The organism is Methylobacterium sp. J-092 (assembly GCF_022829325.1).
Taxonomy (GTDB): Bacteria; Pseudomonadota; Alphaproteobacteria; order Rhizobiales; family Beijerinckiaceae; genus Methylobacterium.
Genome location: NZ_JAKSXU010000130.1, coordinates 1 through 47,458 on the forward strand (window position 1 = coordinate 1; position 47,458 = coordinate 47,458).

Annotated in this window: 42 protein-coding genes; 18 read left to right on the plus strand and 24 right to left on the minus strand. The window is 73.2% G+C overall.

Going from position 1 to position 47,458, the window contains the following annotated elements; genetic code table 11:
- Positions 1–34: 34 nt before the first annotated feature.
- A complete protein-coding gene (locus MKK60_RS16320; protein WP_147729053.1) occupies positions 35–898 on the minus strand; it encodes a Kdo hydroxylase family protein in 864 nt (287 codons plus the stop codon).
- A 218-nt stretch (positions 899–1,116) separates the two neighbouring features.
- Here MKK60_RS16320 and MKK60_RS16325 point away from each other — a divergent pair, with 218 nt between their 5' ends.
- Complete coding sequence (locus MKK60_RS16325; protein WP_243933690.1) at positions 1,117–1,572, plus strand: RNA polymerase subunit sigma-70; 456 nt, start codon at positions 1,117–1,119, stop codon at positions 1,570–1,572.
- Positions 1,573–1,632: 60 nt separating this feature from the next.
- Here the strand turns inward: MKK60_RS16325 and MKK60_RS16330 are convergent, their stop codons facing one another.
- The 12 genes from MKK60_RS16330 to MKK60_RS16385 form a co-directional block, all read right to left on the minus strand.
- Complete coding sequence (locus MKK60_RS16330) at positions 1,633–2,154, minus strand: SixA phosphatase family protein (protein WP_243987326.1); 522 nt, start codon at positions 2,152–2,154, stop codon at positions 1,633–1,635.
- A complete protein-coding gene (locus MKK60_RS16335) occupies positions 2,154–3,134 on the minus strand; it encodes an aldo/keto reductase (RefSeq protein ID WP_243987327.1) in 981 nt (326 codons plus the stop codon). Before MKK60_RS16335 ends, MKK60_RS16330 begins: the two co-directional genes overlap by 1 nt.
- 219 nt (positions 3,135–3,353) lie before the next feature.
- A complete protein-coding gene (locus tag MKK60_RS16340; RefSeq protein WP_243987329.1) occupies positions 3,354–4,205 on the minus strand; it encodes an AAA family ATPase in 852 nt (283 codons plus the stop codon).
- 207 nt (positions 4,206–4,412) lie between these two features.
- A complete protein-coding gene (locus MKK60_RS16345) occupies positions 4,413–4,922 on the minus strand; it encodes a ferritin-like domain-containing protein (protein WP_147860068.1) in 510 nt (169 codons plus the stop codon).
- Positions 4,923–5,179: 257 nt separating this feature from the next.
- Complete coding sequence (gene chpT, locus MKK60_RS16350) at positions 5,180–5,914, minus strand: histidine phosphotransferase ChpT (RefSeq protein WP_243987338.1); 735 nt, start codon at positions 5,912–5,914, stop codon at positions 5,180–5,182.
- A gap of 248 nt (positions 5,915–6,162) precedes the next feature.
- A complete protein-coding gene (locus tag MKK60_RS28610; protein ID WP_313901134.1) occupies positions 6,163–6,405 on the minus strand; it encodes a hypothetical protein in 243 nt (80 codons plus the stop codon).
- A 320-nt stretch (positions 6,406–6,725) separates the two neighbouring features.
- Entirely contained in the window at positions 6,726–6,998 is a 273-nt protein-coding gene (locus MKK60_RS16360; protein ID WP_243933694.1) for a hypothetical protein, read from the minus strand.
- A gap of 179 nt (positions 6,999–7,177) precedes the next feature.
- On the minus strand, positions 7,178–9,409 hold the full coding sequence (gene pbpC, locus MKK60_RS16365; RefSeq protein ID WP_243987340.1) for a penicillin-binding protein 1C: 2,232 nt from the start codon (positions 9,407–9,409) through the stop codon (positions 7,178–7,180).
- A 2-nt stretch (positions 9,410–9,411) separates the two neighbouring features.
- Positions 9,412–14,736, minus strand: a complete 5,325-nt coding sequence (locus MKK60_RS16370) for an alpha-2-macroglobulin family protein (protein WP_243987342.1) — start codon at positions 14,734–14,736, stop codon at positions 9,412–9,414.
- Between the two features lie 103 nt (positions 14,737–14,839).
- Positions 14,840–16,399, minus strand: a complete 1,560-nt coding sequence (locus MKK60_RS16375; protein WP_243987344.1) for an alpha/beta hydrolase domain-containing protein — start codon at positions 16,397–16,399, stop codon at positions 14,840–14,842.
- Between the two features lie 125 nt (positions 16,400–16,524).
- The gene (locus MKK60_RS16380) at positions 16,525–18,471 is read right to left on the minus strand and encodes a YgiQ family radical SAM protein (protein ID WP_409567415.1); all 1,947 of its coding nucleotides are present in this window, start codon (positions 18,469–18,471) and stop codon (positions 16,525–16,527) included.
- Between the two features lie 165 nt (positions 18,472–18,636).
- The gene (locus tag MKK60_RS16385; protein WP_147728252.1) at positions 18,637–19,131 is read right to left on the minus strand and encodes a YcgN family cysteine cluster protein; all 495 of its coding nucleotides are present in this window, start codon (positions 19,129–19,131) and stop codon (positions 18,637–18,639) included.
- 250 nt (positions 19,132–19,381) lie between these two features.
- On the opposite strand from MKK60_RS16385, the gene MKK60_RS16390 reads away from it, so the two are divergent.
- Genes MKK60_RS16390 through MKK60_RS16400 form a run of 3 tightly spaced genes read left to right on the plus strand, consistent with a single transcriptional unit; the run spans position 19,382 to position 23,066 of the window.
- Entirely contained in the window at positions 19,382–21,649 is a 2,268-nt protein-coding gene (locus MKK60_RS16390) for a transglycosylase domain-containing protein (RefSeq protein WP_243938228.1), read from the plus strand.
- Between the two features lie 5 nt (positions 21,650–21,654).
- Positions 21,655–22,389 carry a DUF1214 domain-containing protein gene (locus MKK60_RS16395; protein WP_147859939.1) on the plus strand — a complete coding sequence of 245 codons (735 nt, stop codon included), beginning with the start codon at positions 21,655–21,657 and terminating at the stop codon, positions 22,387–22,389.
- Positions 22,377–23,066, plus strand: coding sequence for a hypothetical protein (locus MKK60_RS16400; RefSeq protein ID WP_243987348.1), 690 nt, complete (start codon positions 22,377–22,379; stop codon positions 23,064–23,066). Before MKK60_RS16395 ends, MKK60_RS16400 begins: the two co-directional genes overlap by 13 nt.
- A 21-nt stretch (positions 23,067–23,087) precedes the next feature.
- Here the strand turns inward: MKK60_RS16400 and MKK60_RS16405 are convergent, their stop codons facing one another.
- The gene (locus tag MKK60_RS16405; protein ID WP_243987350.1) at positions 23,088–24,872 is read right to left on the minus strand and encodes a chloride channel protein; all 1,785 of its coding nucleotides are present in this window, start codon (positions 24,870–24,872) and stop codon (positions 23,088–23,090) included.
- An 84-nt stretch (positions 24,873–24,956) separates the two neighbouring features.
- On the opposite strand from MKK60_RS16405, the gene MKK60_RS16410 reads away from it, so the two are divergent.
- The 3 genes from MKK60_RS16410 to MKK60_RS16420 all read left to right on the plus strand — a co-directional run bounded on the left by MKK60_RS16410 (position 24,957) and on the right by MKK60_RS16420 (position 26,473).
- Entirely contained in the window at positions 24,957–25,406 is a 450-nt protein-coding gene (locus MKK60_RS16410) for a MarR family winged helix-turn-helix transcriptional regulator (protein ID WP_147729017.1), read from the plus strand.
- A 292-nt stretch (positions 25,407–25,698) separates the two neighbouring features.
- Positions 25,699–26,094: an alpha/beta hydrolase family protein gene (locus MKK60_RS16415; RefSeq protein ID WP_243987351.1), complete on the plus strand. Its 396-nt coding sequence runs from the start codon at positions 25,699–25,701 to the stop codon at positions 26,092–26,094.
- Between the two features lie 121 nt (positions 26,095–26,215).
- Positions 26,216–26,473: a hypothetical protein gene (locus MKK60_RS16420; RefSeq protein ID WP_243987354.1), complete on the plus strand. Its 258-nt coding sequence runs from the start codon at positions 26,216–26,218 to the stop codon at positions 26,471–26,473.
- A 29-nt stretch (positions 26,474–26,502) separates the two neighbouring features.
- Here MKK60_RS16420 and metB read toward each other — a convergent pair whose 3' ends face one another.
- The 3 genes from metB to MKK60_RS16435 form a co-directional block, all read right to left on the minus strand.
- The gene (gene metB / locus MKK60_RS16425) at positions 26,503–27,666 is read right to left on the minus strand and encodes a cystathionine gamma-synthase (RefSeq protein WP_243987361.1); all 1,164 of its coding nucleotides are present in this window, start codon (positions 27,664–27,666) and stop codon (positions 26,503–26,505) included.
- Between the two features lie 114 nt (positions 27,667–27,780).
- Entirely contained in the window at positions 27,781–28,605 is an 825-nt protein-coding gene (locus MKK60_RS16430; RefSeq protein ID WP_405044454.1) for a hypothetical protein, read from the minus strand.
- 133 nt (positions 28,606–28,738) lie between these two features.
- On the minus strand, positions 28,739–28,930 hold the full coding sequence (locus MKK60_RS16435; RefSeq protein ID WP_243933708.1) for a hypothetical protein: 192 nt from the start codon (positions 28,928–28,930) through the stop codon (positions 28,739–28,741).
- A gap of 541 nt (positions 28,931–29,471) precedes the next feature.
- Here MKK60_RS16435 and MKK60_RS16440 point away from each other — a divergent pair.
- Together MKK60_RS16440 and gshB are read left to right on the plus strand one after the other, a co-directional pair.
- Positions 29,472–29,735 carry a hypothetical protein gene (locus MKK60_RS16440; protein WP_147729324.1) on the plus strand — a complete coding sequence of 88 codons (264 nt, stop codon included), beginning with the start codon at positions 29,472–29,474 and terminating at the stop codon, positions 29,733–29,735.
- A 123-nt stretch (positions 29,736–29,858) separates the two neighbouring features.
- Positions 29,859–30,809 carry a glutathione synthase gene (gene gshB, locus MKK60_RS16445; RefSeq protein WP_243938243.1) on the plus strand — a complete coding sequence of 317 codons (951 nt, stop codon included), beginning with the start codon at positions 29,859–29,861 and terminating at the stop codon, positions 30,807–30,809.
- 125 nt (positions 30,810–30,934) lie between these two features.
- Here the strand turns inward: gshB and MKK60_RS16450 are convergent, their stop codons facing one another.
- The 5 genes from MKK60_RS16450 to MKK60_RS16470 all read right to left on the minus strand — a co-directional run bounded on the left by MKK60_RS16450 (position 30,935) and on the right by MKK60_RS16470 (position 34,847).
- Positions 30,935–31,339 (minus strand): BrnA antitoxin family protein, encoded by a 405-nt coding sequence (locus tag MKK60_RS16450; RefSeq protein WP_243987363.1) that lies wholly within the window; start codon positions 31,337–31,339, stop codon positions 30,935–30,937.
- Positions 31,326–31,601 (minus strand): BrnT family toxin, encoded by a 276-nt coding sequence (locus MKK60_RS16455; RefSeq protein WP_147842842.1) that lies wholly within the window; start codon positions 31,599–31,601, stop codon positions 31,326–31,328. Before MKK60_RS16455 ends, MKK60_RS16450 begins: the two co-directional genes overlap by 14 nt.
- A 96-nt stretch (positions 31,602–31,697) precedes the next feature.
- Positions 31,698–33,230: a cation:proton antiporter gene (locus MKK60_RS16460; RefSeq protein WP_243987365.1), complete on the minus strand. Its 1,533-nt coding sequence runs from the start codon at positions 33,228–33,230 to the stop codon at positions 31,698–31,700.
- A gap of 118 nt (positions 33,231–33,348) precedes the next feature.
- The gene (locus MKK60_RS16465) at positions 33,349–33,591 is read right to left on the minus strand and encodes a hypothetical protein (RefSeq protein WP_147728911.1); all 243 of its coding nucleotides are present in this window, start codon (positions 33,589–33,591) and stop codon (positions 33,349–33,351) included.
- On the minus strand, positions 33,588–34,847 hold the full coding sequence (locus MKK60_RS16470; protein WP_243987367.1) for a helix-turn-helix domain-containing protein: 1,260 nt from the start codon (positions 34,845–34,847) through the stop codon (positions 33,588–33,590). Before MKK60_RS16470 ends, MKK60_RS16465 begins: the two co-directional genes overlap by 4 nt.
- Before the next feature lie 277 nt (positions 34,848–35,124).
- On the opposite strand from MKK60_RS16470, the gene MKK60_RS16475 reads away from it, so the two are divergent.
- Positions 35,125–35,835 carry a Crp/Fnr family transcriptional regulator gene (locus MKK60_RS16475; RefSeq protein WP_243933713.1) on the plus strand — a complete coding sequence of 237 codons (711 nt, stop codon included), beginning with the start codon at positions 35,125–35,127 and terminating at the stop codon, positions 35,833–35,835.
- Positions 35,835–36,095, plus strand: a complete 261-nt coding sequence (locus MKK60_RS16480; RefSeq protein WP_147728908.1) for a DUF6894 family protein — start codon at positions 35,835–35,837, stop codon at positions 36,093–36,095. The genes MKK60_RS16475 and MKK60_RS16480 overlap by 1 nt, the downstream gene beginning before the upstream one ends.
- Before the next feature lie 41 nt (positions 36,096–36,136).
- Here MKK60_RS16480 and MKK60_RS16485 read toward each other — a convergent pair whose 3' ends face one another.
- Positions 36,137–37,570, minus strand: a complete 1,434-nt coding sequence (locus MKK60_RS16485) for a carbohydrate porin (RefSeq protein ID WP_243938260.1) — start codon at positions 37,568–37,570, stop codon at positions 36,137–36,139.
- Positions 37,571–38,035: 465 nt separating this feature from the next.
- Here MKK60_RS16485 and MKK60_RS16490 point away from each other — a divergent pair, with 465 nt between their 5' ends.
- The gene (locus MKK60_RS16490) at positions 38,036–39,634 is read left to right on the plus strand and encodes a gamma-glutamyltransferase family protein (protein WP_243987369.1); all 1,599 of its coding nucleotides are present in this window, start codon (positions 38,036–38,038) and stop codon (positions 39,632–39,634) included.
- A gap of 154 nt (positions 39,635–39,788) precedes the next feature.
- On the opposite strand, the gene MKK60_RS16495 is transcribed toward MKK60_RS16490, so the two are convergent.
- Positions 39,789–40,277 (minus strand): DUF302 domain-containing protein, encoded by a 489-nt coding sequence (locus MKK60_RS16495; protein WP_243933716.1) that lies wholly within the window; start codon positions 40,275–40,277, stop codon positions 39,789–39,791.
- Positions 40,278–40,522: 245 nt separating this feature from the next.
- Here MKK60_RS16495 and MKK60_RS16500 point away from each other — a divergent pair, with 245 nt between their 5' ends.
- From MKK60_RS16500 to cueR, 6 genes are all read left to right on the plus strand, one after another.
- A complete protein-coding gene (locus tag MKK60_RS16500; protein ID WP_243987383.1) occupies positions 40,523–40,942 on the plus strand; it encodes a hypothetical protein in 420 nt (139 codons plus the stop codon).
- Between the two features lie 202 nt (positions 40,943–41,144).
- Positions 41,145–41,888: a dienelactone hydrolase family protein gene (locus tag MKK60_RS16505; RefSeq protein WP_243945515.1), complete on the plus strand. Its 744-nt coding sequence runs from the start codon at positions 41,145–41,147 to the stop codon at positions 41,886–41,888.
- Between the two features lie 558 nt (positions 41,889–42,446).
- Positions 42,447–43,424, plus strand: coding sequence for a transporter (locus tag MKK60_RS16510; protein ID WP_147842835.1), 978 nt, complete (start codon positions 42,447–42,449; stop codon positions 43,422–43,424).
- A gap of 618 nt (positions 43,425–44,042) precedes the next feature.
- Entirely contained in the window at positions 44,043–44,210 is a 168-nt protein-coding gene (locus tag MKK60_RS16515; RefSeq protein ID WP_243987371.1) for a hypothetical protein, read from the plus strand.
- A gap of 98 nt (positions 44,211–44,308) precedes the next feature.
- Positions 44,309–46,801 carry a heavy metal translocating P-type ATPase gene (locus MKK60_RS16520; protein ID WP_279604127.1) on the plus strand — a complete coding sequence of 831 codons (2,493 nt, stop codon included), beginning with the start codon at positions 44,309–44,311 and terminating at the stop codon, positions 46,799–46,801.
- Positions 46,801–47,268, plus strand: a complete 468-nt coding sequence (cueR, locus tag MKK60_RS16525; protein WP_243987381.1) for a Cu(I)-responsive transcriptional regulator — start codon at positions 46,801–46,803, stop codon at positions 47,266–47,268. The genes MKK60_RS16520 and cueR overlap by 1 nt, the downstream gene beginning before the upstream one ends.
- Positions 47,269–47,458 lie beyond the last annotated feature (190 nt).

The following is a 47,458-nucleotide window of genomic DNA, read 5'->3' on the forward strand; positions in this document are numbered from 1 at the left end:
GATCATCGGTGTCGTGTCCTTTGCGGCGGGAGGCCTACTGGAGCGGGCGGCCGAGCTTGCGCGCCAGGATCCGCTGCGGGCTCTTGTCCGGGTCGGCCTGGGCGGAGACCGGCAGGTAGGCGGTCTGCTCCAGCATGTAGCGGCCGCCCATGGCGCCGTGCATCACGAGGTCGGAGAAGGTGACCCAGGTCTGGCCCGGCAGGAACTCCACGTCGGCCTGGGGCGCGCCGGCCTGGTAGTCGGCGTCCTGCTTGAGCGCGTCGTGCAGGTGCAGCATCAGGTGGTCGTATTCCGAGCGCCGCGCCTTGGTGATGCGCAGGGCGGCGAGCAGCCGCGCCGAGAGGGCCGAGTAGCCGGGGAGCTTCGGCAGGAACTTGTCGGCCATCGAGCCGAAATCCTCGCCCACCCGCCACAGGCGCGGCTGGCCGCTCGGGTTGATGTTGCGGAACACCCGCAGGATGCGCTTCTCGCCGATCGGGTTGGACGGGAAGGCGTCGACGTGCAGCCGGGTGTCGTCGCGGCGCCAGCTCATCTTGCGCCGGTCGACGTCGAAGGGCCGGTACGACGTGCCGGCGAGGCTGATCCCGCTCGCGTATTCCGGCAGGTGGCGCGCGATCAGGTCCTTGGAGAACGCCCGGTAGCGCACCAGCAGCTGGCGCAGCGCCTCCTGCTCCTCCGGCGTGCCGGCGGCGCCCCGGAGGGTCGCGGCCTCGCCCCGGATGTTGACGTTCTTGGCCTTGCCGTCGGCGAAGGGGCGCTCGGTGAAGCGCCGCTCGAAGTCGCTGAACGGGAAGTCGAGATCGGGGAACATCAGCACCGCGCCGCCTTCCAGGGCCGCGGCGAGCGAGCCGTTCGAGGCGGGCCCCGAGGCGGGAACGGTGAGGATCGGGCTGATCATGCGGGTCGCGTGTCCTGTCGCGGGGCCGGCGTCGCGGGTCCGCGGGTTTAGCCGAGGCTCGGGGCGAGGGCCAGCGCGGCGGTTTTACCGGTGGATGACGGCGCCGGCATCCTGTCATCCCGGGATGCCGCAGTCGCGACGCCTTGCGCAACCGATGCGAAGGCGGCACGTTCTCCCCCTGTTCCGGGCGGTCTCGCCCGCACAAGGATCATTCGCCGATGGCGACGTTGAAGGAATTCGAGGAGTCGCTGCGCGAGCACGGCATGAACATGGCGCTCGCCCTGCTGGAGCGCCTGCGCGAGCGCGACCGCGCGATCCGCACCGTGAAGCCCGCCCGGCGCCTGACCGGCCAGAAGATGACGCCGGAGCTGGCCCACGCCATCCTCGACCTGCACGCCTCCACCGGCATGACGCAGCAGGAGATCGCCTTCAAGGTCGGCGTGAACCAGGGCCGGGTCAACGAGGTGATCAAGCGCGGCAAGTGGCTCGACGGCGATCCGCACGCCCCCGAGGCCGTGGCCCGCGACAAGGCCCTGGCCCGCCTGCGCGGCGAGCCGACGGCGCGCAAGGCCCCCGCGGCGAAGCGCGCCGCAGGAAAGAGCACCCCGGCCAAGGCGAAGACCGTCCCGGCGCCCCGGCGCAACCAGGGGCAATTGGCCTTCGGCGATCTCTGAGGCGCCGGGCGCAGGCATCGGCTTCGTCCGAGAGCCTGCAACCGGCTTCGGGACGATGACTTAATCCGTCAGGTCCGGGCTGAGGTCCTTCGGCCGCACGAACCGCTCCAGGCGGCCGTCGCCGTCGATCGCGCCCCAGCTTTCCGCATCGAATTCGATCACCGCCAGCGCCGCCGTGGGGAAGCCCTGCGCGAGGCGGCTTCGCGCCGCGCGCGGGCCGGCGCCGACCAGCCGGTCGGCCAGCGCCTCCATGCCGGGATTGTGGCCGACCAGGATCAGCGTCTCGGCGGAATCGGGGGCGGCGCGGACTGCCTCGAGCAGCGATGCCGGCGGCGCCTCGTAGATCGTCTCGACGATCTGCGCGGGAACCGCGCCGAGCGAGGCGGCCACCGCCTCCCAGGTTTCCCGCGTGCGCTTTGCGGGCGAGACCAGGGCGAGGTCGGGCTGCAGGCCCTCGCTCGCGAGGTAGGCGCCCATCCGCGGCGCCGCCTCGCGCCCGCGGGCGTCGAGGGGCCGGTCGATGTCGGGGACGCCCGCCGGCCGGTCCGACTTGGCGTGGCGCAGGAGCAGCAGGCGGCGCATCAGGCGAACCCGACGATCGGATGCGGGGTGTAGAGCGACTCCAGCGCCGCGATCTCGTCGTCCGTGAGCACGAGGTCGAGGGCCGCGACCGCATCGGTCAGGTGGCCGGGCTTCGCGGCGCCGATGATCGGCGCAGCGACCTCGGGCTTGGCCGCGATCCAGGCCAGGGCCACCTGCGCGCGCGGCACGCCGCGGGCCTCGGCGATCTCGGCGACCTTGGCGATGATCGCCCGGTCGGCGTCGGCCGCCGCGTCGTAGAGGCCCTTGCCGACGGCGTCGCTGTCCTGGCGCGCGCTGGTGGCGTCGGCGTCGCGGGTCAGCCGCCCGCGGGCGAGCGGGCTCCACGGCAGCACGGCGATCCCCTGGTCGCGGCAGAGCGGCAGCATCTCGCGCTCCTCCTCGCGATGCAGCAGGTTGACGTGGTTCTGCATGGTCGCGAACCGGGTCCAGCCGTGGAGATCGGCGGTGTAGAGCGCCTTCGAGAACTGCCACGCATACATCGACGAGGCGCCGAGATACCGCGCCTTGCCGGCCTTCACCACGTCGTGCAGCGCCTCCAGCGTCACCTCGATCGGGGTCTCGTAGTCCCAGCGGTGGATCTGGAACAGGTCGACGTGGTCCATGCCGAGCCGCTTCAGGCTGGCGTCGATCGCCGCGAAGATCGCCTTTCGCGACAGCCCGCCGGCATTGGGCCGGTCCGTCAGCGGGTAGTAGCACTTGGTCGCGACGACGAGGCTGTCGCGGTCGCCGTAATCGCGCAGCGCCCGGCCGACGATCTCCTCGCTGGTGCCGTCGGAATAGTAGTTGGCCGTGTCGAAGAAGTTGATGCCGAGGTCGAGCGCCTGGTGGATCAGCGGGCGGCTCTCGTCCTCCGGCAGCGTCCAGGGATGGGGGCCGCGCTCGGGGATGCCGTAGGTCATGCAGCCGAGGCAGAGGGCGGACACGTCGAGGCCGGTGCGGCCGAGTTTCTTCATCTTCATGCGGCGGCTCTTGGTTCTCTCGATCTGACGGCCGCGTTTTGGCCAAGGTGGCAGGCGGCGTTCCGCTGCTCCCAATTCATCGCCTCATCCTGAGGTGCCCGCGCGAGCGGGCCTCGAAGGAGCCCTCCCGAGGTCGCGCGGTCCCTGGAACCCTCCTTCGAGGCCTCCGCTTCGCTGCGGCACCTCAGGATGAGGGGGTGGAGGGGAAGAGCGGAAGGCTCAGCCCCCCCGCCCCTCGCGCCGCATCATGAAGGCCAGCTTCTCGAACAGGCTCACGTCCAGCTCGTTCTTGAGCAGCGCGCCGTGCAGCGGCGGGATCAGCTTGCGGGCGTTGGTCTCGCGCAGGGTCTCGGGGTCGACGTCCTCCGAGACCAGGAGCTTGAGCCAGTCGAGCAGCTCGGAGGTCGAGGGCTTCTTCTTCAGGCCCGGCACCTCGCGGGTCTCGAGGAACACCCGCAGCGCCTCCTCGACCAGGCGGTGCTTGATGCCGGGATAGTGCACCTCGACGATTCGCCCCAGCGTCTGCGCGTCCGGGAACTTGATGTAGTGGAAGAAGCACCGGCGCAGGAACGCGTCCGGCAGCTCCTTCTCGTTGTTCGAGGTGATGATCACCACCGGGCGGCGGGCCGCCTTCACCGTCTCGCCGGTCTCGTAGACGAAGAACTCCATGCGATCGAGCTCGGTCAGCAGGTCGTTCGGGAACTCGATGTCGGCCTTGTCGATCTCGTCGATCAGCAGCACCGGGCGCGCGTCGGCCGTGAAGGCCTCCCACAGCTTGCCGCGGCGGATGTAATGGGAAATCTCCGAGACGCGGGGATCGCCGAGCTGCGAGTCGCGCAGCCGCGAGACGGCGTCGTACTCGTACAGGCCCTGCTGCGCCTTGGTGGTCGACTTGACGTTCCAGGTGAGCAGGTCGGCGCCGAGCCCCTTGGCGATCTCCTCGGCCAGCACCGTCTTGCCGGTGCCGGGCTCGCCCTTCACCAGCAGCGGCCGCTCCAGCACGATGGCGGCGTTGACGGCCGCCGTGAGGTCGGGCGTCGCGACGTAGGACTCGGTTCCGGTGAAGCGCATCGGGCTGTCTCGTCCTGGCGGGCCGGCACGGCCGACCCGCCCGACATAGGGCGCAAAGCCGGTCGCGGGCAACGCCCCAGGGACGCGGCCCGCTCATCCCGAGTCCCGTGGGTCGGGACCCATGAGGTCCGGCGGGCCGCCGCCCCGCCGTCGCGGGGAGCCGGACCGCGACGCGTCGAATGCGTCGCGGTCCGGTCTTCGCCCGGCCTAGCGGTCGGCCTTGGCGCCGGCGGTGGTCAGCTCGATGTAGCGCAGGGTCGTCGGGCGCACGAGCTCGCGCACCTTGGCGGCCATGCCCTCCTCCTCCTTCAGCGATTGCTGGAAGGCCGCGGCATGGCCCTGCTGGCCCGCCGCCTCGCCGATCGCCAGCAGCGAGGTGTAGGCGGCGATCTCGAAGTTCTCGAAGGCGTGGTTGGCGTAGGCGTTCTTCAGGATCTCGTCCTGGGCCGGGGCGTGCCCGAGCGCCATCATGTTGCCGACGAAGCCGAGAAAGCCCTCCTTGAGCGCCGAGGGGCTCTCGGAGAGGCCGTGCAGCGCCTCCTCCAGGCGGGTGCGCTGGCCGTGGGTCTCGTCGATGTGGCGGCGGAGCGCCGCCTCCATCTCGGGATAGTTCTGCAGCCGTTCGACCTGACGCTCCATGATCTGGAGCGCCTGCATCTCCAGGGCATGCGTGTTCTTCAGCGCCGTGACGTAGATGTCGCGCGTGTCGAGGGCCATGTTCGGATCTCCTGATCGGCGGCCGGAGCCCGGCCGCGCCTATGGGAGAGACCCGGCGCCCGCCGGCCAAGTTTCCCGGGAGTCGCGCACGCGCTCAATGTGACGCAGCGCGGCGGATCTCCCGCGTGCGTCTCGCGCGTGGACGGCGCACCCAAGCCTCCCCCGCACCCAAGCCGGGCTCGCCCGCCTCGGGCACACGGGGTGCGGATCTCGGGCGGGCCCGAGATCCGTCGGGGGGAGGGAAAAGCCGGTGCTCCTCAGGCGAGCAGGGTGTCGGACGGCTCGCTGTCGGAGGGGCGGTCGTCCTCGGAGCTTTCCGGGGCGGTCTCGATCACCGGCTCGACCGCGGCGGCGACCGGCTCCGAGCGGATCGTCACGGTGTCGCCCTCGATGGAGAAGCGGACGTTCATGGCGGCGGCGCGGGCGACGAGGCCGGCATAGTAGGGCAGGATGCCGTGGGCATCGACGACACCGTTCTCGGGCGTGCCGGCGATCAGCGCCTCGACATGGGGCGGGATGCGGGCATGCGAGCCCTTGGCGACCAGCACCAGGGTCGGCGCCTCGCCGTCGCCGGTCACCGTCACGTCGAGCAGGCCGCCGCGCGGGATCGCGCCGGTGGCGATCATCACGAGGTTGAGGAGCAGCTTGACCTTGTTCTTCGGGTAGAGCGCCACCGGCGCGCTCCAGCTGAGCTGGGTCTTCTCGTCGGAGAACATGCCGCGCGAGACCTTCTCCGCGTCGGCGAGATCGATCGAGGCGCCGGCCGAGCCCGCTGCGCCGAAGGCGATCCGGGCGAATTGCAGGCGGGCGGAGGCGTGGCGCGCGCTCTTGCGGATCAGGTCGAGGGCGAACTCGCGCATCGACTCGTCCTGGTCGTCCTCCAGCACCTCGAGCCCGTTCACGATCGCGCCCACGGGGCTGATCACGTCGTGGCAGACGCGGGAGCACAGCAGCGCGGAGAGGTCGAGGGCGTCGAGGATCACGGCATTCATGGCACGCTCCGGGCGTTTTCTTCGGACTTGGTCTTCGGACTTGGTCGTCCGGCTTGGCGACGCGGAACTCGGCCGCGGGCTTGGCGACGCGGAACTCGGCCGCGGGGCGGCCCTGCCCGAACGGATAGACGCCACATCCGCCTTTGCAAAGGGTTACGGGGGAGGCGCGACGCGGCAAGCCGATCGCCGGCCGGCCCTCGGACCGGAGCGGCAGGCGCCCGGCTCGGTCCGCCGCCCCGCGCGCCCCCTCAGGTCCGGCAGAACAGCACCCGCCCGTCCGCCCGCATCTGAAGCAGGGCGTCGAACTCGCGCACGTTGCGGGTCAGCACGGCGACCCCGTGCTTCATCGCCTGCACGAACAGCACGCAGTCGTGGAGGGCCTTCATCCGCTCGTCGCGGCCGTAGCCCTGAACCCGCGCGAGGATGCCCGCATACACGGCGGCCTGGGCGAGGATGTCGGCATCCGGCACGAACAGGCGATGCGCCGGCATGGCATCGATCGCCGCTTCGATCGCCGGACGGCGCCCTCGGTCCGGGCGTCGCCCGGATCCAGCGCGCCGACCGTATGCATCAGCTCCTGGACGGCGACGGTGCTGTGGTTCACCAGCCGGATCGCGAGCAGATCCGCGACGATCGCGGGCGCCCTGCCCTGCATCTGGTCGATGTAGACGCAGGTATCGAGGAGAAGGCCGTTCCCGGCCGATGCCTCCGTCCCGAGAAACGGAAGACGGTCGTCGGGTCGGCGTCCCAGGGTCCTGGCCGGAGCCTGCCTCCGAAACCGCTCGGCGGACCGGAAGTCGAACGCCATGCGCTAGAATCCGAGGTCCAGCCCGGGATCGACCGTGCCTCTCAACGCTCGAAACACGTCGGCGAAATCGTCTTCGATCGCCAGGTTGGCCAGGGCGAACTCCACCAGCTCGGTGTCCGACCGGATGCCGGTGCGGGCTTTCGCGCGCTCGATCAGTTCCGGCGACACGCGCCCGGAAATCCGCCCGCCTTTCTTCGCGATCAGGCCGCTCTCCTGCGCCCGCGCCAGCACGGCCTGAACCTTCGCCTTGGACGAGGCCGCCGCCACGATCGCCATAGGATCGGGCGACACGCGGTGCAATCGGGCGCCCGATCCGCTCGGTCCTCCGCGTGGAGGCTCGTCGCGAAGGCGGTCTGCGCCCGTCCCGTGCGCCCGGCTCGGCGAGCACGCCCGCAGACCCGGCAAACCTCTGGAGGCGTGCGACGCGCACGATCGGCACCGGGATGCCGGCGCGCCTATTCCAGCCGCACCACGACGCTGTCGCTCGCGCCGGTCGCGTCGAGGACCGAGATGCGGGCGAAGCCGGCGCCGTCCGGGACCCATTCGGACTGGCGGCGGGGGGAATCGGCCACCGGGCGGCCGCCGACCATCCAGGTCAGCGGCGGCACGCCGCCCAGCGCCTTCAGGGCGAGGCGCGCCTGCTGCGCCGCCTCGCCCGGGTGATCCTGAAGCCCGAGATCGATCCGGGCGCCGTCGGGCGGGTAGGCGATCTTCAGGGGCGCGGTGTCGGCGGCGGCCAGGGTCTTGGGGGCGTCGCGGCGGATGTGGCGGAGCGGCGGCGGCAGGCCGGCCGACGTGGTGACCAGCGCGTCGCGCGGCTGCGCCACCGGCTCCGGCTCGCCGCCGAAGCGCGCGAACGCGTCGAACAGGATCGGCGCGGCGACCGCGCGCCCGACGAGGCCCGGCACCGCGGCGCCGTCCGGCCGCCCGACCCAGACCGCGATCGTCACCCGCCGGTCGAACCCGGCCGCCCACGCGTCGCGATAGCCGAACGAGGTGCCGGTCTTGTAGGCGATGCGGCCGGGCAGCGCGTTCTCGGGGGGCGGTGCGCCGCGCAGGATGTCGGCGACGTACCAGGCCGCCACCGGCTCGGCGACGCGGCGCGCGGAGTCGGGCGGCGCCGGCCGGTCGGCACGGCGGATCAGGTCGGGCATCGCGCCGCCGCGGGCGAGGCCGGCATAGAGCCGGGCGAGGTCGGTCAGCGTGATCCCGAGGCCGCCCAGCGCCACGGGTAGGCCCGGCGCGGCGTCGCGCGGCAGCAGGATCGCGGCGCCGGCGGCCCTGAGGCGGGCGATGAAGCGGGCCGGGCCGACCGCCTCCATCAGCGCGACGGCGGGCACGTTGAGCGAGAGCTGCAGGGCGCGGCGGGCGGTGACGGTGCCTTGATACGTGAGGTCGAAGTTCTCGGGCGCGTAGGCGGCCGCGTACCGGGCCGGGCGGTCGTCGAGCAGCGTCTCGGGATGGGCGAGCCCGCTCTCGAAGGCCTGCGCGTAGATGAAGGGCTTGAGCGCCGAGCCCGGCGAGCGCACCGCCAGCGTCATGTCGATGGCGCCGCGGCGCGCGGCGTCGCGGTAGCCGGCGCTGCCGACCTGGGCGAGCACCGCGCCGGTGCGGTTGTCGATCGCCAGGATCGCCGCCGACAGGCCGGGCCCCGCGGCCTGCGCGCGCTCCGTCGCCAGCTGCTCGAGGCTCGCCTGGAGCCGGCCGTCGAGGGTCAGGCGCAGCACGCTCGCCGACGGGTCGGCGGCGACGGCCGCCTCCGCCGCGTGCGCCGCCGCCATCGGGAACGGGCGTCGCAGGTCCGGCACCGGCTCGGCCTTGGCGGCGGCGGCCTCGCTGCGCGTGATCGCGCCGCGGGCGGCGACGATGTCGAGCACCCGGTCCCGCGCCCGGCGGGCGTTGGCGGGAAAGCGGTCCGGCCGGCGGGTCTCGGGCGCCTGCGGCAGGGCGACGAGGAGGGCGGCTTCGGCGAACGAGAGCCGGGCCGGCTCGCGGCCGAAATAGGCGAGCGCCGCCGCCCGCACGCCCTCGACCGGGCCGCCATAGGGCGCGAGCGCGAGGTAGAGGTCGAGCACGCCGGCCTTGCCGAAGCGCCGCTCGAGCGCGACCGCGCGGACCATCTGCCGGAGCTTTGCGGCGAGCGAGCGTTCGGCGCGCGGCTCGACCAGGCGGGCGACCTGCATCGACAGGGTCGAGCCGCCGGAGACGATCCGTCCGTGCGCCAGCCATTGCCACGCGGCGCGCAGCGTCGCCGCCGGGTCGATGCCGGGATGGTCGGCGAAGCGCCGGTCCTCGTAGGCCGTGAGCATCGCGAGATAGCGCGGGTCGACGGACGCCGCCGTCACCGGCAGCCGCCAACGCCCGTCCGGCGTCGCGAACGGGCGCAGCAGGGTCCCGCGGGCGTCGACCACGATGGTGGAGCGCAGGTCCGCCTGCGCCAGGTCGAGGGGCGGCAGCGCGGCGGCGAAGCGCCAGAGGGCGAGGGGGGGGATGGCGACGAGAATCGCGATGATGATGACAAACCCGCGCCACGTCCCTTCCCCCTCGGCGGGGGAGGGTGGCCCCTGCGTGAGCAGGGGTCGGGAGAGGGGAGCGCTGTCTCCGGACAACGCGGTCCCCTCTCCCCCCCTGCTCCGCAGGGTCCCCTCCCCCGCAGAGGGGGGAGGGACGCGCGGGCGGCCGCCCATCCCTACTTCGCCGCCCCGATCTCGACCGAGCCGAACGCGGTGCGGCCGAAGCGTTCGGGGCGGTACATGTCCTCGATGGTCGCGCCGGGGTGGACGTAGGTGCCGGGCGAGACCGCGCGGACGGTGTAGGCGGCGGTGAAGAAGGCCGACTGCTCGGGCGAGCGGTCGTAGGCGGCCACGAAGCGGTCGTCGCGGAACTCGGTGTGGACCGGCTGCACGTCGGACTTCGCGAAGGCGAGGCCGGTGAGCGCGTCGGCGTCGAGGAGCTTCGGGTTGTCGATCTCGAGGCCCGCGGGCAGGCGGTCGACCAGCAGCAGGCGGCCGGCGCTGGCCTTGGCCTCCGTCACCTTCAGCACCACCACGAGGCGGTCGTTCTGGCGGATGCCGCGGGCGGGGTCGACGACGCTGCCGTCGAGGCGGTGATAGCTCCGCTCGATGGCGTAGCCGCGCGCGTCGGCCGGCTCGGGCGACACGGGATTGCCCGAGACGCCGACCACCACCTGCACGGGCGCCCGGCCGGTGTTGGCGATCGCCACCGGCCGCTCCAGCGCCGCCGCCCGGTAGCTCCGCGCCAGCGGGCCGGCCTGGGGCGCGCCGTCGACGGTGAAGGACAGCGCGTCGGCTTCCTGCGTCAGGCCCTGGGCCGCCAGCACCATCCAGGTGTTCTCCTGCGTGCTGGTGACCCGCCCGGAGGCGCGCTCCTCGACAAGCACCGCGGAGACCGGGGTCAGCGCGGCCTGCGAGAAACCGGTCTCGGCGGCGAGCGCCAGCAGGCCGGCGCCGTCGCGCAGGCGCGAGCCGTAATCGGCGCGGTAGCTCTGCCTGTCGCGCTCGGACCGGAGCGCCGTCAGCGCGGACTCCATCGCCTTGGCGGCGCGGCCGCGGTCGCCGAGGAGCGCCAGGGCCGCCGCGATCTGCGCCCGCCCGAGGGGGGTGGCGAAGTCGGCGAGCTTGGTGTCGGCGAGGTAGCGCAGGTCCCCCATCACCGGGCGGCCGTTCCGGGCCAGCACGTAGGCCGCGTAGGCGAGGTCGGTGCCGCCGTCGCGCACCTCCGTGGTGTTGGCGACCGCGTTGCGCAGGCGGTCGAGGGCTTGGCCGAACGCCACCTGCGGCACGGCGAAGCCGCGCTCGCGGGCCCGCGTCAGGAAGTCGGTGACGTAGGCCGACAGCCAGAGGTCGTTCGACCCCTGCGCCGACCACAGCCCGAAATCGCCGCTCGCATCCTGGCGCGACAGCACCCGCTCGATCGCCTCGCGGATGCGGGCGTCGACGGTGTCGTCGAGGGCCAGCCTGTCCTTGGCCGCGAGCGCGTTGACGTAGAGCAGCGGCATCGCCCGGCTCACCACCTGCTCGGAGCAGCCGTAGGGGTAGCGGTCCAGCGCCAGCAGCAGCGCCGGCACGTCGATGCCCGGCAGCGCGCCGGCCGCCACCGAGACGGTGCCGGTGCCGGGCAGGATGTCGGCGAGCAGGTCCCCGGAGATCTGCAGGCTCGCGCCGGGCGCCAGCGTGCGCACCTCGCGCCGCACCAGCGCGCCGGTGCCGGGCGAGACGGGAAGCGTGAAGCGCTGGCCGACGCCCGCGGCGAGGCCCGGGCCGGAGAGCGTCAGGTCGAGGCTCGCGGTGCCGGGCCCGGCCGCGGTGATCGGCACCACGAGCTGCCCCTTGGCGCCCGCCTCCAGCCGCATCGTCGTGCGCACCGCCTGCGCCCCGACCAGCACCGGCCCCGACAGGTCGAGGTCGAGGGTGTAGTCGCCGCCCTGCCCCTCGACGTTGTCGAGCGCCAGGAAGACGCGGGAGCGGTCGCCGGCATTGAGGAAGCGCGGCAGCGTGCCGGTGACGACCACGGGATCGCGCACGATCACGTCGGCCGAGGCCTGGCCGACGCGGCTGCCGCTCCAGGCGGTGACCATCACCCGCGCGGTGCCGTTGAAGGCCGGCACCGGGAAGGTGACGCTGGCGCTGCCGTCGGGGGCCACCGTCACCACCCCGGAATAGAGCGCGAGCGGCGCCTGGGTCGGCGGCGCGTCGGCCAGCTCCCCGCCGGCGCCGTCGCCGCCGGAGCGGATCGCGCCCAGCGTGCCCTGCATCCCGTCGATCAGGTACCCGTAGAGGTCGCGGATCTCGGGTCCGAGCGCCTTCTGGCCGAGGAAGTAGGCGACCGGGTTCGGCGCCTCGTAGCGGGTGAGGTTGAGGATGCCGACGTCGACCATCGCCACGGTGACGCGGGCCGCCTCGCCGGCCTTGAGCCCCGGGAGCCGGATCGGCAGGGTCAGGTCCTGGCGCGGGCGCGTCTTCTCCGGGGCCTCGACCGAGACCGTCAGCGCCCGCTCGGCCCGGTCGACCGAGAACCACGCCAGCCCCAGCGCCCGGCCCGGCAGGCGCTTGGCGGCCTGGTCGAGCGGCCGGTAGGCGGTGGCGACGAGATAGGCGCCCGCGCCCCACTCGGCCTTGACCGGGATCGACACCGTGGCGCCGCCCTCCGGCACGTCCACGTCGAGCACCGCCTGCAGCCGGTCGCCGACCACCGTGACGGTGGCGCGGCCCTTGAAGCGCGGGTTCAGCCGCGCCTGCAGGGTGTCGCCGGCCGTGTAGGCCGCCTTGTCGAGGGTGAGGTCGAGGAGGTCGGGCACCTCGGCCGTCTCCGAGCCGCTCCAGCCGACACTGAAGCTGACGGAGGCCGCAGCCCCCGGCCGGCCCGGCGCGCTGACCTCGAGGCGGTACTTCCCAAAGCCGAGCGCCTGGGCCACCTTGGCCGGCGCGTCGGCCTTCAGGTCGAGGGTGCCGTCGGCGACCCGGCGCACGGACTTCACCGGCTCGAACGACCAGCGGCCGTCGGCGCGGTACCATTGGTAGGTCTGCTCCAGCCGCGACAGCGTCCAGGTCGCGCCGGCCTGCGCCAGGCGCGTGCCGTCGGGCGCGGCCATCACCACGTCGAAGCCGGCGGTGCCGCCGACGGGCAGGTCGTCGCCAAAGCCCTTGCGGATCGCCAGCACCGGGCCCTCGGGCAGGATCGGCAGGGTGAGGCTGCGCGACAGCGCCCGCCCGCCGGGCTCGCCGACCGCGAGCGTGATCTTGGCCTCGACCGGGCGCGGCGCGGCCAGCGCCTGCACCGGCACCGCGACCACGGCCTCGCCCTTGGCGTCGGTGGCGGCGCGCGCCTCGATCTCCTGGGTCGAGGCCTCGATCGCCTCGTCGTCGAGGCCGACCGAGAAGCCGTCCAGGCCCTTGATGCCGCTCGCGGCCGCCGCCTGCACGGTGACGCTGCCCGAGACGTCGAGGCCCGAGCCCGGCGCGCCGTAGAGGTAGCGCGCCGCCACAGCGACCCGGGCGGCCTCGCCCCGGCGCAGGCTCGGCTGCTCGGGCTTCAGCGTCACCTCGAGCCGCTCGGGGACGTAGTCCTCGAGCAGGAACGAGGCCTCGCCGACGGCGGGCGCCTTCGGATCGGTGAAGGCCTGGATCCGCCAGGTGCCGTGCATCGCGCCCGAGAGCAGCGGCAGCGGCAGGGCGCGCCCGCCGAGGCCCTGGTCGGCCACCGAGACGCGGCGGTACTCGACGCCGTCGGGGCGCTTGACCACCAGGGTCAGCGGCAGGCTCGGCACCGCCTTGCCCTGCCCGTCGCGGAGGAGCGCGGTGATCTGCACGGTCTCGCCGGAGCGGTAGACCCCGCGCTCGGGGAAGACGTAGGCCTCGATCGAGCCGGCGTCGGCCCGGCCCTTCACGCCGCGGTCGGTGAGGTCGAAGGCGGCGAGGTCGAGGTCGAGGAAGCCGTAATCGTCGCCGACCTGCGCCACCGCCAGGCTCGGGGCGACGCCGCCCTCGCCGCGGGCGAGCCCCGGATCGAAGGCGGCGTGGCCGCTCGCGTCGGTCCGGCGCGCGGCCAGCACCTCGTTGTTGCGGGCGATCAGGCGGATCTCGGCGTTCGCGACCACCGTCGCGCTGGCGAGCGAGCGCGCGAAGACGTGGACGCCGTCGCGGCCCTTGAAGGCGGTGAGCCCGAGATCGGAGACCACGAACCACTGCGTCGCCTTGGCCTCGTAGCCGCCATCCTCGCCCTCCGCGGTCGCGGCGGTGCCCGAGGCCTGCGCCAGCATCACGTAGAGGCCGGGCTCGAGCCGGCCCACCGCCTGGAGCACCGGGAAGGCGGTGACCGATTCCTGGTTGACCTCGGCCTTGGCCGTGTCGAGCGTGCCCTTCCAGACCTGGACGCCCTTCTGCGCGGCGATGGTCCGGGCGGTGGCGCCGTTGAGCTGGCCCAGGAACTCCTCCGACCGCAGCGACGGCAGCAGGCCGCGGTCGCCGATGCGCAGCACCTCGACGTCGACCTTCGGTGCGTTGACCGAGACCAGCGGCACCCCCGCCTGCCCGGTGCGGGGCAGGACGTAGTTGCGGCCGGTGAAGCGCACCTGGGGGGCGCGGTCGCGGACGTAGACCTCGTAGTCGGCCGACTTCAGCAGGCTCTCGCCCACCGCGGAGGGCAGGCCCTGGCGCACGACGAAGGCGTAGGAGCCGCCGTGCTTCAGCCCGTCGACGCAGACCTGGGAGCCTTCGGCCGTGACCGCGGCGTTGGTCGCGCCCGACACCGCGACGAAGGGGGCGAAGTCGGCCTTGGCCGCCAGCGGCTCGGAGAAGGTGAAGCACACCCGCGGGGCGGCGGCGTCGGCGTCGACCTTGTAGTCGAGGATGCGGAAGCCGTGCTCGGCGCGCATCGTCTCGTAGGCCTCGCGCACGGGCGCCACGTCGTTCAGGGCCAGGCTCGCCCCGTAGGCTTCGAGCGCCGGGCGCCACTCCGCCCGGCCGCCCTGGATCTCGGCGAGCAGCGCCAGGGCCTCGGCCGCCTCGGGCGCGCTCCGCGCGCGCTGGTAGGCCTGGTAGGCGGCGGCCGGGGCCCGGCCGCGCAGGCGCGCGCGGCCCTCGTAATCCTTGTTCTCGTCGTCGCCGGCGACCGCGTCGGCCGCCCGCGCGTAGCCGAGCCAGGCCTGGACGTCGGACGGGTCGGCCGCCACCGCGGCGGCGAAGGGCGGCAGCGCCTCGGCGGCCTTCTCGTCGGCGAGCAGCGCCTCGGCGGTGCGGCGGGATTGCCCGGGCCCCTTGAGCGCGCCGGCGGCCTCGCCCTTCAGCGACGTTTCGAGCCGCACGGCCGCGCTCGCCAGCCCCTCGCGCACGAAGGTCCTTGCGATCGCCGGTACGGGCCGGGCCGCGGGCGCCGGCCTGGGGACGGCACGGGCGGCGGGCGCCGGCGCCTGCGCGAAGGACGGCGTCGTCGACGGCGCCGCGATCAGGAGCCCGGCCAGCAGGCCGATCCGACGCCCGAACCCCGATCCCAGCATGATCGTCCTCGCCCTGTCGCGCCGGTCGGCCCCTCGGGGCCGACCGGCGATTCGCGTGGCGCAAATGCCGGGCGGACCGTAGCACCCGCCCCGCCGGCCGCAATCAGCGCGGGGCCGCCGTCGGCCCCGTCCCGCCGAAAATCGGGTCCGCGGCGGCGGCGTCGACTATGACCGCCGCATCCTCCCGCAGCAGGAAGCCCTGGGCCTCGGCCTCCCGGGCGGCCTCGCGCACCCGGTTCACGTAGTCGGCCTGGCTCCGGTAGCGCTCGGCCAGCGACGGCGGGCCGCCCTCGGTCGCCCGTCGCGGGAAGGGCCGGTAGGCGCCGACGAGCGAGCAGGTGAAGGTGGACAGCGGCGCGTTCTGCAGGCCGTGGACGCCGAGCGGCGCCGCGATGTCGGGCAGGCGCACGCCGCCGACGGGATTGCCGTCGGCGTCGCGCCGCGGCACCTGGACGACCGCCCCCTGCAGGGTCCTGGGCGCCTGCAGCACGCTCGCGTCGCCGGTGGCCGGCACCAGCGGCATCAGCCGGGTCTCGGGCGGGGCGAGGTTTTGCGCGACCCAGCCGTCGAGGCGCTGGAGCGTGGCCCGGGCCACGGGAGCCCAGTCGAGGCGGCCCGGCGGCAGGCTGCAGGCCTCGGCCCGGACCACGGTGACGTGCGAGGCGCCGGCGACGTCGTACATCCGGACGTTGGCCGGCAGCGCGAGGTCTTCGGTGCCGGTGGCGCCGGTGCGGCCGAGCGAGGCGCGCAGCGACGCGTAATCCGTGGTCGAATTCAGGAGCATCGCCTTCGGCGCCACCTCGCCCCGCGCCTCGGCCGCGGCGACGATCGCGCCGATGGTCAGCGGCCCGTCGTGGACGCCGGGAAACTCCGGATCGGCGAAATTCGGCGCGCCGTCGGCGCTCGATCCCGGCCCGGTGCCCGATCGCAGGATCGGCAGCAGCCCCGCGCCCGAGACGAAGACGTGCATCCCGTCGAAGACGCGCCGGCCGTCGGCGCGGTTGAAGCCGTGCAGCAGGAAGGTCTTCAGGAAGCGCCCATCCTGCGACTTGCCGGTGGCGAGCGTCCGGCTCACGCTGCCGGCGAGCGGGTTCGGCGTGCCCGCGGCATCGGCCGCCGCGTGGGCGAGGAAGTCGGCCGTATCGCGCACGATGGCGAAGCCGACCCCCTCGACGAAGCGCCGCTGTCCCTCGCCGTCGGTGAAGGACGGCAGGTCGGCGCCCTGGCCGAGCTCCCAGTACACCTCGGCGACCCGGTAGCCGCGATCCTCCAGGAAGCCGGTGCCGGCATCGAGGTTGCCCGACGCCATCGGCAGCGCCCGCGGGCTGTTGTAGAGCGCGTGGGCGTAGGCCTTGCCGCGGTTGGGCACGTCGACCAGCAGCGCGCCGTTGCCGGCGGCCGCATCGACCGGCAGGAACAGGATCACCCGCGCCGCGTACTCGACCCTGCCGGCGGCGTTGCGCGTCGCCCTGTCGAGATCGGGAATGCCGGCCTCGCCGGGCGCCAGCTCGCCGACGACGCGCCCCTCCCAGCGCGCATAGGCCCCCGCCGCGAACGTGCCGTAGGGCTGCTTGGACGCGATCTCCAGGCGGACGACCCTGGCCTCGGCCGCGCCCGCGCCGAGGGCGAGGAGGAGGGCTGCGGCGTGGAGGATGCGTGGCATGGGAACCCCTCGTTTCGGCAGAGCCTGACGCCGTCGCGGCGTGCCGCCCCGGGGGACGATCCGGGGGCGGATGGAACCGCGCTCGGCGCTCGATCCCGACATGGAACGCCCGATGCGCGCGGCCGTCACTTCCGCAGCGGCACGCCCTTCGTGGTGAAACGCGGCGCGCCCGGATGGCGCCCGGGTCGCGGCTGGCCGCCCGCCTTGCCCAGGCCCGTTCCCGGCGGCTGCGAGAGCGGGACGAGCTGGTCCGGCCGCGGCCCGATGAGATCCGCGCGGCCCATCGCCCGCAGCGCCTCGCGCAGCAGGGGCCAGTTCTCGGGGTCGTGGTAGCGCAGGAACGCCTTGTGCAGCCGGCGCTGGCGCATCCCCTTGATCGCGTCGACCGGCTCGCTGCCGCCGCGCCGCACGCCCTGCAACGGATTGATCTCGGTGTGGTACATCGTCGTGGCGGTCGCCATCGGCGAGGGCAGGAACGTCTGCACCTGATCGGCGCGGTAGTCGTTCTTCTTGAGCCAGACGGCGAGGTTCATCATGTCCTGGTCGGTCGTGCCCGGATGGGCCGCGATGAAGTACGGGATCAGGTAGTATTTCTTGCCGGCCTTCTCGGCGGCGGCGTCGAACATCTCCTTGAAGCGGTCGTAGGTGCCGATCCCCGGCTTCATCATCAGGTCGAGGGGGCCGCGCTCGGTGTGCTCGGGAGCGATCTTCAGCCGGCCGCCGACGTGATGGGTCACGAGCTCCTCGACGTATTCGGGGCTGCGGACCGCGAGGTCGTAGCGCACGCCGGAGGCCACCATCACCTTCTTGACGCCCTTGACCTCGCGGACCTTGCGATAGAGCCGGATCAGGTCGTCGTGCGAGGTGTTCAGGTTCGGGCAGATGTCCGGGAAGACGCAGGACGGCAGCCGGCACGCCGCCTCGATCTTCGGGTCCTTGCAGGCCATCCGGTACATGTTCGCCGTCGGCCCGCCGACATCCGAGATCACGCCGGTGAAGCCCGGGGTCTTGTCGCGGATCCGCTCGATCTCGCGCAGGATCGAGCCTTCCGACCGGTTCTGGATGACGCGGCCCTCGTGCTCGGTGATCGAGCAGAAGGTGCAGCCGCCGAAGCAGCCGCGCATGATCGTCACGGAGAACTTGATCATGTCCCAGGCGGGGATCTTCGCGTCGCCGTAGGCGGGATGGGGGGCGCGGGCGTAGGGCAGGTCGTAGACCGCTTCCATCTCCTCGCTGGAGAGCGGGATCGGCGGCGGGTTCAGCCACAGGTCGCGGTCGCCGTGGCGCTGGACGAGGGGGCGGGCGTTGCCGGGGTTGGCCTCCCGGTGCAGCACCCGCGAGGCGCGGGCATAGGCCTCCTTGTCGTCCTTGACCTCGTCGTAGGCGGGGAGCCGGATCACGGTCTCGCCGGGGCGGCGGCTGGCGGCCTCGTCGGCCGAATCGAGATCGTCGGCGGGCAGCTCGGCGTAGTGCGCGGGCACGCGGCGGAACAGGGCGACGCCCCGGACGGAGTCGAGCTCGTGCGGCGCCGCGCCGGCCGCGAGGCGGTTCGCCACCTCGACCACGGCGCGCTCGGCATTGCCGTAGAGCAGCAGGTCGGCCTTCGCATCCGCAAGGATCGAGCGGCGCACCTTGTCGGACCAGTAATCGTAATGGGCGATGCGGCGGAGCGAGGCCTCGATGCCGCCGAGGATGATCGGCACGTCCTTGTACGCCTCGCGGCAGCGCTGCGTGTAGACGATGGTCGAGCGGTCCGGGCGCCGGCCGCCCTCCCCGCCCGCGGTGTAGGCGTCGTCGTGGCGCAGGCGACGGTCCGCCGTGTAGCGGTTCACCATCGAGTCGAGATTGCCGCCGGTGACGCCGAAGAACAGCGCCGGCCGGCCCAGGGCCTTGAACGGCTCCGCCGATTGCCAGTCGGGCTGCGCGATGATGCCGACCCGGAATCCCTGCGCCTCGAGCAGCCGGCCGATGATGGCCATGCCGAAGCTGGGATGGTCGACATAGGCGTCGCCCGTCACCAGGACGATGTCGCAGGATTCCCACCCGAGCGCGTCCATCTCGGCGCGGCTCATGGGCAGGAACGGCGCCGCCGCCTTGGAAGACGGCCGCTTGCAGGCGAGGGGAGCCGGGGATCGACTCGCGGAAGCTTGGAGGAGGTCCATGGGGCCCGTGCATAGACCGCCGGGGCCGCGACCTCAACGAACGGCGCAGCGGGTCATCACGGACCAGCCCGGCCCCTACCCCTCCTCGCCCGGCATCGCCGTCGGCCAGTCGACGATCCGGTCCGGGAGCTCGTCGTCGGAGAACTCCTCCTCGTTGCCGGCCATCCGGCCGCGGATCGAGATGCCGGCGTCGTGGACGCTGTTGCGCGAGCCCGAGATCAGCGGGTGCCAGTCGAACAGCGGCTCGCCGTCGCGGACCAGGCGGTAGGCGCAGGTGGGCGGCAGCCACGGGATCGTGCGCACCGCCTCCGGCGTGAGGCGGACGCAGTCCGGCACGCGGACCTGGCGCTTGGCGTAGTCGCGGCAGCGGCAATGGTGGCCGTCGAGCAGCGTGCAGCCGACGTCGGTGTGGTGGACCTCGCCGGTGTCGTCGTCCTCGAGCTTGAGCAGGCAGCAGCGGCCGCAGCCGTCGCACAGGCTCTCCCACTCGGCCGGCGTCATCGCATCGAGGGATTTCTCCCGCCAGAACGGCAGGGCGGCACCCGCGGGGGCGGGCTTGGGGTTCCCCATCGGGAACACCTCTCGTGTCTCAAGGGCTGAAGCGCTCTCCTGTGCCGCATGGGCGCCGGCCGCGCAACCTCGCCCCGGGGCCGCCCCAATCCCGCATCAAGGTTGACGCGACCTTTCTCGGGCACCCGCCGGACCCATCGCCGCGAGGGCCGCGTTCCATCTCGCGAAAGGCCCCGCGGCTTGGTAGAGAGGGGCACGGCCCCGTCGTCCGCGGGTCCGTCGAGGCGTCTCTAGGAGCCGGAACCCCGTCGTGCGCCTGCCGAACGTCTCTCGTCTCCTCACCCGCATCAGGCACGCGTCGCTGGCCTTCGACGCGTGGGTCAATGCGGGCCTCTACGACAGCGGCGTCTCCGGCGGCGCGGCCTACGGCCGCTTCCAGGAGCGGATGAAGGTCTTCGCCTTCCGCGGCTGGAAGCGGGTCGCCCTCGACCTGACGAGCGAAGCCACGACGCTCGGCACCGGGGCTGCGATCCTGATGCTGGCGATGGCGCAGCCCGCCTTCAACCTCACCAGCGACAACTGGCTGAAGCAGCAGGACCTCGCGGTCACCTTCCTCGACCGCTACGGCACCGAGGTCGGGCGGCGCGGGATCAAGCACGACGACTCGCTCAAGCTCGACGAATTTCCCGACATCATGATCAAGGCCCTGGTCTCGACCGAGGACCGGCGCTTCTACGAGCACTGGGGCATCGACCCGATCGGTACGATGCGGGCGCTGGTCAACAACTCGCGCGGCGGCGGCAACACCCAGGGCGGCTCGTCGATCACGCAGCAGCTCGCCAAGAACCTGTTCCTCACCAACGAGCGCTCGCTGGAGCGCAAGATCAACGAGGCCTTCCTGGCCCTGTGGCTCGAGAGCCACCTGACCAAGAACGAGATCCTGAAGCTCTACCTCGACCGCGCCTACATGGGCGGCGGCACCTTCGGCGCGGTGGCGGCGGCGGACTACTATTTCGGCAAGCCGCTGAAGGACATCAGCCTGGCCGAGGCCGCGATGCTGGCCGGCCTGTTCAAGGCGCCGAGCAAGTACGCGCCGAGCGTCAACCTTCCGGCGGCCCGCGCGCGCGCCGTCGACGTGCTGCACAACATGGTCGAGGCCGGCTTCGTCACCGAGGGGCAGATCCAGACGGCGCTGCGCAACCCGGCGACGCCGGTGACGCGCACCCGCGACATCACCGCCGACTACTACCTCGACTGGGCCTTCGGCGAGATCAAGGCCATGGCCGACGCGGGCAAGTTCAAGAGCGACCGGGTGCTGACGGTGAAGACGCCGCTCGACCTCGGCATCCAGAAGCGCGCCGACCAGGTGGTGGCCGACATCCTGCGCAAGTCCGGCGAGGCCTACGACGTCGACGAGGCGGCGATGGTGATCCTCGATCCCGACGGCGCCCTGCGCGCGATGGTCGGCGGCGCCGATTACGGCGAGAGCCAGTTCAACCGCGCCACCGACGCGCTGCGCCAGCCCGGCTCGTCGTTCAAGCCCTACGTCTACGCGGCGGCGCTGAGCTCGGGCCTGTTCCGGCCGGACACGGTGGTCGTCGACAGCCCCGTCTGCCTCGGCAACTGGTGCCCGCAGAATTACGGCCGCTCCTATTCCGGGCGCCAGCCGATGTGGCTCGCGGTGGCCAAATCGATCAACACGATCCCGATCAAGGTCTCGATCGCCATCGGCAAGGGCCTCGGGATCAAGGGCGACTTCCCGGCGGCGAAGGCGGGCCGCGCCAAGATCATCGACACGGCCCACCGCATGGGCATCACCACGCCGCTGGTCGATTCCGTCTCGCTGCCGATCGGCTCGGCCGAGGTCACGGTGATCGACCAGGCCGCGGCCTACGCGGTGTTCGCCAACGGCGGGCGCAAGGCGAAGCCCTACGCGGCCTCCGAGGTGAAGAACTCCAGCGGCGAGGTGATCTACCGGCACGACGACGAGAAGCCCGAGCAGGTGCTCTCGACCCAGGTCGTGGCCGACATGAACTACATGCTGAACAAGGTGGTCGAGGAGGGCACCGGCCGCCGCGCGCAGCTCGAGGGCATGAAGGTCGCGGGCAAGTCCGGCACCACGAACGCCTACCGCGACGCTTGGTTCGTCGGCTACACCGGCAACTACGTCGCCGCGGTCTGGTTCGGCAACGACGACCACACCTCGACCAACAAGATGACCGGCGGCTCGCTCCCCGCCTCCGCCTGGCACGACGTGCTCGAGGTCGCCCACCAGGGCATCGAGCTCAAGCCCCTGCCGGGGCTCAAGGCCCCGAACGCCGCCGCCGCCCAGGCCGCCGCCGCCGCCCCGACCGATCCGGCCGCGACCAGCTACGGCAAGCTCTCGCGCCGGAGCTTCGAGGTGATCGGCGGCCTCAACGGCCTGTTCCGCACCGTCGAGCGGGCCCGGCCCGATGCGGGCGAGGCCAAGCCCGCCGCCGGCGAGCCGCGCCCGGGCGCGAGCCTGGCGCCGGCCGCCACGACCCGCGACGTCGCCGAAGGCACCCGCTCCGTCGGCGGCCGCTTCGAGACCCGGTGACGGCCATGGCGTCGGGCATCGATCCGGCCGCGACGGCGGTCGCGCCGCAGGCCGCGGACGCGCGGCGCGAGCCGAGCCCGCGGCAAGGCACCGACAGGGGCACGGACAGGGGCACCGGCACGGCCGCCGGCCGCCTGCGGAAGCTCGCCTCCGGCGCCTCGCCGGCCGCGCTCGCCCTGTACGCGCTCGCGCTCGGCGCCGGCCTCGGGCTCGCCAGCGCCGACTGGGCGACGCGGGGCGGCTACCCGTTCGGCGGCGTCACGGTGGGGGCCTGGACCGCGTGGCCGCGGGCCGGCTCGACCGCGGCCGACCCCTATACCCGCGCCGTCAACGCCCGCCGGGGCGAGGTGCCGCTCGCGGTCGGCGAGGGGCTGCTGCTCACCGCCGCGGTCGACGATGCCGGGCGGGCGCTCGACGCGACCTGCACCTACCGCATCGCCGGCGTCACCCCGCCGGCCCGCGCCTGGACGCTGACGGTGGCCGGCCGCGGCGCGCCCGAGCCCGGCCGCCAGCCGGTGCGCGAGGGCTTCACCGCCACCGAGATCCTGCGCGAGGCCGACGGGCGCTTCGCGATCCTCCTCGGCCCCGAGGTCGAGCCCGGCAACTGGCTGCCGAGCCCGCGCGCCAGCGGGCCGATCCGGCTGGCGCTGCGCCTCTACGACACCCCCGTGGCCGCCAGCGCCGGGACGCTCGACCGCGACGCCGTCCCGGCCATCACCCGGACGGGATGCGCCTCGTGAACCTGCGCGTCATCTACGCCACCGCCTGCGGGCTGGCGCTCGCCGGCATCGTCCACGTGGCGACGGTGCTCGCGATTCCCGCCCTGTCGGAGACCGACGCCCTCACCCGCGCCCGCTCCAGCGAGAGCCTGGAGCACCCGCAGCGGGTCTACACGCTGGCGACCCACGGCGAGGCGGCGCCGGCCGAGGCGTGGCTGCCGATCCCCGACCCGTCGGTCGCAGTCGGCGTCTGCGCCTACGACCTGGACGACGGCCCGATGCGGGTCTCGGCCCGCACCGGCGCGATGATGCTGTCGCTGGCGGTGCACGGGCGGAAGGGCGCCTTCTACGCGGTGACCGACCAGGCGGCGGTGCGCGGCGCCCTCGACCTCGTGGTGCTGACCCGGGCGCAGTACGACGCGGCGCTCGCCAGCGACGACGAGAACGAGCCGAGCCGCGACGTGCGGATCGTCGCCCCGAGCGACCAGGGATTCGTCGTGGTCCGCGTCATCGCCGCCCTGCCGAGCCAGCGGCAGGCCGCCAACGACGCGGTGCAGGCGGTCTCCTGCACCACCGACAGCCCGGACGAGCCGGATCCCGACCCGGCGCCGGCCAGCGCAGCGCCGGCAAGCCCGCCGCCCGCAAGTCCCTCGCCGACAAGCCCGCCGCCGGCCGGCCGGGCCAAGCCGAACGGCTGACGTGGAGCCGAACGGCCGACGTCACGCCGTCGGCGCCGGCCGCTTCCGCGCGAAGTAGGCCCGGCGCTCGGCCTCCGACCGGTTCACGGCGGCGCGGACCTGCAGCAGGTCCTTGCGCGTGACGAGCCCAACCAGCGCGCCGGTCTCCGCATCGGTCACCGGCAGGCGGCCCTGGCCGGTCGTCAGCATCAGGTCGACGGCGTGCGCCGCGACGTCGCCCGGATGGACGACGGCCAGCGACCCATCCGAGACCCGCTCGCTCAGCCGCTCGCCCGCGCGGTTCCCCTCCGCCCGCCACAGCAGCGCGTCGCCGCGGGTGACGAGGCCGACGGGGCGGTGCGCGCCGTCCACCACCGGGTAGGCGTCGTGGCGCCCCGCCTCCACCGCCGCGACCGCCTCGGCGAGCGTCAGGCCGGCGTCGAGCGTCTCGACCGCGGGCACCATCACCGCGGCGACGCGGGTGAGCTCGTAGGGGTCGATGCCGTATTCGCGGGTGATGTGCTGGCCGCGCCGCGCGATCTTCTCCGTCAGGATCGAGCGCTTGAGCAGCAGCACCGTCACCCCGTAGGCGGCCGCCGACGCCGCCAGCAGCGCCGGCAGCGCGTGGACGTCGCCGGTCAGCTCGACGGCGAACAGCGTGCCGGTGAGCGGCGCCCGCATCGTGCCGCCGAGCATCGCCGCCATGCCGAGCAGGGCCCAGAACCCGGGCTCGCCCGGCAGCACCGACCCGACGAGCCAGCCCATCGCCCCGCCGAGGATCAGCAGCGGCGCGAGCACGCCGCCCGAGGTGCCGGACGAGAGCGCGACGAGCCAGATCGCCGCCTTGACCAGCAGGATCAGCAGGACGGCCCGGACCAGCATGTGCCCGCCGAGCAGGTCGGCGATGACGTCGTAGCCGACGCCGAGGGCGCGCGGCTCGACCAGCCCGCCGAGGCCGACGGCGAGGCCGCCGAGCGCCGGCCACCACATCCAGTGGATCGGCAGGCGCTCGAACGCGTCCTCGATCCCGTAGAGCAGCGTCGTCAGCACGCCCGAGAGCAGCCCCGCGACGACGCCGACGGCGACGCAGGCGGCGAGCCCCCACCACGGCAGCACCGGGTCGGCGGCGAAGGGGAAGAGCGGGCCGGACCCGAACAGCGCCGGCCGCAGCATCGTGGCGGTGACGGCGGCGGCCACCACCGGGATGAAGCTGCGCGGGCGCCACTCGAACAGCAGCAGCTCCACCGCGAGCAGCACCGCGGCGACCGGCGTGCCGAAGATCGCGGTCATGCCGGCGGCGGCGCCGGCGACGAGGAGCGTCTTCCGCTCGGCGGCGCTCAAGTGGAAGAACTGCGCGAACAGCGAGCCGATGGCGCCGCCGGTCATGATGATCGGCCCCTCGGCGCCGAACGGGCCGCCGGTGCCGATCGAGATCGCGGACGAGACCGGCTTCAGCACGGCGACCTTCGGCGACATGCGGCTGCCGCCGATCAGGATCGCCTCGATCGCCTCGGGAATGCCGTGGCCGCGGATCTTCTCGGAGCCGAACCGCGCCATCAGGCCGATGACCAGGCCGCCGAGCGGCGGCACGCAGACCATCCAGAGCGACGGCATCGCCCGCGCCAGCGAGGTCGCCGTCGCGTCGACCCGGCCGAACCAGACGAGGTTCGTCACGAAGGCGATCAGCGCGAGCAGGGCCCAGGCCGCGACCGTGCTGCCGAGGCCGATGATCACGGCCATGGCGCAGAGGCGGACGAGGCGTCGGTCGGTCCGGAAATCGCCGAGAGCCCGACGCCCGGCGGGCGCGGCTGGCTGGGTGGCCTGCATGCGGTCGAACCTCCTGTAGGATGCGGTGACGCCCGATATATATATCGTAATACGATATATTAAACCCCTGACCGGAGATGCCCGATGGATTCGGATGCGGGGCCCGTCCTCTCGCGGGAGGCCTATGCCGCGATCGCGCGCTTCCGGCTGGAGCTGCGGCGCTTCCTCGCCTTCAGCGAGGCGGCGGCCGGCAAGGTCGGCCTGCCGGCGCAGCAGCATCAGGCGCTGCTGGCGATCGCCGGGCATGACGGGCCGCCCACCGTCGGGTTCGTGGCCGAGCAGCTGCTGATCGCGCCGCAGACCGCGGCGGAGCTGGTCGCGCGCATGGTCGACAAGGGCTTCCTGACCAAGGCCGCTGAGGCCCGGGACCGGCGCCGCATGGCGCTGACGCTGACGCCGAAGGCGATGGCGGTGCTGCAGCAGCTGACGACGGCCCATCTCGCCGAGCTTCAGACGCTGGAGCCGGCGCTGGCCACCGCCCTGGCCACGGCCCTCGACCGCGTGCACGGCCGGCCCGACGCCGGGTGCCCTTGAGGAGCGCCGGGCTTGCGGAACCGGGGCGCTCCGGTCCGAATGCCGGGCGGAGCGGCCGCGGGCCGGCGGCGCGGGAGGACGACCTCGATGATCGAGCTGATCCCGCGGGCGCACCTGTTCGGCAACCCGCTGCGGACCGCCTACCGGATCAGCCGCGACGGGACGCGGCTGGCCTGGCTCGCGCCGGTCGAGGGCGTGCTGAACCTCCGGGTCGGGCCGGCCGGCGACCCGGCTTCCGGCGCGCCGGTGACCGCCGACCGCCACCGCGGCATCCGCGACTACGAATGGGCCTATGACGGGCGCCACCTGCTCTACCTGCAGGACACGGACGGCCACGAGAACCACCGACCCGCTGGCCTACGCGGTCGACCGCGCGCGCTCGCCGGTCCACGTCGCCGACTGGATCCGGGTGCCGCTGCTGATCGCGCAGGGCGCGAACGATCCGCGGGTGCGGCAGGCGGAATCCGACCAGATGGTCGCGGCGCTCGTCGCCAAGCGCATCCCGGTCACCTACCTGCTGTTCCCCGACGAGGGCCACGGCTTCGCCCGGCCGGAGAACAGCCTCGCCTTCCACGCCCGGGCCGAAGCCTTCCTCGGCCGCCACCTCGGCGGCCGCGTCGAGCCGATCCACCGGCACGAGGCCGAGGGAAGCGCGATGCGGATCCTGCGCGACGATCCGCCGGCCTGAGAACGGTCGCCTGCGCCGCGACGCGATCCCCTCACGAAAGCGTGTGGCGATCCGCGGCCGAATTGTATGGATTTTGTATTCAAACCGGCAACCTTCCGACCGGTACGTTCGTACCGATGGCATGGTCAACGACAACGTGCATTCCCTGCAAGCGATCGCCGACGCCCTCGGGCTGCCCGTGGAAGCCTTCGTGGCCGGAGCGCACGGGGACCGAGCGCAAGGGGCCGGAGAGCGAGAGGCCGGAGCACAGTCGGCCGGCGAGCTCGGCGAGCTGGCGTCCCTGCTGCAGCTCTGGCTCTCGATCCGCGATCCCCAGGCCCGGCGCCGCGTCCTCAACGCGATGCGCGGCGAAGCGGAACGCCCGGGCAGCGGCGGCTGAGCCGGCGCGGGCGGCCGCCGCGCGGACCTTCAGGCGGGCGGGAGGGCGTCGAGCGCGCGGGACAGGTCGGCCAGGAGGTCGTCCTCCGCCTCGAGCCCGATCGACAGCCGCAGCAGCCCGCCGGTGATGCCGGCGATCGCGCGCGCGTCGGGATCCATCGCCGCATGAGTCATGGTCTCGGCGTGCGAGATCAGGCTCTCGACCCCGCCGAGGGACTCGGCCAGCGTGAACACCCGCAGCACCGCCACGAACCGCCGCACCGCCTCGCGCCCGCCCGCGAGCTCGAAGCTCAGCATGGCGCCGAAGCCGCTCTGCTGCGCCTTGGCGAGGGCGTGGCCCGGATGGGTCTCAAGGCCGGGATAGTACACCGCGGCGACGGCCGGGTGGCCGGCCAGGAACGCCGCGAGACGCCCGGCAGTCTTCTGCTGCTGCTCGATCCGCACGAACAGGGTGCGCACGCCCCGCAGCGTGAGGTAGGCGTCGAACGGCGAGCCGGTGACGCCGATGGTGTTGGCCCAGGCGGCGAGCTCCTCGCCGACCTTGGCGTCGGCCGCGACCACCGCGCCCCCGACCACGTCGGAATGCCCGTTGAGGAACTTGGTGGTCGCGTGCACGACGAGGTCGGCCCCGAGCGCCAGGGGCCGCTGCAGGGCCGGCGACAGGAAGGTGTTGTCGACCACCGAGAGCGCGCCGGCCTCGCGGGCGAGCCCGGTGACGCGGCGGACGTCGACGACGCGCATCAGCGGGTTGCTCGGCGTCTCGATCAGCACGACCTTGGGCCTTCTCGCGAAGGCCGCGGCCAAAGCCGCCGGGTCGTTCTGGTCGACGAAGGCAACCGTGTAGTGCCCGCGCGCGCTGCGCAGGCTGAGCAGGCGGTGCGTGCCGCCGTAGCAATCGTGCGGGGCGATCAGGAGGTCGCCCGGCCGCAGGCTCGACAGCGCCAGGTCGAGGGCCGCCATGCCGCTCGACACCACGACCGCGCGGGCGCCGCCCTCGAGCTTGGCGATGGTGTCGGCGAGCTGGTCGCGCGTCGGGTTGCCCAGCCGCGAGTAGTCGTACGGCCCCGGCTTCTCGAAGGCCGGGAACTTGTAGGTCGTCGAGAGATGGATCGGGGCGATGACGGCGCCGTACGCGGTGTCCTCGGCCACGCCGTTGGTGGCCGCGATCGTGCGCGCTGCTTTCGGTTCGGTCATCGCTTCCCCTCCTCCCGGGAATCGGTCCGCGGTGCGATCCGACGGCCCCGCCGAGGCGTTCTTTATAGAGGACGAAACGATCTTACAACGGAACGTGGCGTCGCGCGCCGCCTTTCAGTCCTTCACGACCAGCGGGCGCACCGGCGGCAACGCCGCGGCCCCATCCTCGCCGGGCACGAGGCCGCAGCGGAAGGCGGCCTCGCGCGGGAGCAGCGGGTCGAGCAGCGCGCGGCGGGCGGCGAGCACGCCGATGCTGCGCTCCGCCCCCACGGCCTCCGGGCCGGGCAGCGCGACGACGAGGTGCTCGACCGCGTAGCGGTAGCGCGCGGTGCGCTCGGCCAGTTCGAGCCGGACCCAGGCGATCAGGCATCGGTTCTCGGCCACCCGCATGGCGGCGTTGCGCACGTCGACATCGTCGAGCGCCCTGGCGAAGGGAAGGCTGCGCAGCCGCAGGGCGTCGGCGTCGATCACCCGCGCGGCGATCGCGACGAAGGGCGGGATCAGCCGGGCGTCGGCGGTCGCGTCCTCGGACAGCCGGCGGTAGCGCGAGACCGGCGAGCGGGCGGGCTCGGCGACGAGGGCGTCGTGATAGGCGGCGACGTCCCCCGGGCGCCACGACGGCGGCAGCACGCGGGCGCGGGTAAGGTTGGCGAGCACGTCGACGAACGCGGCCTCGGGGGCCGCCGGCATCAGGAAGCGCCAGGCGCGCGCGCGCAGCGTCTGCTCCTCGTCGGTCAGCGGGAAGGCGGAGGCCGGCTCCTCGCGCTCGCGGGCGGCCAGCGTCCCGGTGGTCTCGACCAGGCTGTTCCAGGCGCCGGCCTTCGGGCGGCCGAAATCGCCCTCCTGGGCGCAGGCGGCCAGCAGCGCGGTGAGGAGCGCGGCGGTGAGCGCGCAGGTCGCGACTGGGCTCGCGCGGCGCCGGGCGCCGGCGATCGGAATCGGCACGCGCCGGGCCTGACTCGGCCGGGGCTGACTCGGCCGGCCCTGACTTGGCATGGTCCGCCTCGTTCGGGTGTCGATGGGGTGGGATGCGGGGATCGTCGGGCCGGCGGGTCGCCCGCCGGGGGCCGGATCAGGAGGCGAGGCGCTCGTAGCGCACGCCGAGGAACAGCAGGATCTCGCCGCGGCGCTCGCCGGCCTCGGGACGCCGGGGGGGCCGGGGCGCGGCGGGGAACGGCACCACGCGGCCGGCCGGCACGCGCGGCGCGACGTCGTCGACGGCCGGCGGGTCGGAACGGAGGGCGGCGGGTCGGGAGACGGTCATGGGGGGCACCTGTCGGCTGATCCGGGCATCGCGCCCGGGCCCCGGGGCGGGGCGTCGGCAAGGGCGACGGCGTGTCGATGGCCGGCAGATCAGCACGCCATGGTTAACGCATCGTTTCCCGGAGGCGCGCGCGCCCGAACGGCGTGCGGGGCCGCATCGCGCGGCGCGTGCCGGCCCCGGCACGCCGTTGGCCTGCCCCTTGCAGGATCGGATCCGCCCATGGCGGGCGTTTCCTCCCAACGACTGGGCCCTGCTCGCGACCCGGGCGGGGCCCTTCTTCTGCGCCGGGCCGATCCGTGCCGGCGGACGCCGTCGCCCGGGGGATCGCGGCCGATGCTGCGTTGCGGTAGCGGAGCGGCCGAAGCGGAACCGTCGCACGGTCAGGGCGCTTGCCTAGCGACCGTCGGGCCCGATATGCCGTGCCATTCGCGGATGCGCCCCTCGCGGACCCGCCGCCCGGGATTCCATGACCGACAAGCAAGGACCACGCTGGATGCGACTGGACACGTTTCGACACGCCCGTGGCGCAAAGCTGCCCCGGATGCTCCGCCCCGTGGCGCTGGCGGCCCTCCCGCTCGCCCTGCTGGCGCTCGCCGGCAGCCCGGCGCAGGCCCAGCGCGAGGACCAGGGGCTGCAGCTCGGCTGCGCCAACGACTATTTCCGCCTCTGCGCGGGCGTCGACCCGAACAGCCCGGCGGCCGAGGCCTGCATGACGCGCAACCGCAAGCGCCTGTCGCCCGAGTGCCGCAACGCCATCGGCGACTACGACAAGCGCACCGGCGGCAAGTCGATGCCGGAGGATTGAGCGGTCCGGGCGCGTCCGCGACGCGCCCGAAGCGACGATGGGGACGACGAGCGGCCGGCTCGGTCCGGGGGGATGCGGCGATTCCCCAGGGAGCCGGCCGCGTCATGAGTGGAGCCCGACGACATGGCTTTGACCGTTGCGGTCCAGATGGACCCGATCCAGGCGATCCGCATCGCCGGCGACACCACCTTCGCCCTGCTGCTCGAGGCGCAGGCGCGCGGCCACCGGCTGATCTACTACACCCCCGACCGGCTCTCGATGCAGGGCCGCCGCGTCACCGCGCGGGTGCAGGCGCTGACCGTGCAGGACGTGGAGGGCGCGCACGCGACGCTCGGCGAGATCGAGCGGATCGACCTGTCGGAGGCCGACGTGGTGCTGATGCGCCAGGACCCGCCCTTCGACATGGCCTACATCACCGCGACCCACATGCTGGAGAAGATCCACCCGCAGACGCTGGTGGTGAACAACCCGGCCGAAGTCCGCAACGCGCCGGAAAAGCTCTTCGTCCTCGACTTCCCCGACCTGATGCCGCCGACGCTGATCTCCCGCGACAAGGCGGAGATCGAGGACTTTCGCCGCGAGCACGGCACCGTGGCGATGAAGCCGCTGCACGGCCACGGCGGCGCGGCGGTGTTCCGCGTCTCCGAGACCGACCCGAACTTCGGCTCGATGTTCGACCTGTTCTCGGTCACCTTCCGCGAGGCGTGGGTGGTGCAGCGCTTCCTCGAGAAGATCACCGAGGGCGACAAGCGCATCATCCTGGTCGACGGCGAGCCGATGGGCGCGATCAACCGCGTGCCGGCCCTGAACGACATCCGCTCCAACATGGTCCGCGGCGGCGCCGCCCGGCCCTCCGACCTGACCGAGCGGGAGCGCGAGATCTGCGCCACGATCGGCCCGGAGCTGCGCCGCCGCGGCCTGATCCTCGTCGGCATCGACGTGATCGACGGGCACCTCACCGAGATCAACGTCACCTCCCCGACCGGCATCCGCGCGATCAAGCGCCTGGGCGGCCCGGACCTCGCCGTGAGCGTGTGGGACGCGATCGAGGCGCGCGTGGGCGCGCAGGTCTGAAGCCTTTTCGAGCGAGGTGGATGCCGGCTCGCGTGAAGACAGTGCGACATCACAACAAGGGAGAGCATTGTCCGTGACCTGGTGATCACGGACAATGTTCTAGGGCGCGTCCCTCGCCTTTGCGGTCAGGCGGTGCGCTTGATCGCGCGCCGCTCGGCCGAGGGCGCCTGCGTCCCGTCGAGGACGGCGCGATTCCGATCAGGGCGAGGGTCGCGTTGGGTGTGCGTCGCCAGCCCGGCTGCGAGCGCCGCGTTCATTCGCGTCTGCCAGCCCGGCCCGCCCGCCTTGTAGGCGTCCAGCACCTCCGCCGGCACGCGCAGGGAGACCGGGACGCTGCGCCGCTCGACCTTCGGCCGGCCGGCCCTCTTGGTGAAGGCCTCGGCCATCGCGGGCGGCATCCCTTCGACGCCGGGCCTGGCGCGCGCCAGCTCCGCATCGGTCAGGGGCGGCGTGTCGGACACGGCATCCCAATCCGCCTGGGTATAGGCGTCGTTCGGGACGTAGCTCGGGGCAGGATCACGCTTGCTCATAGGACGCTCGCTCCTTCCGGCCGGCACGCCGCACGCTGATCACGTCGATCACCTCGGAGCCGAGCGGCGAAACGATCGCCACGACGACCGTTTCCCCGTGCCACGTCCCGATCAGCTTGAAGCGGGCGCGTCCGGTGCGGCTCGGCTTGGCGGCGATGTTCAGGAAGCGGTCGAAACTGAAGGCCTCCTCGAACGCGGCGAGATCGAAGCCGTGCTTGACGATGTTCGCCTGTCGCTTCGGCTCGTCGAAGGCGAACCTCATGGTTCCGGTCTACACCGAAACCCGACGTCCGCAAGCCTATTTCGGTATATACAGCCCAACGGTGGCGGCACGTGATCCCATCCGTCCTGGCCGATCTCACGTCTCCGATTTCGGCGTCGCGTTCAATTCGGCCCAATCGAACTCCTCCTCCAGCACGAAGTAGGCGTCGTCGCCGATCGCGCCCTCGCGGCGCAGGCGCATGACCGTGTCGCGGGCGGCGCCGATGGCGCGGCGGCGCAGGCCGTCGGTGGGCAGCGATTCCGGGGCGCGGCCCTCGTCGTGGTCCTCGGCCGCCGCGAGCGCGCCGCGAAGCTCCTCGCGCAGGGCCTCGGTGCCGGCGTCGTCCTCGGCCCCCTCGAGGCTGTCGAGCGCCGCGCGGTAGGCTTCGGCCCGGGCGCGGCCCACCTCGCGGCCGACCGGGTCGTCGTCCTCGAGGCCGAGCCGGGCGAGCAGCGGGTTCAGGGTCAGGCCCTGGACCACGAGGGTGCCGAGCACCGTGCCGAAGGCGGCGAACACGATGAGGTCGCGCTGGGGGAAGCCTTGCGGCAGGGCGAGCGCCGTGGCGATGGTGAGGATGCCGCGCATCCCCGCCCACGACACCGCGATCGCGCCGCGGGAGGCGTGGCGGCCGGGCTCGGCGAAGGCGAGGCCGGGCAGGGCGGAGGCCGGCAGCACCCAGGCGATCCGCACCAGCACCACCGTGGCGAAGACCGCGCCGGCGAGCGCGAGCGCGCCGAGCTGGTCGGCGCCGGCGAGGCGCTGCAGGATCGGGCCGATCTGGATGCCGATCAGCACGAAGGCCAGCACGTTGAGCACGAACACGGCGGTGTTCCAGACCGCGTAGGAGATGATGCGGGTGCGCGGCGCGGTGATGCCGGGGGTGCCGCGCGCCACGGTGATCGCGAAGGCGACCAGCGTCAGCACCCCCGACATCTCCAGGCGCTCGGCCGCGATCCAGATGCCGAAGGCGGCCACGAACTGCAGCACGATGGTGCTGGCCGCATCCTGCACCCGCCGCATCCCGGCGACGAAGGCGAACCCCGCGAGCGGCCCGACGACCAGGCTCGCGACCACGCCGACGAGGAAGGTCGGGCCGACCTCGGAGGCGTGGAAGGCGCCGCTCGCGGCGGCCGCGACGCCGAGCCGGTAGATCAGCAGCGAACCGGCATCGTTGAGCAGGCTCTCGCCGCGCAGGATGGTGGTGAGGCGGTGCGGCAGCGAGACGTGGCGCAGCACCGAGAGCGCGGCCACCGCGTCGGGCGGCGCGACGATCGCGCCGAGCACGATGCAGGCGGCGAGCGGCATGCCCGGCACCAGCAGCTTGGCGACGACGGCGACGGCGATCGTCGTCACCGCCACCGCGCCGAAGGCGAGGCCGGCGATCGGGCGCCAGTTCACCCGCAGGTCGCGCAGCGAGGTGGCGTAGCCGGCATCCATCAGCACGGGGGCGAGGAACAGCGCCAGCGCCAGCTCGGGATCGAGCTCGAGGTTCGGCACGCCCGGCACGAAGGCCAGCCCGACGCCGCCGAGCGCCAGGAAGGCCGGATACGGCGCCCCGATCCGCCGCGCGAAAGCGGCCAGAAGCACCGCGCCGAACAGGACGCCGACGACCCAATCGAAGATGATCATGGATCGGAGATAGGGCGCTGCGGGCGGCGCGGCGCACGCCCCGGCGGAGCAAGCTCGGGATTTGCCGAACCCAGGACTTGCCCAGCTCAGGACTTGCCCAGTTCAGGACTTATCGAGCTCAGGATTTGCCGAGCCGGTCGCGGATCCAGGCCTGTGCCGCGTCGAGGTCGACGAAGACGGGGGCCCGCGGGTCGTCGAGCGGCCCGAAGCCGGCCTCCAGGAACCAGCGGCCCGCCCCGTCCTCGTGCTGGTCGGACAGGCGCACCAGCACGGCGACGAGGAAGCCGTCGGAGAAGACGAGCCGGCTCTCGTGGTCGTCGCTTCCCGTGGCGACCTGCACGGGCTGCAGGAACAGGCTCATGCGGCGGCCCGCTCGCCGAGATGGAGGTAGTTGGGCTTGAATTCGGCCAGCGCCCTCAGCCGGGGCAGGTCGAGGATCCGCACCCGCTTGCCGCGGAACTCGATGAGCCCAGACCGGCGTAGCTCCTGCAGCGTGCGGTTGAGGTGCACGTTCGACAGGCCGGTGGTGTCGGCGAGATCCAGCTGCGTGAGCGGCAGGTCGTAGCTGTCGTCCTCGGCCAGCCCCACCACCTGCAGCCGGATGCGAAGCTCGCAGAACAGGTGCGCGAGCCGCTCCAGGGCCGAGCGGCAGCCGACGTTCACCAGCCATTCGCGCAGCGTCGCCTCGTCCACCAGCGTGGTCATCCGGAGCGCGCGGGCGATCCGGGGATGGCTCTCCATCACCTCGACCACCGTCCTCGGCGGGATCAGCACCACGCGGCAGGCCGACAGCGTGGTGATCGAGTGGTCCATCGCGTCCAGCAACGCCACGTCGAGGTCGCAGAGGTCGCCCGGGACCAGGTAGGCGGTGATCTGGCGGGTGCCGGTGGCGCGCACCTTGTGGCGGCAGGCGATGCCCTCCAGGATCAGGAACACGCCCTGCGGCGCGTCGCCCTCGCGGGCGAGGTCGGTCTGCGACGGGACGATCCGCGACGGGGCGCTGATCCGCTCCAGCAGCGCCTCGTCGGCCTCCGACAGGGCCGCGAAGCCCTCGAGCTTGCGCACGAGCGGGTTGCGGCCCCTGGCCGCCCGAAGCCGCCGGACCGGTGCGGTCGGCGCATCGCCGGCGGGTGCGCGGCCGACGGGCTCGACGTGGGTCGGGGGCGCATGGACCGCCCCCTCATGCGCCGGCGCCGATCCGGCGGCGGCCAAAGCCGGCTCGTCGAGGGCGGGCTGGTCGATGGCCGGCTCGTCGAGGGTCAGCGCGTCGAGCAGGGCCACCACGTCCCAGGGCAGCGCCGGCTTGCGCAGCCAGGGCTCGTCCCGGACGTCGCGGGCGGCGGGGTCGTCGCGCTCGAGGCCGGAATGGACGAGGAAGGGCAGCCGGCACTGGCGCAGCCGCGCGATCAGGGCGTCGGAGGGTCCTTCCTTGAGCACCAGGTCGACGACCGCCACGCTCGGCGCCTCCCGCTCCAGTGACAGCAGCGCCTCGGCCGCCGTCGCGAACGGCCCGATCACCCGGTAGCCCGCCCCCTCCGGGGCGTCGCTCAGATCCATGGCGACGATCGCGTCGGCTTCGGCGACCAGCACCGCCGGTTGCTGGGCCACGTCTTTCATTCGGATCTCCGGACGCGAAGGCGGCCGCCCCTTCGAGCAGCGCAGAGAGCAAGGTTTCGAATTCTAGACATACGCGAATGCCGCCCGGAAGAGGCACGGGAGCTTCAGTATGATAGCCAACACTTGGGTCTGTCTGCAATCATACAAACATCAAGGCACGAAACTTTTCGATTGACCTCGCCGCGGGCGAGCGCTCATCTGGCCCATCGCCTGCCGGAGAGACGAGGCGCGGGCGCCTGGGAGACAGCGCGTGCTCTTGCCCGATCGGGACCGAGCGATGCCGGCACCGCAGCGATCCAGCGTCCGCAACCGCTTGCTCAGGGCGCTCTCGCCCGCCGACTTCGCGTTGCTCCAGCCGGCCCTGCAGCCGGTCGCGACCGAGCTGCGACAGACCCTGATCGCGCCCGACGAGCCGATCCGGACGCTGTACTTCCCCGAGGACAGCCTCGCCTCGATCGTCAGCGGGGCCGCCGGCAGGGTCGAGATCGGCGTGATCGGGCGGGAGGGCCTGGTCGGGGCCGCGCCGGTGCTGCTCGCCGTCGACCGGTCGCCGTTCCACCACTTCGTCCAGAGCCCGGGCGGGATGCTGTCCATCGCCACCGCGGACCTGCTGGCCGCGGTCGACGAGAGCCCGACCCTGCGCGGGCTGCTGCTGCGCTTCGTCCAGATCCTGATGCTGCAGACGGCGCAGACCGCCTTCGTCAACGCGGCCTACAACATCGACGTGCGCCTCGCCCGCTGGCTGCTGATGTGCCACGACCGGCTGGAGGGCGACGACCTCGTGCTCACCCACGAGTTCCTGTCCCTGATGCTGGGCGCGCAGCGCAGCAGCACGACCCTGGCGGTCCAGGCCCTGGAGGGGCACGGCCTGATCCGCGCGCGGCGCGGCCGCATCACGATCCTGAGCCGCGAAGGGCTGGAGGCGGTCGTGGACGACGGCTACGGCCTGCCCGAGCGCGAGTACGCCCGGTTGATCGGGAGCCTGTGATGCCGCGGTACTTCTTCCATGTCCGGCACCGCGAAGGCCCGGCGGGGCTGGCGATCGACGAGGAGGGCGACGAGCTCGCCGACGTGGAGGCCGCCCGCGCGCGGGCGCTCGCCGTCGCCCGCCGGATGATCGCGCAGGACCGCCTGACGCTGATCCGCGACTGGATGGTGTGCAGCTTCGAGATCGCCGACGAGGCCGGCGAGCGCGTGCTCACGGTGCCGTTCGGCGACACCGTCCCGGACGAGGACGGCCCGGGCTGACCCGCAGGCCTCGCGGCCGCGGGCCGGCGCGCCGCCCGGGCTCAATACTGCACGGTCGCCCGCACCCCGAGCACGGTGGCGTTCTTCAGCCGGCGCCCGTCCGCGTCGGCGACGCCGCCGCTCGGGCGGATGATGTACTGCACGTCCGGCTGCACGGTGAAGCCCGGCACCACCAGCGCCTGGTAGGTCGCCTCCAGCGCGGTCTCGGCCCGCCGCCGCGGGATCGCGGTGCCGGTGAACAGGATGGTGTCGGTGTCGGCCCGGCGCGCGTCGTCGGCGTAGCGGGCATAGGCGATGCCGGCGCCGATCGTGTCGTCGTCGCGCCCCGGGATCAGGCCCTTGTAGGCCAGGCCGGCATCGACGTAGGCCGAGATCAGGCTGGAGCGCGTCGGCGAGAGCGAGGCGCGCACGAACACCGACAGGCCCTCGTCGTCCTTCTCGGGCTCGATCAGCAGGCTCTGGTCGATCATCGCGTAGAGGCCGGCATTGCCCCGGCGCTGGCGCGGCACGCCGGACGAGGCCGGGTCGGCGAGGGACAGGCCGAGCGTGTCGCGGCGCAGGTCGTCGAAGCGGCCGAAATGCTGCCAGCCGCCGAACGTCACCGTGCCCGGCAGCGCCGTCGAGCCCTTCTCGGTGTTGTAGGAATAGGCCGCCTCGGCCACGATCAGGGCCGGGTCGTTCGTGCGGAAGTTCGTGCCGGTGCGGTTGAGGCGCTGCTCCTCCGCGTCGTCGCCGGGGCGGTTGGCGCCGGCCGGATCGCCGTCGTAGATCCCGGCCTGGAACGACAGGCCGCCGCCGGGCTCGAACTTTGCGCGGATGGCCGGCGCCGCCACGGGATAGGCCGGGCCGCCGGAAGGCAGGTTGGCGCTGGTGATCGCCGGCCAGCCGAAGCTCGAGTTCACGAACAGCGTCGCGGTCTGGCTGACGAAGAACTCGGTGTCGGCGGCCTGCTGGCCGATGCGCAGGCCGAGCTTGCCGTCGAGGAACTGCTGGTCGAACCACAGCACGTAGAGCCGGGTCGCGGGCAGCGCCCCGATCACGCTGACGTCGAGCAGGTTGCCGACGTAGTAGCGCGACAGGCCGGTGCCGTGGATGAAGTAGGCGTTGGCGTGCACGCTCGCGCCCTGCCAGCCGGCGAGCTTGTCGAGGTCGAGGTAGAGCCGCAGGTTCAGCCGGTCCTCGACCACCGCCCCCTGCCGCATCCCGCCGGTCGGGTTGCCGAGCACGTCGGTGATGTAGGTGAGGCTGTACTGGATGCCCCGCTCCTTCAGGACAGGGCGCAGGCCGAACGGATCGCCGAGCGGCCCAAGATAGGGCTCGACCGAGCGGGCATAGCCGCCCGAGGTCTGGCTCGTGGTCTCGGGCTGCGCCACCGAGGTCCGCACGTCGCCGCCGGCGCCTTCGCGGATCACCGGAATGACCGGGGGCGCCGGCGATGCCTGCTGCGCTTGCGCAAGCGTCGGGAGGCCGAGCATCGCGGCGGCGAGGCAAGGGAGCAGGCGGCTGCGCGGAAGGGGGGCTGGACGCGACACGACTGAACCCTGAAGCCTTCGTGGCCCGATCCTAGCCCCACCGAACGGGCCTGTCCCGTGCAGGTTAAGCACACCGGCCGGGTTCCGGGCCGAAGGGATGCTTCGGAGGGCCGGTGAAGCGCGGATCTCCTCGCTCTCACAGATCTCGGGCTTGCCCGAGATCTGCACGTCGTGTGCCCAAACCTGCCCGTCCTGTGTCCAAGTCGGAGAGACCCGACTTGGATGCGGGAGAGGGACACGGCGAGGGGGACAGGTCTTTCCGGACAGGTCGCACCCCGACCCTCTCCCGGACGGGAGCGGGGGCCGCGTCGGCGCTTCGCGCGATCCCTTCGTCGAGGCCCGCGGCTTTGCGCCCGCGGCACGGTTTTCGTACAGCCGGCCGATCCGTCGCCAGCCGTGAGCGAGACCATGCCCGAGACACCCGTCTTCTCCCACGGCGCCGTCGCCGCCCCGCACCACCGCGCCGCGCAGGCCGGGCAGACCGTGCTGGCGCAGGGCGGCAACGCGATCGAGGCGATGACCGCGATGGCCGCGACGATCGCCGTGGTCTACCCGCACATGAACGGCATCGGCGGCGACGGGTTCTGGCTGGTGCGCGAGAAGGGCGGCCGGGTGCGCGGCATCGAGGCCTGCGGGCCGGCCGGCGCGCTCGCCACCCGGGCGCGCTACCGTGAGCGCGAGCTCGACGCCATCCCGTCCCGCGGCCCCGACGCCTGCGTCACGGTCGCGGGCGCCGTCGGCGGCTGGCGGCTGGCGCTGGAGCTGTCGCGGGCGCTCGGCGGCAGGCTGCCGCTGGAGACGCTGCTCGCCGACGCGATCCGCCACGCCCGCGAGGGCTGCCCGGTCTCGCCCTCGGAGGGGCGCTACGTGCCGAAGGAGCTCGACACCCTCCACGACGCCCCGAACTTTTCCGCGACGTTCCTCAAGGCGGGCAAGCCGTGGCCGGTGGGCGACGTGCGGAGGTTGCCGGCGCTGGCCGCGACCCTGGAGCAGCTCGCCCATGCCGGGCTCGACGACTTCTACCGCGGCGACGTCGGTCGCGAGATCGCCGCCGACCTCGAGCGCCTCGGCGCGCCGGTGACGCGGGCCGACCTGAAGGCCTACCAGCCGCGCGAGCGCGCGCCGCTCTCGATCCGCCGCCGCGACGCGACGCTCTACAACTTCCCGCCGCCGACGCAGGGCCTGGCGGCGCTGCTGATCCTCGGCATCGTCGACCGCCTCGACATCCGCCAGGGGGAGACCACGGCGCATTACCACGGGCTGATCGAGGCGACGAAGCGCGCCTTCGCGATCCGCGACCGGGTGGTGACCGACCACGACCGCCTGACCTCGGACCCGGCGACCTACCTCACGCCCGAAAACCTCGCCCGCGAGGCGGCGCAGGTGGACATGGCGCGCGCCGCCGCGATCCCGCTGCGGAACCCCGGCGAGGGCGACACCGTGTGGATGGGCGCGATCGATGCCGACGGCCTGGCCGTGTCCTACATCCAGTCGATCTACTGGGAATACGGCTCGGGCTGCGTGCTGCCGAAGACCGGCATCCACTGGCAGAACCGCGGCACGTCGTTCTCGCTCGACGCCGACGCCGTGAACCCGCTGGAGCCGGGACGGCGCCCGTTCCACACCCTGATCCCGGCGCTCGCCTGCTTCGACGACGGCCGGGTGATGGCCTACGGCTCGATGGGCGGCGACGGCCAGCCGCAGTTCCAGGCGCAGATCTTCACCCGCTACGCCGATTACGGCCGCGGCCCCGCCGACGCGGTCGACGCCCCGCGCCTGCTCTACGGCCGCACCTGGGGCGCGGAATCGCTGACGGTGAAGGTCGAGGACCGCTTCGACCCGGCCTGCATCCGCGCCCTCGAGCGCATGGGCCACCGGATCGAGGAGCTCGGCGGCGCCTACATCGACTCGCTCGGCCACGCCGGCATGCTGGTGCGCCACGCCAGGAACGGGCGGATCGAGGCGACGCACGACCCGCGCTCGGACGGCGGCGCGCTGGGGTTGTGAGGGAACGGGCGGCCGGAGGCGCGCCGCGACGCCTTCGCGCCGGACCCGGGCGCGATCGGATGGGTCGGCCCACGGGCCGCGATCGGCCGCTTCCTGGGGGCCGGCCGGACGGCCAGGATCCGGCCGCGCCGGCCGCCGTGCCCGTCCGGCGAGATCAGGCGGCCGCCGCGGCGAGGACGCAGCGGAGCTGCTCGTCCAGGTCGCGCGCGACGCCGTCGACCTCGGGGTTGCCGAACTGGCCGAAGGTGGTGGCCGGGCGGTCGTACTCGAACGCGACGCGGCCCTCGGCATCCTCGCGCAGGAGCACCCGGACCGGCGCGTACAGGGCGGCCGAGAGGACGTGCCGGGTCATCCGCGCGGCTGTCAGCGGGTTGCCGATGTCGTACTGGACGGCCTTGCGCACGAGCCCGGCGGTGCGGAGCAGCCCGCCATGGTCGCGGGCGCCGAAGATCGAGAGCGGCGCCTGGCGCTCGAGGAGGTCGCGCGCCGCGTCCACCTGCCCGTCCAGCAGCAGCTCGGCATAGGCGTGGTCGAGGCGCGGCACCGACGCCTCCAGGGCGGACCGCACCGCCTCGAAGGACTTGGGGGAGCGCAGCGTCACGTGCTCGATCGTGACCTGGGTCGCGGATATCGGGTCGTTCATGGGATCGATGCCTCGGGTCTCTCGCCTCGGGCTCGATCGCGCGCCGGACGCGTGGCCCGCCTCCGCTGCGGCCGACCGATCGCCGTATGCCTGAAGGAGGGCGCGGAGCGGCGTCCGCAAGACGGACGAGATATCTACGCCATCGATACTTGGGATCGATCGCATCTGTTTGATCGATACAGTGGCCGTTCGCATCTTCGCCTCATCGAACGACGGGCAACCCCGTCGCAGTTGAGGATCGACGGATGACCCACCGCACCATCACCCTCGCCGCCGCCCTGGCCCTGACCATCGGGACCCTCGCCGCGGCCCCCGCCTCCGAGGCGACCGCCACCGGAAACGCCGTCGCCGTGCCCGCCGTGCTCGGTGCGGGCTATCACGTGCCGGGCGTGGCGCTCGGCGCCGCCGACGTCCGCGCGCAGGGCGGCCTTCTCGTGCCGAACCTGACGCGGTGGCGGCCCGCATCCGTTGCCGAGGCGTCGGCCGAGCGCTTCCAGGCGCCGGCCGCCTTCCCCGTCGCCTACCGGACCCGCGGCATCGCCACGAATGCCGCCCAGGTCCTCAAGCAGGGCGGCTTCGCGACCGCCGGCGCCGTGCGCTGGCTGCCCGATGTCCCCGCCTCGGCCGAGCTCGGCGCAAGCACCGTGACGCTCGGGGCCCTGTGAGCGGGGACCGGTCCGCGGAGCGAAACTCAACCCTGCGAAGCCCTGGCCGATCGCGCGCATCGGCCAGGACTGCAGATCCACCCGATGCGCCGCCGCGCCGCGCGCCTTTCGCTCGACCGGGTCGACGGGTTTGCGGCCGGTCCGCCCGCGGCCGTAGATGGTCCGGCGCGGACATCGCCGATGTCCTGCCGAGGAGGCTTCGATGGCGACCGAGCAGACCACGATCCGGACACGCGACGGCGCCTGCCCGACGCATGTCGTGACGCCTGCCGGTGGCGGGCCGTGGCCGGCGGTGATCCTCTACATGGACGCCGGCGGCATCCGCCCGGCGATGCTCGACATGGCGCGGCGGCTCGCCGATGCCGGCTACGTCGTCCTCGTCCCGGATCTGTTCTACCGCTACGGCCCCTACGGGCCGTTCGTGCCGCGCGACGTCCTGGCGGCCGGCTTCCGCGCCATCCTCGGCCCGCTGATGGCGACGACCGACCCGATCAAGGCCGCGGAGGATACCGGTGCCGTCCTGGCCTATCTCGACACGCGCGACGACGTCGCGGGACGCAGGGTCGGTGCGGTCGGCTTCTGCATGGGGGGCGGCATGGCGCTTGCCGCGGCGGGAACCTACCCCCACCGATTCGCCGCCGCGGCGAGCTTCCACGGCGGCAACCTCGCCACCGATGCGCCGACGAGCCCCCACAGGCTCGCGCCCGCGCTGACGGCGGAGATCCACATCGCCGCGGCCGAGAACGACGACAGCTATCCGCCCGCGATGGCCGCGCGCCTGGAGCACGCCCTGGCGCAGGCCGGCGTGCGCTACACGGCGCGGACCTATCCCGCCGCGCATGGCTGGATGATGCCGGATTTCCCCGTCCACGATCCTGACGCCGCCGAGCAGGGCTGGCACGCGATGCGCGCCCTCTTCGGCCGCACGCTGCACGGCGGCGGATAACGGCGCGCCGCGGATCGCCCAGGGCCCTTCCGAAAAGACCGGCCGCCCTCCCCCGCCCGAGGCGCGGTCCGGCGCCTACGCCGGGGATCGATGCCCCGCTCTCGGACGCGGGTCGCGAGCAGGGTCCCCCCGTGTTCGGATCCCTCGGGCGCGCGAGGTCCGCCTATTGCCGCCCTATTCGTGCGGGCGTCCCGGACGAACCTCGATCGATCGGCCGTCCTCGATCCTATTCGAGCCGTCGCGGGCCCGCGCATCGAGGCGATGTACATCACATCGGGGGCTCAGGCCCGGGCGGTGCTGATGAGGCTCCGGCCGCCGCCCCCGGAAAGTGCAGCCTTTGTGCAACGGCGGCCCAATCTTGGCACTAAGGTGCCTGAAACCGCTATTTTTTTGGGCGACGCTGTAGAATAATTCTCCAGGTCGAGACGGAGAGGTCGGACCGCAAGACGGCGCTTGGGCCATCGCCGAACAGAACTCGCACCGGACAAGCGAGGTTCGGCACGATGGTCTCGAGGCGACGTGCCCGACATTCGAGATCCCTGGGGTAGGAACGAGAACATGATGAAGACCTGGCTTGCCGCAGGTGCGGTCGCCCTCACCGTCGGCATGAGCACCACCGTTCAGGCCGGTCCGGTCACGCAGCCCGGCGAGCAGGTCGGCCTCGCCTACGGCCCGCTGCCGCAAGGCGTCTACGCGATCAACACCTTCAGCACCGGCCGCGGCGACGCGCGCAACAGCCCGGACGTCGGCGTCAACGTGCCGATCCTGGTCTGGTCGACCGGCTACAAGGTGCTCGGCGCGACCATCATGCCGGTGATCGCGGTCCCGTCGGTGTTCGTGGGCACGAACAACCCGGCCGGCGTCGCCAACCAGGACCAGAGCTACTTCTACAACCCCTTCATCGGCAACATCTTCGCCTGGGATCTCGGCAACAAGATCAGCGCCGCCTACCTCGTCGGCGCCTATGTCGGCGTCGGCGACCGCGGCTCGCTCTGCAACGGCGCTCCCGGCGCCGCCTGCATCGCCGGCGGTGCCACCCCGGTGCTGCCGCAGGTCGCCGGCACCTCGATCCGCAACACCGGCGGCATCTCCTACACCGGCGAAGGCTGGAACCTGACCGCCGCGCTCACCCACATCCTGCAGGTGGACGACGCGCCGCGCTTCGGCGGCCAGGTCGGCGCCGCCCTCGGCCCGATCCCGAATTCCGACGGCCTCTACATCGACCTGACCGCGACCAAGACCTTCGGCAAGTTCGAGATCGGCGCCGTGGCCTACGGCTACACCGACCTGCCGGTGAACCGGAACCGGGCGATCTACGCGAACTACCAGAAGCAGGGCACGTTCGCGGCCGGCGGCCTGATCGGCTACGACTTCGGCATCTTCAAGACGCAGCTCATGGTGACCCGCACCGTCGCCGACCGCGGCGTCGGCCCGTTCGCCGACGAGACCCGCGGCTGGGTCCGCTTCATCGCGCCGCTCTACACCACCGCCGCCGCCGCGGTCGCCGCGCCCACCCCGCTCGTCCGCAAGTACTGATCGCCAAGACCGATCGCGAACACCGATCGCGAACACCGATCGCCAACGACCGATCGACCGACGATGCCGGCTCCCCGTGAGCCGGCATCGTCATGTCGGGTGGCCGCGATCGTCGCGAACCGCGTCCATCGGCCGATGCGGAGCGATCGCCGCGGACCGGTCGCCCGCGAGGCACGACGAAAAGCCCCGCGCGGCTCGAGCCGGCGGGGCTGAGTGTGAGAATCGAAGCAAAGGGGAAACGGAAGCTTCGCCTTCTCAGGATCGACAGCATATCAATCGCCGACCCGACAGCAAGGTCTGATTTCATAAGTCACGGTTCCTGGAACGGAATTACAGTTTTGACGATCCGTTCCGTGAGAAATACGAATCGGATATTGACCTCGCAATCCCTCGAAGGATCGGCAGCAGCCCGGCAGCATGCTCCGCTCGGCATCGGCATGGTGCCGGCATGCGCGGCACCGATCCGGCGCTCCCCGGGCCCAGCGCGCGCATCGGCGCCCCCGACCTCTGAAACGGACGGCCCCCGCACGGCCTGAAGCGGCGGCGGTCGACCGGCCCGCCGGCCGGCGCCAGGCTGGTGGCCATGCACGGTCCACAGCGCCTCGGATCGCAGGGCCGGTGACGGATCGATCGGGTGCCGCTCCGGGGGCCGGCGCGACCCGGTCCGCGAGCGTGCGGGTCGAGCGTCCGCTGCCGCGGCTGATCGCGCAGCGCCGAACCTGGCTCGCTGCCGCCGTCGGCGCGGGCCCGCGGCTCGGCGACGACCGGAGCCGGCCGCGCCCCTGACCGCCGACGGCTGAAAACCGATCCCCGCATCCGGCGCCGTTCAAGCCTTCACCATCCGCCCTTGACCTTCCCACCGTTGGAAGCCCCATCTCGGCTCCATGCTGAACGCAGACGCCGACACGCTCACCCCGACCGCGACAGACCCGCACGCGCCGGCCGACACCCGCACCGTCGCCCTGCCCGTCTCGGGCATGACCTGCGCGTCCTGCGCCGGCCGCATCGAGACGGCGTTGCGGGCGGTGCCGGGCGTCGCGAGCGCCTCCGTGAACCTCGCCACCGAGCGCGCCAGCGTCACCGTCGCGGGCGCAGTGCCGACCGCGGCCCTCGCGCAGGCGGTGACGGATGCCGGCTACGACGTCGCGGCCGAGACCGTCGATCTCGCGGTCACGGGCATGACCTGCGCGTCCTGCGCCGGGCGGGTGGAGGCGGCGTTGCGGGCCGTGCCCGGCGTCTCCGCGGCCGCGGTCAACCTCGCCACCGAGCGGGCGCGGGTGACGGTCGCGGCCGGCACCGTCACCGCCGACGCGCTCGTCGCGGCGATCGAGGCGGCCGGCTACGAGGCGGCCCCGGCGGCACCCGCGGGCGGGGCCGAGGCCGCGGACGTCCAGCGGGACGCCGCCGCGCGCCGCGACGGGCTCCACCTCCTCGTCGCAGGCCTGCTCGCGGCGCCGCTGGTCGCGCCGATGCTGCTGATGCCGTTCGGGATCGCGTGGATGCCGCCCGGCTGGCTGCAGCTGGCGCTCGCCACCCCGATCCAGCTTTGGCTCGGCGCCCGATTCTACCGGGCCGGCTGGCGCGCGCTGCGGGCCGGCGCCGGCAACATGGACTTGCTCGTCGCGCTCGGCACCTCGGCGGCATACGGCCTCAGCTTGGTCGAGCTGGTCCGGGCCGAGGCGCATGGTCACGCGGCGCCGCACCTGTATTTCGAGGCCTCGGCGGTGGTGATCACCCTGGTGCTGCTCGGCAAGCGCCTGGAAAGCCGCGCCAAGCGGCGCACCGCGTCGGCGATCCGCGCGTTGACGGCGCTGCGCCCCGAGCGTGCGCGCCTGCGCCGGCCGGACGGCAGCGAGGCCGAGATCGACGTCGCGGCGCTCCGGGTCGGCGACATGGTCGTGGTCCGCCCCGGCGAGCGGCTGCCCGCCGACGGCACCGTCCGCGCCGGCGCGAGCCAGGTCGACGAGGCGCTGATCACCGGCGAGAGCGTGCCGGTCGCCAAGGCGGTCGGCGACCGGGTCGTCGGCGGCGCGATCAACGGCGACGGCTTGCTCGTGGTCGAGGCCGTCGCGGTCGGCGCGGAGGCGACCCTGGCGCGGATCATCCGCCTGGTCGAGGACGCGCAGGCGGCCAAGGCCCCGATTCAGCGCCTGGTCGACCGGGTCAGCGCGGTGTTCGTGCCGGTGGTGCTCGGGCTGGCGCTTCTCACCTTCCTCGGCTGGTGGCTCGTGGCCGGCGCCGGCGTCGAGGCCGCGCTGATCGACGCGGTGGCGGTCCTCGTGATCGCCTGCCCCTGCGCGCTCGGCCTGGCGACGCCGACGGCGATCATGGCCGGCACCGGCGTCGCGGCGCGCCACGGCATCCTGATCAAGGACGCGGAGGCGCTGGAGGTGGCCCATGCCCTCGACACGGTCGCCTTCGACAAGACCGGCACGCTGACGGAGGGACGCCCGACGGTGACCGAGCTCGAGCCCGCGCCGGGCATCGCGCGGGCCGACCTCCTGCGCCGCGCCGCGGCGCTGCAGGCCGGCAGCGAGCATCCCCTCGCCCGCGCCGTCGCGGCGCTGACCGCCGCCGAGGGCGTGTCGCCGCCGGCCGCGTCCGACCTGCGGGCGTTGCCCGGCCGCGGCGTCGCCGCCGTGGTGGAGGGCCGCACGCTGCGCCTCGGCAGCCGCCGGCTGATGGACGAGGACGGCGTCGACCTCACGGCGCTCGCCGCGCGGGCCGAGGCGTTGGCGCGGGACGGCCGCACCGTCTCGTGGCTCGCCGAGGCGGGTCGCGACCCGGACCAGGCGCCGCGGCTCCTCGGCCTGATCGCGTTCGGCGATGCGATGAAGCCCTCGGCGGCCGCGGCCGTGGCCGCGCTCCGCCGGCGCGGCCTGCGCATCGTGATGCTGACCGGCGACAATCGCGGCAGCGCCGCCCGGGCGGCCGAGGCGCTCGGCCTCGACGCGGTCACGGCCGAGCTTCTGCCGGAGGACAAGGCGGCGGCGATCCTGCGCCTGAAGGCCGGCGGGCGTCGGGTCGCCATGGTCGGCGACGGCGTCAACGACGCGCCGGCGCTCGCGGCCGCCGATGTCGGCATCGCCCTGAGCAGCGGGACCGACGTCGCGATGCACGCCGCCGGCATCACGCTGATGCGCGGCGATCCCGTGCTGGTCGCCGACGCCGTCGACATCGCCCGGCGGACCTACGCCAAGATCCGGCAGAACCTGTTCTGGGCGCTGGCCTACAACGTCGTCGGCATTCCGCTCGCGGCCGCCGGCCTGCTCAGCCCGATGGTCGCCGGCGCCGCGATGGCGTTCTCCAGCGTCAGCGTCGTCGGCAACGCGCTGCTGCTGCGCCGCTGGCGCCCGGCCGCGGAGGCGCGGCGATGATGACCATCGGCGAGGCCGCACGGGCCTCCGGCGTCTCGGCCAAGATGATCCGCTACTACGAGAGCACCGGCCTGATCGACCGGGCGGCGCGATCGGAAGCCGGCTACCGGCACTACACCGAAGCGGAGATCCACACGTTGCGCTTCATCCGCCGGGCGCGCGACCTCGGCTTCACCGTGGACCAGATCGGCGTGCTGCTGGCGCTGTGGCGCGACCGGGGCCGGGCCAGCGCTGACGTGAAGCGCATCGCGCTCGAGCACGTCGACGCGCTGGAGCGGAAGGCGGCCGAGCTCCACGCGATGAGCCGGACGCTGACCGCGCTCGCCGCGCGCTGCCACGGCGACGACCGCCCGGACTGCCCGATCATGGAGGATCTGGCGGAGGCCGGACCTGTTCCGGAAGGCGCACCGGGCGGCCCCGCCCGGTTCGGGCTCGGTCGGTCGGCGCATCGGCGCGATGAGGGATGACGAGGCGGACGCCGCATCGGGAGCCGCTGCCGAAGGTGATACCCGAACGGCAAACAGCCGGCCTGCGTGGTGCGCGGGCCGGCTGTTTGCGGTTTTGTGAGGTGTATGTGGTGTGTTTGGTTGCGGGGACAGGATTTGAACCTGTGACCTTCAGGTTATGAGCCTGACGAGCTACCGGGCTGCTCCACCC

What these genes read in the sequence shown, in the direction of transcription:
- MKK60_RS16320 (WP_147729053.1), bottom strand. Translation starts at nt 898, where the DNA reads ATGATCAGCCCGATCCTCACCGTTCCCGCCTCGGGGCCCGCCTCGAAC.
- MKK60_RS16325 (WP_243933690.1), top strand. Translation starts at nt 1,117, where the DNA reads ATGGCGACGTTGAAGGAATTCGAGGAGTCGCTGCGCGAGCACGGCATG.
- MKK60_RS16330 (WP_243987326.1), bottom strand. Translation starts at nt 2,154, where the DNA reads ATGCGCCGCCTGCTGCTCCTGCGCCACGCCAAGTCGGACCGGCCGGCG.
- MKK60_RS16335 (WP_243987327.1), bottom strand. Translation starts at nt 3,134, where the DNA reads ATGAAGATGAAGAAACTCGGCCGCACCGGCCTCGACGTGTCCGCCCTC.
- MKK60_RS16340 (WP_243987329.1), bottom strand. Translation starts at nt 4,205, where the DNA reads ATGCGCTTCACCGGAACCGAGTCCTACGTCGCGACGCCCGACCTCACG.
- MKK60_RS16345 (WP_147860068.1), bottom strand. Translation starts at nt 4,922, where the DNA reads ATGGCCCTCGACACGCGCGACATCTACGTCACGGCGCTGAAGAACACG.
- chpT (WP_243987338.1), bottom strand. Translation starts at nt 5,914, where the DNA reads ATGAATGCCGTGATCCTCGACGCCCTCGACCTCTCCGCGCTGCTGTGC.
- MKK60_RS28610 (WP_313901134.1), bottom strand. Translation starts at nt 6,405, where the DNA reads ATGCCGGCGCATCGCCTGTTCGTGCCGGATGCCGACATCCTCGCCCAG.
- MKK60_RS16360 (WP_243933694.1), bottom strand. Translation starts at nt 6,998, where the DNA reads ATGGCGATCGTGGCGGCGGCCTCGTCCAAGGCGAAGGTTCAGGCCGTG.
- pbpC (WP_243987340.1), bottom strand. Translation starts at nt 9,409, where the DNA reads ATGGGCGGCCGCCCGCGCGTCCCTCCCCCCTCTGCGGGGGAGGGGACC.
- MKK60_RS16370 (WP_243987342.1), bottom strand. Translation starts at nt 14,736, where the DNA reads ATGCTGGGATCGGGGTTCGGGCGTCGGATCGGCCTGCTGGCCGGGCTC.
- MKK60_RS16375 (WP_243987344.1), bottom strand. Translation starts at nt 16,399, where the DNA reads ATGCCACGCATCCTCCACGCCGCAGCCCTCCTCCTCGCCCTCGGCGCG.
- MKK60_RS16380 (WP_409567415.1), bottom strand. Translation starts at nt 18,471, where the DNA reads ATGAGCCGCGCCGAGATGGACGCGCTCGGGTGGGAATCCTGCGACATC.
- MKK60_RS16385 (WP_147728252.1), bottom strand. Translation starts at nt 19,131, where the DNA reads ATGGGGAACCCCAAGCCCGCCCCCGCGGGTGCCGCCCTGCCGTTCTGG.
- MKK60_RS16395 (WP_147859939.1), top strand. Translation starts at nt 21,655, where the DNA reads ATGGCGTCGGGCATCGATCCGGCCGCGACGGCGGTCGCGCCGCAGGCC.
- MKK60_RS16400 (WP_243987348.1), top strand. Translation starts at nt 22,377, where the DNA reads ATGCGCCTCGTGAACCTGCGCGTCATCTACGCCACCGCCTGCGGGCTG.
- MKK60_RS16405 (WP_243987350.1), bottom strand. Translation starts at nt 24,872, where the DNA reads ATGCAGGCCACCCAGCCAGCCGCGCCCGCCGGGCGTCGGGCTCTCGGC.
- MKK60_RS16410 (WP_147729017.1), top strand. Translation starts at nt 24,957, where the DNA reads ATGGATTCGGATGCGGGGCCCGTCCTCTCGCGGGAGGCCTATGCCGCG.
- MKK60_RS16415 (WP_243987351.1), top strand. Translation starts at nt 25,699, where the DNA reads ATGACGGGCGCCACCTGCTCTACCTGCAGGACACGGACGGCCACGAGA.
- MKK60_RS16420 (WP_243987354.1), top strand. Translation starts at nt 26,216, where the DNA reads ATGGTCAACGACAACGTGCATTCCCTGCAAGCGATCGCCGACGCCCTC.
- metB (WP_243987361.1), bottom strand. Translation starts at nt 27,666, where the DNA reads ATGACCGAACCGAAAGCAGCGCGCACGATCGCGGCCACCAACGGCGTG.
- MKK60_RS16435 (WP_243933708.1), bottom strand. Translation starts at nt 28,930, where the DNA reads ATGACCGTCTCCCGACCCGCCGCCCTCCGTTCCGACCCGCCGGCCGTC.
- MKK60_RS16440 (WP_147729324.1), top strand. Translation starts at nt 29,472, where the DNA reads ATGCTCCGCCCCGTGGCGCTGGCGGCCCTCCCGCTCGCCCTGCTGGCG.
- gshB (WP_243938243.1), top strand. Translation starts at nt 29,859, where the DNA reads ATGGCTTTGACCGTTGCGGTCCAGATGGACCCGATCCAGGCGATCCGC.
- MKK60_RS16450 (WP_243987363.1), bottom strand. Translation starts at nt 31,339, where the DNA reads ATGAGCAAGCGTGATCCTGCCCCGAGCTACGTCCCGAACGACGCCTAT.
- MKK60_RS16455 (WP_147842842.1), bottom strand. Translation starts at nt 31,601, where the DNA reads ATGAGGTTCGCCTTCGACGAGCCGAAGCGACAGGCGAACATCGTCAAG.
- MKK60_RS16460 (WP_243987365.1), bottom strand. Translation starts at nt 33,230, where the DNA reads ATGATCATCTTCGATTGGGTCGTCGGCGTCCTGTTCGGCGCGGTGCTT.
- MKK60_RS16465 (WP_147728911.1), bottom strand. Translation starts at nt 33,591, where the DNA reads ATGAGCCTGTTCCTGCAGCCCGTGCAGGTCGCCACGGGAAGCGACGAC.
- MKK60_RS16470 (WP_243987367.1), bottom strand. Translation starts at nt 34,847, where the DNA reads ATGAAAGACGTGGCCCAGCAACCGGCGGTGCTGGTCGCCGAAGCCGAC.
- MKK60_RS16475 (WP_243933713.1), top strand. Translation starts at nt 35,125, where the DNA reads ATGCCGGCACCGCAGCGATCCAGCGTCCGCAACCGCTTGCTCAGGGCG.
- MKK60_RS16480 (WP_147728908.1), top strand. Translation starts at nt 35,835, where the DNA reads ATGCCGCGGTACTTCTTCCATGTCCGGCACCGCGAAGGCCCGGCGGGG.
- MKK60_RS16485 (WP_243938260.1), bottom strand. Translation starts at nt 37,570, where the DNA reads ATGCTCGGCCTCCCGACGCTTGCGCAAGCGCAGCAGGCATCGCCGGCG.
- MKK60_RS16490 (WP_243987369.1), top strand. Translation starts at nt 38,036, where the DNA reads ATGCCCGAGACACCCGTCTTCTCCCACGGCGCCGTCGCCGCCCCGCAC.
- MKK60_RS16495 (WP_243933716.1), bottom strand. Translation starts at nt 40,277, where the DNA reads ATGAACGACCCGATATCCGCGACCCAGGTCACGATCGAGCACGTGACG.
- MKK60_RS16500 (WP_243987383.1), top strand. Translation starts at nt 40,523, where the DNA reads ATGACCCACCGCACCATCACCCTCGCCGCCGCCCTGGCCCTGACCATC.
- MKK60_RS16505 (WP_243945515.1), top strand. Translation starts at nt 41,145, where the DNA reads ATGGCGACCGAGCAGACCACGATCCGGACACGCGACGGCGCCTGCCCG.
- MKK60_RS16510 (WP_147842835.1), top strand. Translation starts at nt 42,447, where the DNA reads ATGATGAAGACCTGGCTTGCCGCAGGTGCGGTCGCCCTCACCGTCGGC.
- MKK60_RS16520 (WP_279604127.1), top strand. Translation starts at nt 44,309, where the DNA reads ATGCTGAACGCAGACGCCGACACGCTCACCCCGACCGCGACAGACCCG.
- cueR (WP_243987381.1), top strand. Translation starts at nt 46,801, where the DNA reads ATGACCATCGGCGAGGCCGCACGGGCCTCCGGCGTCTCGGCCAAGATG.